The 55,351-nt window shown below is 45.5% G+C and carries 41 protein-coding genes, 1 tRNA gene and 2 pseudogenes; 30 read left to right on the forward strand and 14 right to left on the reverse strand.

The features are described from left to right. Positions 1-82 precede the first annotated feature (82 nt). The 5 genes from QUB35_RS19515 (at position 83) to QUB35_RS19535 (ending at position 7,261) form a co-directional block, all read left to right on the forward strand. Positions 83-3,955: a hypothetical protein gene (locus QUB35_RS19515; protein WP_333143429.1), complete on the forward strand. Its 3,873-nt coding sequence runs from the start codon at positions 83-85 to the stop codon at positions 3,953-3,955. Positions 3,956-4,073: 118 nt separating this feature from the next. Further along, entirely contained in the window at positions 4,074-4,280 is a 207-nt protein-coding gene (locus QUB35_RS19520) for a hypothetical protein (RefSeq protein ID WP_172190898.1), read from the forward strand. 338 nt (positions 4,281-4,618) lie between these two features. Continuing rightward, positions 4,619-5,563 (forward strand): UV DNA damage repair endonuclease UvsE, encoded by a 945-nt coding sequence (uvsE, locus tag QUB35_RS19525; protein WP_333143430.1) that lies wholly within the window; start codon positions 4,619-4,621, stop codon positions 5,561-5,563. A gap of 489 nt (positions 5,564-6,052) precedes the next feature. Further along, positions 6,053-6,724 carry an SOS response-associated peptidase gene (locus QUB35_RS19530; protein WP_333143431.1) on the forward strand — a complete coding sequence of 224 codons (672 nt, stop codon included), beginning with the start codon at positions 6,053-6,055 and terminating at the stop codon, positions 6,722-6,724. A 150-nt stretch (positions 6,725-6,874) separates the two neighbouring features. Continuing rightward, positions 6,875-7,261 carry a VOC family protein gene (locus tag QUB35_RS19535; RefSeq protein WP_333143432.1) on the forward strand — a complete coding sequence of 129 codons (387 nt, stop codon included), beginning with the start codon at positions 6,875-6,877 and terminating at the stop codon, positions 7,259-7,261. A 120-nt stretch (positions 7,262-7,381) separates the two neighbouring features. On the opposite strand, the gene QUB35_RS19540 is transcribed toward QUB35_RS19535, so the two are convergent. Beyond that, positions 7,382-7,999, reverse strand: coding sequence for a CP12 domain-containing protein (locus QUB35_RS19540; RefSeq protein WP_333143433.1), 618 nt, complete (start codon positions 7,997-7,999; stop codon positions 7,382-7,384). 495 nt (positions 8,000-8,494) lie between these two features. On the opposite strand from QUB35_RS19540, the gene glpX reads away from it, so the two are divergent. The 3 genes from glpX (at position 8,495) to QUB35_RS19555 (ending at position 14,166) form a co-directional block, all read left to right on the forward strand. Continuing rightward, positions 8,495-9,532, forward strand: a complete 1,038-nt coding sequence (gene glpX / locus QUB35_RS19545; RefSeq protein WP_333143434.1) for a class II fructose-bisphosphatase — start codon at positions 8,495-8,497, stop codon at positions 9,530-9,532. A gap of 145 nt (positions 9,533-9,677) precedes the next feature. Further along, positions 9,678-10,970, forward strand: a complete 1,293-nt coding sequence (locus tag QUB35_RS19550; RefSeq protein WP_333143435.1) for a glutamyl-tRNA reductase — start codon at positions 9,678-9,680, stop codon at positions 10,968-10,970. A 187-nt stretch (positions 10,971-11,157) separates the two neighbouring features. Further along, on the forward strand, positions 11,158-14,166 hold the full coding sequence (locus QUB35_RS19555; RefSeq protein WP_333143436.1) for a UPF0182 family protein: 3,009 nt from the start codon (positions 11,158-11,160) through the stop codon (positions 14,164-14,166). 185 nt (positions 14,167-14,351) lie between these two features. On the opposite strand, the gene QUB35_RS19560 is transcribed toward QUB35_RS19555, so the two are convergent. The 3 genes from QUB35_RS19560 to QUB35_RS19570 form a co-directional block, all read right to left on the reverse strand. Next, entirely contained in the window at positions 14,352-15,020 is a 669-nt protein-coding gene (locus tag QUB35_RS19560; protein ID WP_333143437.1) for a hypothetical protein, read from the reverse strand. Positions 15,021-15,666: 646 nt separating this feature from the next. After that, positions 15,667-16,617, reverse strand: a complete 951-nt coding sequence (locus QUB35_RS19565) for a hypothetical protein (protein ID WP_333101902.1) — start codon at positions 16,615-16,617, stop codon at positions 15,667-15,669. Between the two features lie 240 nt (positions 16,618-16,857). Continuing rightward, positions 16,858-18,384, reverse strand: coding sequence for a site-2 protease family protein (locus QUB35_RS19570; protein WP_445252123.1), 1,527 nt, complete (start codon positions 18,382-18,384; stop codon positions 16,858-16,860). A 614-nt stretch (positions 18,385-18,998) separates the two neighbouring features. Between QUB35_RS19570 and QUB35_RS19575 the strand changes: the two genes are divergently transcribed. The 9 genes from QUB35_RS19575 to QUB35_RS19615 all read left to right on the forward strand — a co-directional run bounded on the left by QUB35_RS19575 (position 18,999) and on the right by QUB35_RS19615 (position 27,433). Continuing rightward, on the forward strand, positions 18,999-20,432 hold the full coding sequence (locus tag QUB35_RS19575) for a hypothetical protein (RefSeq protein ID WP_333143439.1): 1,434 nt from the start codon (positions 18,999-19,001) through the stop codon (positions 20,430-20,432). A 231-nt stretch (positions 20,433-20,663) separates the two neighbouring features. Further along, complete coding sequence (locus tag QUB35_RS19580; protein WP_333143440.1) at positions 20,664-21,245, forward strand: hypothetical protein; 582 nt, start codon at positions 20,664-20,666, stop codon at positions 21,243-21,245. Then, positions 21,242-21,751: a hypothetical protein gene (locus QUB35_RS19585; RefSeq protein WP_333143441.1), complete on the forward strand. Its 510-nt coding sequence runs from the start codon at positions 21,242-21,244 to the stop codon at positions 21,749-21,751. The genes QUB35_RS19580 and QUB35_RS19585 overlap by 4 nt, the downstream gene beginning before the upstream one ends. Further along, positions 21,752-22,015, forward strand: coding sequence for a hypothetical protein (locus QUB35_RS19590; RefSeq protein WP_333143442.1), 264 nt, complete (start codon positions 21,752-21,754; stop codon positions 22,013-22,015). It begins immediately after the preceding gene. Then, a complete protein-coding gene (locus tag QUB35_RS19595) occupies positions 22,006-22,563 on the forward strand; it encodes a hypothetical protein (protein ID WP_333143443.1) in 558 nt (185 codons plus the stop codon). Before QUB35_RS19590 ends, QUB35_RS19595 begins: the two co-directional genes overlap by 10 nt. Positions 22,564-22,766: 203 nt before the next feature. Further along, positions 22,767-23,033 carry a hypothetical protein gene (locus tag QUB35_RS19600; RefSeq protein ID WP_333143444.1) on the forward strand — a complete coding sequence of 89 codons (267 nt, stop codon included), beginning with the start codon at positions 22,767-22,769 and terminating at the stop codon, positions 23,031-23,033. Positions 23,034-23,587: 554 nt separating this feature from the next. Beyond that, positions 23,588-26,662: a DUF5906 domain-containing protein gene (locus QUB35_RS19605; RefSeq protein ID WP_333143445.1), complete on the forward strand. Its 3,075-nt coding sequence runs from the start codon at positions 23,588-23,590 to the stop codon at positions 26,660-26,662. A gap of 139 nt (positions 26,663-26,801) precedes the next feature. Further along, positions 26,802-27,122 (forward strand): hypothetical protein, encoded by a 321-nt coding sequence (locus tag QUB35_RS19610; RefSeq protein ID WP_333140985.1) that lies wholly within the window; start codon positions 26,802-26,804, stop codon positions 27,120-27,122. 32 nt (positions 27,123-27,154) lie between these two features. Further along, positions 27,155-27,433, forward strand: coding sequence for a flagellar alpha dynein (locus QUB35_RS19615; protein WP_333143446.1), 279 nt, complete (start codon positions 27,155-27,157; stop codon positions 27,431-27,433). Between the two features lie 83 nt (positions 27,434-27,516). On the opposite strand, the gene QUB35_RS19620 is transcribed toward QUB35_RS19615, so the two are convergent. Beyond that, positions 27,517-27,590, reverse strand: a tRNA-Arg gene (locus QUB35_RS19620). Between the two features lie 1,545 nt (positions 27,591-29,135). On the opposite strand from QUB35_RS19620, the gene QUB35_RS19625 reads away from it, so the two are divergent. From QUB35_RS19625 to QUB35_RS19650, 6 genes and pseudogenes are all read left to right on the forward strand, one after another. After that, positions 29,136-29,810 carry an Npun_F0813 family protein gene (locus tag QUB35_RS19625; protein ID WP_333055855.1) on the forward strand — a complete coding sequence of 225 codons (675 nt, stop codon included), beginning with the start codon at positions 29,136-29,138 and terminating at the stop codon, positions 29,808-29,810. 558 nt (positions 29,811-30,368) lie between these two features. After that, positions 30,369-31,430: a hypothetical protein gene (locus QUB35_RS19630; protein ID WP_333143447.1), complete on the forward strand. Its 1,062-nt coding sequence runs from the start codon at positions 30,369-30,371 to the stop codon at positions 31,428-31,430. A gap of 378 nt (positions 31,431-31,808) precedes the next feature. Continuing rightward, the gene (locus QUB35_RS19635; RefSeq protein ID WP_333143448.1) at positions 31,809-33,002 is read left to right on the forward strand and encodes a transposase; all 1,194 of its coding nucleotides are present in this window, start codon (positions 31,809-31,811) and stop codon (positions 33,000-33,002) included. Between the two features lie 621 nt (positions 33,003-33,623). Beyond that, positions 33,624-35,443, forward strand: a pseudogene (gene ltrA, locus QUB35_RS19640) (group II intron reverse transcriptase/maturase). Next, positions 35,443-35,637, forward strand: a complete 195-nt coding sequence (locus QUB35_RS19645; RefSeq protein WP_333143449.1) for a hypothetical protein — start codon at positions 35,443-35,445, stop codon at positions 35,635-35,637. Before ltrA ends, QUB35_RS19645 begins: the two are co-directional and overlap by 1 nt. Before the next feature lie 60 nt (positions 35,638-35,697). Beyond that, positions 35,698-36,705 carry a hypothetical protein gene (locus QUB35_RS19650; RefSeq protein WP_333143450.1) on the forward strand — a complete coding sequence of 336 codons (1,008 nt, stop codon included), beginning with the start codon at positions 35,698-35,700 and terminating at the stop codon, positions 36,703-36,705. Positions 36,706-36,719: 14 nt separating this feature from the next. On the opposite strand, the gene QUB35_RS19655 is transcribed toward QUB35_RS19650, so the two are convergent. Both QUB35_RS19655 and QUB35_RS19660 read right to left on the reverse strand, forming a co-directional pair. Then, positions 36,720-36,995, reverse strand: a complete 276-nt coding sequence (locus tag QUB35_RS19655; protein ID WP_333081696.1) for a LapA family protein — start codon at positions 36,993-36,995, stop codon at positions 36,720-36,722. A gap of 369 nt (positions 36,996-37,364) precedes the next feature. Continuing rightward, positions 37,365-38,798, reverse strand: coding sequence for a phosphoglucomutase/phosphomannomutase family protein (locus tag QUB35_RS19660; RefSeq protein WP_333143451.1), 1,434 nt, complete (start codon positions 38,796-38,798; stop codon positions 37,365-37,367). 239 nt (positions 38,799-39,037) lie between these two features. On the opposite strand from QUB35_RS19660, the gene QUB35_RS19665 reads away from it, so the two are divergent. Together QUB35_RS19665 and QUB35_RS19670 are read left to right on the forward strand one after the other, a co-directional pair. Then, a complete protein-coding gene (locus tag QUB35_RS19665; protein ID WP_333143452.1) occupies positions 39,038-39,223 on the forward strand; it encodes a hypothetical protein in 186 nt (61 codons plus the stop codon). A 459-nt stretch (positions 39,224-39,682) separates the two neighbouring features. Continuing rightward, on the forward strand, positions 39,683-40,777 hold the full coding sequence (locus tag QUB35_RS19670; RefSeq protein WP_333143453.1) for a hypothetical protein: 1,095 nt from the start codon (positions 39,683-39,685) through the stop codon (positions 40,775-40,777). Between the two features lie 95 nt (positions 40,778-40,872). Here QUB35_RS19670 and QUB35_RS19675 read toward each other — a convergent pair whose 3' ends face one another. The 4 genes from QUB35_RS19675 to QUB35_RS19690 all read right to left on the reverse strand — a co-directional run bounded on the left by QUB35_RS19675 (position 40,873) and on the right by QUB35_RS19690 (position 47,968). Further along, positions 40,873-41,265 (reverse strand): DUF423 domain-containing protein, encoded by a 393-nt coding sequence (locus QUB35_RS19675; RefSeq protein ID WP_333143454.1) that lies wholly within the window; start codon positions 41,263-41,265, stop codon positions 40,873-40,875. Positions 41,266-41,688: 423 nt separating this feature from the next. Beyond that, positions 41,689-47,187, reverse strand: coding sequence for a VWD domain-containing protein (locus QUB35_RS19680; RefSeq protein WP_333143455.1), 5,499 nt, complete (start codon positions 47,185-47,187; stop codon positions 41,689-41,691). 308 nt (positions 47,188-47,495) lie between these two features. Then, positions 47,496-47,663 (reverse strand): hypothetical protein, encoded by a 168-nt coding sequence (locus QUB35_RS19685; protein ID WP_333143456.1) that lies wholly within the window; start codon positions 47,661-47,663, stop codon positions 47,496-47,498. Beyond that, positions 47,645-47,968 (reverse strand): hypothetical protein, encoded by a 324-nt coding sequence (locus QUB35_RS19690; RefSeq protein WP_333143457.1) that lies wholly within the window; start codon positions 47,966-47,968, stop codon positions 47,645-47,647. Before QUB35_RS19690 ends, QUB35_RS19685 begins: the two co-directional genes overlap by 19 nt. A 52-nt stretch (positions 47,969-48,020) precedes the next feature. On the opposite strand from QUB35_RS19690, the gene QUB35_RS19695 reads away from it, so the two are divergent. From QUB35_RS19695 to QUB35_RS19715, 5 genes and pseudogenes are all read left to right on the forward strand, one after another. Then, the gene (locus QUB35_RS19695) at positions 48,021-48,194 is read left to right on the forward strand and encodes a hypothetical protein (protein WP_333143458.1); all 174 of its coding nucleotides are present in this window, start codon (positions 48,021-48,023) and stop codon (positions 48,192-48,194) included. A 342-nt stretch (positions 48,195-48,536) separates the two neighbouring features. Beyond that, on the forward strand, positions 48,537-50,015 hold the full coding sequence (locus QUB35_RS19700; protein ID WP_333143459.1) for a LuxR C-terminal-related transcriptional regulator: 1,479 nt from the start codon (positions 48,537-48,539) through the stop codon (positions 50,013-50,015). Beyond that, positions 49,957-50,220, forward strand: a complete 264-nt coding sequence (locus tag QUB35_RS19705) for a hypothetical protein (protein WP_333143460.1) — start codon at positions 49,957-49,959, stop codon at positions 50,218-50,220. Before QUB35_RS19700 ends, QUB35_RS19705 begins: the two co-directional genes overlap by 59 nt. 121 nt (positions 50,221-50,341) lie before the next feature. Then, entirely contained in the window at positions 50,342-50,632 is a 291-nt protein-coding gene (locus QUB35_RS19710; RefSeq protein ID WP_333143461.1) for a hypothetical protein, read from the forward strand. 157 nt (positions 50,633-50,789) lie between these two features. Beyond that, positions 50,790-52,090, forward strand: a pseudogene (locus tag QUB35_RS19715) (IS4 family transposase). A 286-nt stretch (positions 52,091-52,376) separates the two neighbouring features. Here the strand turns inward: QUB35_RS19715 and QUB35_RS19720 are convergent. The 3 genes from QUB35_RS19720 to QUB35_RS19730 form a co-directional block, all read right to left on the reverse strand. Further along, positions 52,377-52,943, reverse strand: a complete 567-nt coding sequence (locus QUB35_RS19720; protein WP_333143462.1) for a hypothetical protein — start codon at positions 52,941-52,943, stop codon at positions 52,377-52,379. Positions 52,944-53,070: 127 nt separating this feature from the next. Further along, the gene (locus QUB35_RS19725; RefSeq protein ID WP_333143463.1) at positions 53,071-53,298 is read right to left on the reverse strand and encodes a hypothetical protein; all 228 of its coding nucleotides are present in this window, start codon (positions 53,296-53,298) and stop codon (positions 53,071-53,073) included. A 565-nt stretch (positions 53,299-53,863) separates the two neighbouring features. Then, positions 53,864-55,351: calcium-binding protein (locus QUB35_RS19730; protein WP_445252122.1), on the reverse strand; the 1,488-nt coding region annotated here is incomplete at its 5' end.

Genomic DNA, 55,351 nt, shown 5'->3' on the forward strand with positions numbered 1-55,351 from the left:
TCTGGTGGCTGTGGGCTTTTTCATTCCTTTATTTTACCAGATGCCGCCACTTAAGTTTTTTTGACCTGAATCCTTACAAGATTTGAGCCAACTTCCCTTCCTCAAGAAGCAGATCGAGAGATTATCTAATGAGTCCAATCTAGACGGGGAAATTCAGCGAACAGAGCGCAAAATTCGTCGCCCTAAAGGTGCTGGTATCATTACAGGTAAAGCCCTCATTCAGCTTCGCTCTCGCGCTCGGCAATTTTTGAATTGGGTGGGTCGCTGGGTTAAGGAGCAGGAATCGCGCTTAGCTGAAAGCGAAAATTATCTTCAGAAAGAAGCCAAACAGTTAAAACAAGATATTGAGAATCTTCAAGATATGGTTCTCCAAGAATTAGATACCTTTGAGGCGACAAAACCTCCAGTGTTTATTTTAGCTGGTATTGCCTGTTGCCGAAAAGCTGTGGAAGACATCGGCAATATCTTCGATCCAGATACCGAATTGTCAACCGCAGAACCTGACCCAAAATATATCCTGCACGCGGAGCTGTTAAGAATGCCATCTATCCCGATCGACGATGACTGGGAACTAGATATCGCTAATCCTGAAGCGGGTATAAAGGGAATTTTGGAGTTAGTCAAAAATGATATTTGGGATTGGCAACAAGCATTCGATATGCAAAGTTATGTCTGTAGTTCAAAAGCGGTCGGAAATCACGAGGCTACGGCGCAAATCATCGAATACCTCGAACACAACCCCGAATCAACATTAGACCTCGATCGGCTAAAGGACGAACGCAATAATCGGATTGAAGAGTGTCAAGGAATTTTGCAGGAGCAGGTCGAGACTACTAGCAAACAGCTCGAAAGTGCCGTAGCTTTTGGTTTACTAAGAGAAACAGATAGAAGTGCTTATGCAGCACAGATTGAAAGCATTAAAAATGCTCATGTAACAACCAGGCGGTTTTCCGAAAAAATTGAGCTGCTTCGGGCGATCGGTCAAGGAATTAGCGCCAAGCGCCAGGAACAGATCGATCGAGTATCCGAGGAATTAGAGAGTCTTCAGCAAACAGGTATAGCAGATGCCGATCGTACCAGAATTTGCAGTGTATTGGAGCAAGGCGATATCCTGACGGCTAAGGAATATATATCTATGCTGCAAGAGCGGCGATCGCTTCCTGAACCAGAGGAAAAAAGAGATGCTTTTAAAGACTTCTTCGAGCATAAGTATGCTGCGATCGAAAAAGTGCTTGAGGAGTGCGATCGCGATCGACAAAAAAAGCAAGACCTAATTCCCAATATTTCCAAAGGGAAAAGTATCGCAAAAATCCAGATACCGCAAGGAACTCAAGCCAAAAAAGCCGCTGATATGCTAGACGCTTGGTTTGCAGCCAAGGGAAGGAAGCAAGAAATCACAGAGAAAGATGCTCGCCAAATTCTCAGCAACCTCGGTTTTAACATAACATCTCTTACATTTAAAAAATCAGGACAAAATACCTGGATTGACGTTAATGCTGAGCCGATATTTGACCAAAATCGCTGTCCTGTGTCTGCCTATGGTTCAGCCGCGAAGGGCCATTACCGCATTCTTTGTGTATGGGATAGACCGAACGAACAGGATCTCCTCAATGCCGTTGGAGAAACAGCTCTTGGAGGGCCGATATTCGTCTTTCATTTTGGGCGAATGACTGAAAAGAAACGCCGAGATTTGGCTGATTTGTGTCGGCAGCGTCGGAGCACTTTCATTGTGATAGATGATGTGCTGATGCTCTACCTTTGCGGAGAACAAAAAACACGCTTACCTGTATTGTTTGATTGTACCTTACCCTTTACTTTCTTAGAACCTTATAAAACCGCAGCAGGAGAGGTTCCGCCTGAGATGTTTTACGGGCGAGTACGAGAACGGGAATCCATAATCGATCCTCTTGGTTCTTGTTTGATTTATGGAGGTCGGCAGTTAGGTAAAACCGTTTTGCTTAAGTATGTACACCGGACTTTTCATGGAACCGACGCGGGAAGGAACGCCCTATTTTTGGATATTAAAGAAATTGGACGCAACCAAGCTTTAGATAAGATTTGGGATTTACTAAACGGAGAATTGGATAAATTGAAAATTCCTGATACCAATCGGCGCAACTCCGTTCGCGAAAGCAGCTTGCTGCGGATTAAAAATTGGCTGGAATTGGACAAGCAGCGGCGCTTTTTGCTGTTGTTGGATGAGGCAGATAATTTCCTTGAAGCCGATGGTAAGGAGGATTTCCTCCGCTGCGATGAACTCAGAAAATTAATGATGGAAACTGACCGACGTTTTAAGGTAGTCTTTGCCGGATTGCACAACGTTCTGAGAACCACTAGACAAGCAAATCATCCGCTGGCTCACTTTGGCAGGCCGATCTGCATTGGGCCTCTGCTGAATAATGGTGAAATGCGTGCGGCAACAGCTTTGGTAGAACGTCCGCTGGCTAGTCTTGGCTATCGTTTTGAATCACTTGATTTAATCCCGCGCATTCTTTGGCAGACTAACTATTATCCGAGCTTGATTCAACTCTATTGCGAGCAGTTACTCAAGCACATTACTAACCCAGATGTCCCTACTTTCGATCCTAAAATTAGTCCGCCTTACGTGATTACTTCTCGCCATGTAGAAGAAGCTTATCAAAGTCAAGACCTTCGCAATAATATTCGCGATCGCTTTAAGTTGACATTGGGGCTCGATAAGCGCTACGAGGTAATTGCCTACTCGATTGCTGATGGCTCTCAGGAGGATGAAACAGGCATGGAGGATGGGTTTTCTGTATCTTGGATTCGCGAACAAGTCTTGTATTGGTGGTCTGACGGATTCGCGGGAAGGTCATCGGAAGATGAAATCCTGGCTTTACTAGAAGAAATGGTCGGATTAGGAGTTTTACGAGAAACCAATCCAGGTTACTTCACTCTGAGAAGTTCTAATTTAGCCTTGCTTATGGGTACGCAACCAGAAATTGAAGCAGAACTTCTGAGACCGCGTGAAGCTCCACCTGAATACGAACCTGCTACTTTTCGGTCTCCTCTTGTCAAAAATAAAGCTGATTCCCGGCGCAGTCCTTTAACTGTTCAACAGGAATCAGAGCTGCTGCGCCCGGAGAATCGTGTCTCTATTATATTTGGCTGCCAAGCCGCAGGAATTGACGATTTGAGAGTTTTTATGATGGAAGCAGCAGCTAGTAAGAAGGATTGCAAAATTCACTATCACTATTTAGAAAATCTCTCAGACCTATCGGATTTCAGCCAGCGTTTGACAGAAATTATTTACCATCGTAAAAAAGATATCACGCTCGTTGTTGTATCAGCCACCACCCTTTGGAGTAAGGATTGGGTTGATGAGGCAATTAAGAAAATCAAAAGATTGAAGAAAGAAGCGTTTATTCAGCTTGTTTTTGTCGCCGATCCTCAGAAGGCTTGGCAGTTAGTTATTCCTAATTCGATAGGTTTAGATTCCTTTAAGGAACTAAGATTTTTCAGCCTCAAACCTTGGCACGATGCGGCGCTGCGACATTGGTTGGAAGATGCTAAGTTGCCCAGCGGACTAGAAGTTAGAAAGAAGATTACGGAAGTTACAGGGAATTGGTCAAACCTGTTGCAAAAATTCTATCAATTTTCCCAAGCTAATCCGCATCGCTGGCAAGATTCCTTGGCGGAACTGAAGAATCAATTTAATAAATCTGATAAATTAATTAATTCAATGGGCTTTGACGGTTGCGAACCTCAAAGAAAACTGGTAATGAGAACTTTGGCCCAATGGGGAGAAGCAGCAGTGGTTGAGGAATTAATTGAGGTTCTGGATGATGTATCGCCTGAAATTGTCAAGCAGACTCTCCGATGGGCGGAACTCCTCAGTCTTGTCTCGCATTTAGGAAATCAGAAGCAAGACGGTAAGGATTACTGGCAGATTGACCCTGTAGTTGGTCGTCTGCTCGAATCTATGGCAGAGTAATACAAACTTTCTGCTGTGCGATGTACTCAAGCAGATATCTGACTTAAGATAGGCGATCGCCCGCAGCAGCTAAGTCTAAGCTAGAAATTGTTCCATAAACCTAATTGAGGAAAAAAAGATGAGTAGCGGTCACGCCAGCCATAAAGGCTCTTCCACAAAACCCAATACCAACACTAACGGTCAAATTACATCTCCTGACGACCAACCCGCTGACCCGCTAAATCAAGAAACATCCGGTTATCCGTTCCATAACGAAGCAATGGAAAATCCTGTTGCCACCGCGCGGCCCGACGAAGAGGCTGAGTCTGGCGAAGAACAGCAATAGTTATATCGATTAAATTGTCATCGATATCCTATCTGCGACGCGGTTGATTAGATGTTTGATAAAAATCCGGTTTGTACTAATTACATCTTGCACTTCCATAGTCCGCCAGGGATTAGAATCTCCGGCGGACTATTTGGGCAGGTTCAGTAGTACCTCATATCAAATCCGTTGACATCGGAATTATTATCTCTCTCTTCTCTTTCTCTGTGTCCTCTGTGCCCTCTGTGGTTTAATCATTCCGATACAACCAATTGATATCACAGCTTCAGAACAAAGGACTAAAGTCCTTACTACAAAACTATTTAACCTATAAAATTCAAGTTAGGAATTATTGAGAAATGAGCGAGATTAACCAACTATTTCAAAAAGACAAATTGCCGGAATTGGGGTTAGTCTGTATTACAACATCCAATGAAGTTCGCTTTCGCACTGTCACGCGGAAGCGACTTTTACAGCTTTCGGAAACTGAACAAGAAACAGTATTGCGCGAGCTTTATACAGACAACTTAAAGCGGCTTGACAAAGCGATCGACTTCTGTTCCGTTAATCAGATTAAGCTCTACCGCATGACTTCTGCACTGTTCCCTTTTGCAGATACAGATTTGGGGGAAGCAGTGCTACACTCCATGACTGAGGAATTGCGGACTACGGGCGATCGCGCTTTGTCTTTGGGCATCCGCTTGGTACTCCACCCGGATCAATTTGTCGTCCTCAGTTCCGACAAGCTTTCTGTGGTTGAAAACAGCATTAAAATTCTCGCGGCTCATGCTTTAATTTTAGATATGTTGGGACAGCCCCGATCGCCCCAGGCACTGATGAACATTCACGGCGGCAAGAGCGATCGCACTTCGCAGCTCAAATCAGTCATCCGCGACTTGCCAGAATCCATTCGATCGCGCTTAACCTTTGAAAATGACGAATACGCTTACAGTTCCTCGGAAATTTTAGAAGTTTGTCTCGATACCGGCGTACCAATGGTTTTTGACGCCCACCACCACGTCATTCACGAACATTTAGAAACTTACGACGATCCCAGCGTTGCCGAAATGCTCGCAGCAGCCCGCACAACTTGGTCTGTTCCTGAATGGCAATTAGTGCATATATCGAATGGCAGAGAATTTTTTGCCGATCCGCGCCACAGCGATTTAATTACAGAAATGCCTAATTGCTATTATCAGGCTCCTTGGATTGAAGTAGAAGCTAAATTTAAAGAATTAGCTATTGAAAAGTTGCGCGCCGAATGGTTGTCGGCGAATGTTCCACAATTTAGCAATGTCTCGTAGGGGCGGGTTTTACCAACAATAATTGCCTAAAACCAATAATCTCGAAAACCCGCCCCGCCCAAGAGTCAATCGCAAGAACAGGCAAGATGCCTGTTCCACAAAGAAGGAATTTTTTTGTGGGGTGGGCCGCAAGAACAGGCAAGATGCCTGTTCCACAAAGAATGAGATGCCTGTTCCACAAAGAATGAATTTTGTTGTGGGGTGTCCCGCAAGAACAGGCAAGATGCCTGTTCCACAAAGAATGAATTTTGTTGTGGGGTGTCCCGCCCGGTTTAGTCCGACAATCCGACAGGGGTTAAAAACCCCTGTCTCATAGCTAAAGTCCTCTAAAAGAGGACTAAAATAGATAGATATAGAGATCATATTTCCAGTCGGTTTAAACCGACTTTAGCTTTGAGGCAGGGGTTTAAACCCCTGCCGGACTGCCGGATTACCCGACTGTCGAACTGCCGGAATCGGTAAAAACCGCGTTAATACAACTATAAAATTATGTGCGGAAGATTCACTTTAACTACTTCAGGTCAAATCATCGCCGAATTCTTCAAACTGTCGGGAGTTCCCGATATCAAACCGCGATACAATATCGCCCCAACTCAATCAGTTGCCACAGTAACAGTTGAACCAGAAAAAATGCAGCGACATTTTCAATTTATGCGCTGGGGGCTGATTCCAAGTTGGGCAAAAGACATGAAAATAGGCAGCAAGATGATTAACGCGCGATCGGAAACTGTAGCCGAAAAACCTGCTTTTCGCAGCGCCATCAAGCACAGGCGATGTTTGATAGTCGCTGACGGTTTCTACGAATGGCAACAGCAGGGAAAGAACAAACAGCCTTACTATTTTCAAAAGGCAGACGGCGAACCTTTTGCTTTTGCCGGTTTGTGGGAAAATTGGGAATCTCCTGAAAAAGAAAACATTGTATCTTGCACTATAGTTACTACCGCTGCTAACGAAACAGTCCACCCGATGCACGATCGAATGCCAGTGATTCTCCCCGACAGCGATTGGGAACAGTGGCTAGATCCTGCTGTTAAAAATGCTCAGGAAGTTTTGCCCTTGTTAAAACCCTATGCTTCCGAAGCGATGAAAGCAAAGGCCGTAAGTGCGATCGTCAACAGTCCAAGTAGAGACACTCCCGAATGTATTAGCGATCGGCAATAAATCATTGCAGCGGACAAAACCGCGATAGTTTGAGTTATGATGTAAAATGATGTTTGAGTTGTAGCTTGGGTTTTCTCAAGATCAGTTTAACTCAGTTGTTATTTGCTCAAACATTTTTTAAACCTTAACATCAGTTAGAAGACAAAAAATATGATCGGATACGTTACACTAGGTACCAACGATATTGAAAGTGCAGCCAAGTTTTATGATGCTTTGCTTGCTGAAATTGGCGCTCGACGATTCATAGAATTCGACCAATTTATCGCATGGGGTCTTTCTCCAGATCTACCAGCACTTGCTATTACAAAACCCTATGATGGTAACACAGCAACTGTTGGCAATGGAGTAATGATAGCTCTTAAAGTTGACAGTCCCGAAAAAGTCAACTTAGTTTATAACAAAGCGATCGAACTTGGGGCTAAGGATGAAGGAGCGGCAGGGCCAAGAGGCGTGTTGCCGGGGTTTTATGCGGGATATTTTCGGGATATTGAGGGGAACAAGCTGAACGTGTTTTGTATGCCTGGGCCAAACACTTAATCTTTTTGTTTTTCGTGAATCTCGAAGAAAAAAAGCTATTTCCGATCGTTAGCTATTAGTTATCAATCCCTAAATAAGAGTTGATAACTAATAACTAATGGCTAATGACTAATAACTAAATTAGCTATCGTACATCCGCGCTTCAGCAGCCTCGGGATTTTCCTCGCAATACTCGTCAAAAGCCGTTTTTTCAAGCTTCATCGATCGCTGGTGAGAAGCCTCTGCCTGCATTTCTTCTACAATATCCCACGCTACCGCGCACTCTCTAGAGGTAGCGCCTTTTTCGGCACAGATAGTTCTGGCATCCGCGATCGCCTGTTCGATTTGTTCCTCAAATAAAACACTCTTCGGCTTCTCAAGAAAATCGCTTTTTGTCAATATATCCGTGACCGAAATAATGCCCACTAGCTCGTCCTTAATCACCGGCGCCCGGCGGATGCGGGTATTGGCGAACAACCTCGCCACGTATTCCACGCCCAAGTCGGGATTGACCGTAATGCAAGGTTTGGTCATAATCTCGAAGACGCGGACTTTTTTCGGGTCTACTCCGTAGGCTGCTACTTTATAGACAATATCCGTTTCTGTCACAATGCCATAGGCATCTTGTTCGTGGCGACGTTCCACAATCAACGCGCGCAAACACAAATCGTTCATCATCGCCACCGCTTCAGCTACCGTTGCTGAACCGCGAATGGTAACAACATCTGTGGTCATAATGTCTTGGGCTTTCATCATCATTGTTTATTCCTTCCCGCTGATAAAGTCTACTGCGTCCCGATTTGGGGCTGTCCATTTGATTTGCGATCATCATTAGGACTTACCCTCACAAACCCGGTTTCTACCAAAATTTTGGGTTTAGTAACGATAAATTCCGGGTTAGCAACCAGGTTTCTGAGAAATCGTGCGATCGCAAACTAATCATAAAACCTTTAACGGCACTCGCGATGACAAGTTGCCTGAAACAGCCGCTCGCTGCCCATGAGCCTCTGGACTCCGCGATTTAGCCCTCAGACGGGGCTAGCGTGCGATCCTCCAAGCAAGAGTGAAGTATTGGGGCGATCGATCTTTGAGCTTGTGGGACTCAGATTTTCCAGCCCCAGTCTCAAAGAAGCAAAAGTTAACACAAACTAACCAACTGCTTGCGCTCGCACAGATCCCCGCCTCTGATAAACTTGATGGCTGGGAGTGCAAAATAGCACAAGGCACGCATCAGCAGTTGGGAGGATCTAGTTCGTGGACAATGTAATCGGTTTAGAGATCATCGAAGTAGTTGAGCAGGCAGCCATCGCCTCCGCTCGCTTGATGGGCAAAGGCGAAAAAGATGAAGCTGACAGAGTGGCTGTAGAAGCCATGCGGGAGCGCATGAACAAAATTCATATGCGCGGCCGCATCGTGATCGGCGAAGGCGAGCGCGATGACGCACCGATGCTTTACATCGGGGAACAAGTAGGTATTTGTACCCGCGAAGATGCCAAAGATGTCTGCAACCTAGATGAATTGATCGAAATTGACATCGCTGTTGACCCCTGCGAAGGTACTAACCTGGTGGCTTACGGTCAAAACGGTTCGATGGCAGTTTTGGCAATTTCTGAAAAAGGTGGTTTGTTTGCGGCACCGGATTTCTACATGAACAAATTGGCTGCTCCGGCGGCTGCTAAGAATCATGTAGATATTCGCAAAACGCCGACTCAAAACCTCAAAATTATCTCTGATTGTCTCGGCCGCGGTGTTGAAGATTTGGTGGTGGTGGTCATGGATCGCCCCCGACACAAAGATTTAATTAATGAAATTCGGGCAGCGGGTGCAAGAGTTCGGCTGATCAGCGACGGCGACGTTTCGGCAGCAATTTCTTGCGCGTTTTCTGGTTCCAACATCCACGCACTTATGGGTATTGGTGCAGCACCGGAAGGTGTGATTTCCGCAGCAGCAATGCGCTGCTTGGGCGGTCACTTCCAAGGGCAGTTAATTTACGATCCGGCTGTTGTAAAAACTGGTTTGATCGGTGAAAGCAAAGAGAGCAATATCGCCCGCCTGAAAGACATGGGCATCACAGACCCAGACAAGATTTACAATGCTGAAGAGCTGGCATCTGGAGAAACAGTTCTGTTTGCAGCTTGCGGGATTACTCCCGGAACGCTGATGAATGGAGTTCGCTTCTTTGGCGGCGGCGCTCGCACTGAAAGTTTGGTAATTTCTTCTCAGTCGAAAACTGCTCGGTTTGTGGATACAATCCATATGTTTGACCAGCCGAAATCTTTGCAATTGAATTAGTGATTAGTTAGGGGTTAACAGTTAAATGTTAACAATTAACAGTTAAATGTTAACAGTCACCGATGATTAGCAATTAGCGATAAACTAAGAACTAATAACAGGTGACTGTTAACAACTAAGAAAGAAATAGTGACAAATCACAGATATGAATATTGCAGTCGTAGGTCTCAGCCACAAAACAGCGCCGGTAGAAGTTCGCGAAAAACTGAGCATTCCAGAACAGAAAGTTGAAGCCGCGATCGCCCAATTGCGCGGCTACCCGCACATTCAAGAGGTTGCCATCCTCAGCACTTGCAACCGCTTAGAGATTTATATTGTTACCAGCGAATCGGAGCCGGGAGTGCGAGAGGTTATTCAGTTCCTTTCAGAATGCAGTAAAGTTTATGTGCAGTCTTTGCGCCCTCACCTGTTTATTTTGCTGCACGAAGATGCGGTGATGCACTTGATGCGAGTGGCTTCTGGCCTCGACAGTTTGGTGCTCGGAGAAGGACAAATTTTGGCTCAGGTAAAACAAACTCACAAACTCGCTCAGCAGTACAAAGGTGTAGGCAGAATTTTAGAGCGCTTGTTCAAGCAAGCTCTCACAGCAGGGAAGCGAGTTCGCACGGAAACTAGCATCGGTACCGGTGCAGTTTCGATTAGTTCGGCGGCGGCAGAATTGGCTCAAATGAAGGGTCAGCATTTAGCAAGCAGCAAAATTGCGATTATCGGTGCTGGCAAAATGTCGCGGCTTTTGGTACAGCATTTGCTCTCAAAAGGAGCTAGCAATATTTCGATCGTTAACCGCTCTGTGCGGGGCGCGCTGGAGTTGGCCGGTCAGTTTAAAGATGCTCAATTGCACCTGTATCAGCTCTCGGAAATGATGCAGGTAATTGCCGCTTCTGATTTGGTTTTTACCAGTACGGCAGCTACCGATCCGCTGTTAAATAAAGCTAAATTGGAAGCGGTTTTAGACCCGAATCGCCCTTTGATGTTGGTGGATATTTCTGTGCCACGCAACATTGACTCAGATGCGAACGAACTCGCTAATGTGCGATCGTTTAATGTAGACGACTTGAAAGCAGTGGTAGCTCAAAACCACGAAAGCCGCCGCAAAATGGCAATGGAAGCTCAGGGCTTGCTGGAACAGGAAGTAGAGGCTTTTGATCTCTGGTGGCGCAGTCTGGAAACTGTTCCTACTATTAGCTGTTTGCGGGATAAGATAGAATTGATTCGGGAACAAGAGTTAGAAAAAGCTTTATCGCGTCTGGGTTCGGAATTTTCGGAGAAACATCAAGATGTGATTGAATCTTTAACCAGGGGGATTGTGAATAAGATTTTGCACGATCCGATGGTACAGTTGCGCGCTCAGCAGGATATTGAGGCGCGGCGGCAAGCGATGCAAACTTTGCAAACACTGTTTAATTTGGATGTGGATGTCAATCAGCAGTACAGCTAGTTTGTCATTAGTCATTGGTCATTAGTCATTAGTCAGTTGACCCGAAAGCAGGAGTCATATTATGTCCGGTAAATTACCATGAATAAAAATGCCTCCAACCCTTGCGGCAAAAGCATCATTCGGGAGGGTAAATTGCTCGAACCTGATATCAGTTATCATTCCACCAATAACTAATGACTAATAACTAATGACTAATAGGCGAATTTATCAAATAATCCTACTGATTGCGGGGCTAGGGCTGGTTGTTGAGTTTGCCTCCCGCATTTCGGCAGAAATTCTCTGGTTTCAGGAAGTTGGATATCTTCAGGTTTTTCTGTTAAAGCTGAAAACTCAAGGGTTGCTGGGGACGATCGCAATTGCTGTTTCTTCTGTCTTTTTGCTGGGAAATTTGGCTTTAGCCCGCCGCCTCCAACATCCCGTAGAGGAAATGAAATCGCCGGTTGCGGAGGCGCTATTCGCTTCACTGAAGGCGAACAAAACTGGGAAGAATTACGAATTACCTGTTGCTAAATCCCAAATAACCTTTTCCTGGCTGCTGTTGGCGGTATTCGGATTGAGTTCGATCGCAGCTTTGACATCAATTTACTGCGGGCTGTTAGCTGCAAGCAGTATCGCCTATTTCGGTATAGCTGACAATTTACCTGCACCGCCCGTGCAGTTGGGAATTGAGTCAATCCAGCATGGGGCGGTGCAGCTATTTTCTCGCTGGTGGCAGTTAGGCTTGCTGCTGGGGACAATGTTAGCTGTGGTAATTAAGCCTGATTTTTGGCTGCGGGCGATCGCCCTTTTTCTCAGTTTGGCGATCGGGCTGATTGCCACCAGTCGCTGGACAAATGTTTTGCAATATTTTCACCCTATTAATTTTAACACAACCGACCCTCTTTTCCATCAAAATATTAGCTTTTATGTATTTATTTTGCCAATCTTAGATTTGCTAGGATTCGGGCTGACAGTTGTATTTTTGTACAGTTTAGTATCTTGTGCTTTAACATATTTGCTATCGGGAAATAGTCTGAGTCAAGGGAGATTTTGGGGGTTTTCTCGATCGCAGCAGCGGCACTTGTACGGGTTGGGTGCAGCTTCCATGCTAGCTGTTGCATTCCGCTACTGGCTGGGGCGCTACGCATTGCTGTATTCGCGGGGAGACGTTACTTACGGGGCGAATTATGCTGACGTAACGGTACGGCTGCCCTGGTATGGATTTTTGAGTTTTTTGGCGGGGGCGATCGCCGTTTTGATGCTGTGGCAAGTTTACCCATTCAAAATAAAACATGAACTCATAAAAAAGATTATTATAGCGTGGCTAACTTTAAGCTTGTTGGGAACTTGGCTGCTGCCAACAATTGTGCAGCAACTCCTAGTTAAACCTAACGAATTAGCAAGGGAAAAGCCCTACATTAAGCGCAGTATTGCCTTTACTCAAGAAGCCTTTGACCTCAACAATATAGAAATAAAAACTTTCGATCCCGCCGGAAAACTTACTTATGCCGACTTAGAAAAAAATAAACTTACTATTAGCAACATCCGGCTGTGGGACAAGCAGCCGCTGCTGCAAACCACCCGACAGTTACAGCAAATTAGACCCTATTATACATTTCCTGATGCCGATATAGAGCGCTACACAATCAAAAATGAAAAAGCAAAAAAGGGAGATTCTGAAAGCCAACAAGTGTTTCTGGCAGCGCGGGAATTAGATTACACGGCAGTTGCCCCCGAAGCTCAAACTTGGGTGAACAAACACCTGATTTACACTCACGGTTACGGCTTTACTCTTTCTCCGGTAAATACAGTCGGTGTCGGCGGTTTACCCGATTATTTCGTCAAAGATATTGGAGTTGCAGCCCAGGAAGGGGAGACGGCTTTGGAAGTAACCAGCGATCGAATTCGGGCCAGTATTCCGATCGGCTACCCGCGAATTTACTACGGCGAAATCACCGATACAGAAGCGATGGCGCCCACAAAAGTCAAAGAATTCGACTATCCCAGCGGCGAAGACAATGTTTACAATACTTACAGCGGTAGGGGCGGAATTGCGATCGGTTCTATGTGGCGGCGCTGGCTGTTTGCTAATTATCTCAAAAATTGGCAAATGGCACTGACGCGCAATTTTACGCCAGAAACTAAATTGCTGTACCGTCGAAATATTAATAAAAGAGTCCGGGCTATAGCTCCTTTTTTGCGCTACGATTCTGACCCGTATTTAGTAGTAGCGAACGCCAATCTTAGCAATGATGATATAGAAAAAGAAAAAGATGAAAATGGCAACGAGATTAAACCTTCACCCTCGGCCACTGATAAATCTCCCAACTATCTTTACTGGATTATCGATGCCTATACAGCGAGCGATCGCTATCCGTATTCTGACCCCGGCAATCATGAGTTTAACTACATCCGCAACTCCGTTAAAGTAGTGATTGATGCCTACAACGGGTCTGTTGACTTCTACGTTGCCAATCCCTCCGATCCGATTATTAACAGTTGGATGGCTATCTTTCCCGGACTATTCAAACCCCTTGACAAAATGCCTCCGGCTCTCCGCAAACATATCAGATATCCTGTAGATTTGCTGAGCATTCAATCAGAACGCTTGCTAACTTATCATATGGAAGACCCGCAAGTATTTTACAATCGGGAGGATTTGTGGCGAGTTCCCAATGAAATTTATGGCAGCGAACAGCAGCCCGTATCACCCTATTATTTGATTATGAAGCTGCCAACTGAAAAAGCCGAAGAATTTATTTTGCTGCTGCCATTTACACCAGTAAGTCGTAACAATTTAATTGCTTGGATTGCAGGGCGATCGGATGGTAGCGAGTACGGAAAATTGCTGCTGTATCTGTTCCCCAAACAGCGATTAGTTTACGGCCCGGAACAAATAGAAGCTTTAATTAACCAAGATCCGGTTATTTCCGAACAAATATCTCTCTGGAATCGCCAGGGTTCCAAAGCCATTCAAGGAAACTTATTAGTAATTCCCATTGAACAATCTTTACTGTATGTGGAACCTCTTTACTTAGAAGCCGAACGCAATAGCTTGCCAACTTTAATCAGAGTTATTGCTGCCTACGAAAACCGCATCGTCATGGCAGAAAGTCTTGACTTGGCACTCAAGGCACTTTTTCAGCAACGATCTACTAATAAACCGGTCATTATTCGACCTGTGGAAGGAACAGCACCAGCTTTAAATAGTGACTGATATCAATTCCGGTTGCACTCATCATGACTGTTGACTGTTGACTAATGACTGTTGACTGTTGACTGTTGACTGTTGGCTGTTGACTGTTGACTGTTGACTGTTGACTCTGGGTCGAAAAACTGAATGGTTGAGTGTTAAGTGTTGACTCGATTTTATTATTCCGATGCCAGCGGAAACGATATAAATTACTGCGATTTCTGTTCGCTAGCAGCCTTAATATCCTGCCACCAAACATCAACATAGGGCCACATCAATCTCTCGTCTCCTCGCGAATCTAGTTTCACAGTCACCTCATAACGGTCAATATGCGTGAGATCGCCAGTTTTACCATTCAAATACAATTGTTTGGGATTGTCGGTGATAATTTCTACCCTTTGATTCAACAGCGGCAGCATCTGGGTAGAAGAACCCTGAAATGGATTTTTACCTTTTAGCACATAGCCGCCAATCAAAGAGAAGTACATTGAAGCTAGGAAAAATACTGTACATAAACCCACAATTAGCAGTGTTTTTTGTTGTGAAAAAGTGGTATAAATGCTCACATATCCTACGATCATAGTTCCAAAAAACAACAAATTTGGCAAGTACAGCCCATCTTCCAGAAACACGCTACCAAAAAACATGAGGGCTACCTGAAAACCAAATAATGCAGCCACCCAACTCCACCCAGTTAGCAACGATGCAGATAGTAGCCAATTCATTGCTATAGTAAGGACGATCGCCATTGCTATTGCCCCAAGTGGTGCTGCATAATCGTACTGTCTGAAGGGAAGAATAACAAAAAATACTAAAGCATACGCAAAACCCGCAAAAGCCAGTGCTAATCCACTAATTATTTGATTCCAGTTCAGCATGGCGATGGATTTTGAGCTTACTACAGTTAAGCGTTCATCTTCTGTTGTGGTAGTAGCCGTTGAAAATTCCCAGCCGACTAAAGCCAGAAATTATAACCGTAGGGTGCGCCACAAGAACCTTACCGCTAGCTATATTGAGGGGAGGGAACTAATTTTTGACACTCTCCGGGCTAAAGCCACGGAGATTCTTAAGACTTAAGTCTTAAATGCGCTGTCAAATCGCATCTACACGCTCGAAACAACTACTGGCACGAGAAGTATTGCTGTTGCGCTTACTTTTGTTTTTAGATTGCTTTCTGATTCCATCAATAATCCAGTTAGGTACGCTCAACGAATCACTATTACGTGTTTGGACAGGCTCGGCATTGCCGAGTAGCGATCCAACCCAGGAGTTTCACCTTATGAAATCGTTTCAACACGTAGATGGTTGTTCTTACTTGCCTGTCTAAATTCTCAGCTTTAGTTGAGAATTTATTAGATATTTTAACAAAGTTTTATAATTAAAGCCGTCCAGCTTATGACGGGGCTTCAAACCCAATTTTGTGGTGAACCAAGCGTGCTCTCCCAGTTTCCCAAGGTGCAAGATGAACCATGACCGAAAGCACAAATCAGCCGGCTCAGAAGGTATAATTTTCCGAAAACCAGATTATTTAGGGTCGATCGACTTAACAAATTGTTGCACAGGCTGTGGTAGAGCCGGCACAAAAGTCTTTCTAAAACCCTTAACATCGAACACTCGCCACAAAATACCTACCGCTACCGTCAAGAAAAATAACGCTCCCAAAAAATTGAACACAGTAGACAGAAAACCGCTGTCCCTTTTTTTCGGAGGTGTAATATGTTTCATGCGATATACAGCCGGCTCGTAATCTCTCGACTCCTCGCGATTGCGGGGCGGCGTTTTGGGCCGCGAACTCGCACTGCGCTTCTGAGTCAAACCCGTTTTATTAGTTTTAGTAAAACTGCTGGGCGACTTTAGCTCAGAAGCGCCGCGGGTTCCCGTTAACTTGCTAGCAGAAGCCCCCGTTTGGCCAACAGCAGCATCCTGAATTCTGCTGTTAGGGCGCTGAGTCGATTTGCGCTCGGCGAGGGTACGCATCAAACTTTGCAATTGCTGAGTCGCCGCCGGCGGGCGTTCCCCTTTCCTCGCCCAATTTAACAGCATCGCCCCGGTAATCCCGCAGAGATTCGTAGCGCCTACAGAAGCCAGCCGCTTCAGCAGAGGCTGGCTATTGGACACAAAAATCACCAATGCCTCCGGGTGTTCCTGAGCCAAACCGTAAACGCACTGAGCCGTCGCCACCACGAGCATTGCTGGCTTGCTTTGATTTTTGATCGAAGGTTCCAGAGCTCGGTGTGTTTCCTGAGCGTCAGTTGCAATCCAGCCACTGTCGGCAAAAAATCGCATAAACTCTCTAGCTACTTGCTCTTGAGCTTTTTCCACCGCTTGCCCTGTCAGACGATCTATTTCGTCGTACACTACTTCCGGGATATAGCAAGTTCCCACCTTGGAATATTCTTGCCACACTTGGGTTCGGCCCGTCATTAAAACATCTGCATCAAAAGTTACCAATACAGGAGGAAGTTGATTAGCCATGACTTTATCCTATAGGCTCAGATAAGTTATTTAAACTTAATCGATCAAGTTTAAACAAATTTTGGGTTATAAAAAAATCAACTTTTGGTAATAGATAAATTGCCCAGGGCGGGGATCTTAATTGGAAATTAGTAGTTAGGAACCCGATCGCCCTTCAGTTCCCACTTCGATCGCTCAATTCCTAGATTCCACTAATTTACCGCAACCCAAGAGCCTATTACCAAAGATGCCCGACTACTGCTAGTTCCCGATTCCCAGACGGCCAGCCAAAGCCGGAGTCAAAGGCAACAGGGCAGCAATCATCAAGAACAAAGCTAGCAAACCCAAAGCCGCGCGAGCGTCGTCAGGCTCAGTCAGCTCGTTGAGGCTCGGCCGCTCCAGATTCCGCTGTAAAATCAGAATCACGATCGCCCAATACAGAGCCAAAGGATTAACTAAAGAAACGATGGCCAGCACCACAAAAGTCGCCAAAGTAGTGCGGCTGGCTATTTTCCGACCGTAGATGGCTTGCACGATTCTACCCCCGTCCAACTGTCCCGCCGGCATCAAATTAATCGCCGTTATTACCAAGCCCAACCAACCGATAACTACCAGCGGGTGAACGTCAACAATCTGCTGCTGCAACGCCGAACCCAAAACCACTTTTGCCAAAGTTCCCACCAAAACCGAGCCCTTGAAAAATTCTGCGGGAATTTGAAACAAACTGCCGGGGTGAGACAGCAGCAAACCCGTTACCAGCATTAGCACAGAAACTATTCCCCCAGCCGCTGACCCGGCAAAAGCAATGTCAAACAAAACTTTACGGTTGGGCAGCAGCGACTCAAAACGGTCGATCGCTCCAAAACAACCTATCTGCAAAGTTGGTATAAAAAATGGCCAACTCAAGCCAACCTTGTACCGATTTGCCAGCACTCGGCGAGCAATTTCCCCAGAGCCTAAAACCGCCCAAATTCCGGCTGCAATTGGCAAAACTTCTAGATATCTAGCCGGCGAGTTAAAGAAATCGAAACCTAGCAGCAAACCGCCTGTCTCTAAGCTAGTAGCAATTGTTGCCAGCAGCAGCACGACTGCTAGGATTTTTTGAGACAGGGTTGTTGGCTGCGGGTCGTTGGTGCTGGGCAAGATAATAACTACGGGCTTGTCGTCCTGATTTTCTACTAAAAATAGGCGGTAGCGATCGTTTAATCTTTCTTCCAAACTTGCCGTCAAACGTGAGTGTACTTGTTCTGGGTCTCCCCGGAGATTGCCTTTCAAGATTACCCCATCTTGATAGGGAATCGTTTCTGTGGCAAAGAAAGTATCAATTCCAAAGATGCCTTTAATTGCCTTGAGGTCTTCAACTGGAACAGGAATTATTTCTGATTCATTATTCGCAGGCGACGAGGTGACGATCTTAATGGTTTCTGGGCCTGGTGGTCGCTGCGACTCAGGGGCCGAGAAAGCATCGCTTTGGGACTTTACCTCAGCAGCATCCGGCCTCGGCAGCACTGTATCAGATGCAGCCTTACGCAATTGCCGGCCCAGATAAATGTACAATCCCGTGGATGCCACTAGCAGCAACAATACCGCCACTAGATTGAGGTAAATTCCGGCGGCGAACAAACCAAAGAACAGCAGCCAGGGACTCATCAGCGCAACAGACTGCAACCAAGCCAAAATTCCCAGTTTGCCAAAAGGTCTGGCGCGATAAAATCCCCAACCCAGAATTCCCAGAGCAACCAATACGAGCGCAATTGTTGCCGTATTTTCCGATGCAACTATAGGCATTCCGGTTGCTTGCGCCAATAGGGGCTTTAATTGGTCGATCGCGCTGCGGTCGAGTAATAGCATTAAATTTTGGGGAACATGAAATAGAGTTGTTGGGAACATATCCAAACCTGTCGGAAACTAGCCTGATTACTAAGGATAACCTCTGAGGGCTACTCGGCCCACAACCTGCTGTTGCTGTTTGAACATCGCAGGAGCTAGGCTATTGACACAATCGACTTTTTATGATACCACATCGGCTGTGGCAAACCTATACTCAGAAGGGTAGCAGTGTCTACCGACAGGATGCCGGGATACCACCTGACCCAGATAGGCAGTGTTTCGCATTTGTTGTGCGAAACAAAATGCGAAACAAATGCGAAACAAATAAGGTTTAAGCCGCTCTCTACTTTTCGGTAAAGAACGGCTCAAAGCGTTGATGCTATTAGGTTTTATCTACGGGTACGGCAGGACTTGAATCAAAGCCTCGCTCTTGAATTACGAATTTCCGTCGTTCTAGCCATTTTTTGCACCCACTCTGAAAGTCCTGTTTTTGATTTGAGCGAACACTGAGCGACTTGCTGTAGGCTGAGTACATCAGTCGAACTCAGCACTATCAGAGTAGGGAGCGAGAGATGAGCGAAAAATCTAATCCTGTCACTGCAAGTACCACCGCAGACTACCTTATTGGCTACGAGCGGATTCTAGACTACTTCCAACAAGCACAGAAAGAATGCCCCAAGGGCGTAGGGCTAAAAAGAGACAGGAAAGCGAGCGGTGGTTACATAACGTTGCAATTCAAGTTAGGTGACAAGCGGGTCAACAAGACTTGTGGGTGCTACCTGACCATGCAAGGTATCACTGATGCTCTGAGGAAAGCTCATCTAGTTGCTAGCGGTTTACAGTCCTTCTCTAGCGAGAGTCGGTTTTTAGCCTGGTATGATGATGTTATTTTGGATAAAAACGTCATCAAAAATGATTTGATAACGTTTGGTCAGGCGATAACAAAAGTAGAGAAAGAATACTGGGATGGACGCACTAAACGCCGTCAACAACGTGACAGGAGTAGTATTAGTCAGCAACGTACTTGGAGTGCCGTTTACGGTGACTACTATAAGCTGTTGCCACAAGATAGGGTCGTAAACCTAACAGATGTTCTGTCCGCAGTTAACGGTAAAAAACAAGGAACCAAGTGCTTTAAAAATTGCTTGTGTGCCATGAAAAAGCTTGCTGAGACTATTGACAGTGCCGACTTATTGGGCAGGCTCAAAGAGATTGACGGTAGACAAACAGAATTTCGTGAAGACCTTCAAACTTTATCGGTTGATGAGTTTTTAAAACTTCGCGAAGTGGTTTTAGATGTTCCCAACAACAAACGATACCATTTGGAATCACGTAGGCGGTGGATGTGGGTATTCTCAATGCAGTTGGTGTATGGCTTTCGAGTTCATGAAGTTTTTGCGATTCAGAATATTGACAAGCCATTTAAGACGAAAGATGGTGTTATTATTCCTGCCTTGAATGAACCGGTAAACAAACAAATGATTGCCGTAGTAGGCGATAAGACTTTACTAGATACTACAACCAAGACGGGCTACAGGTTGTGTATACCCATGCTCCCTCCTACTCATCCTGACTTGATGGAATGTTTAGAAATCAAATCAGGCAACTTGCCTGATGTTAGAACATCGTCAAACAATCCAAAGACGATTAGTGGGCTATACAGTGACCGCGCACAAACTATCTTAAGAAGATGGGACAAAGGCTTTACCCAAACCCACGCTTTACGTCACTTAGCGAATCTCAACGGTCAAATGGCGGGGATGTCTCAGGAGACAAGAGCTAAGAGTTTGGGGCATTCAACACAGATGAATGAAGGTACTTATAAAAAACGAGCCAATACTCAGACAACGATTGATTTACTAACTCAGTCCACAACAGAAGCTATTCCATTGGGTAGTGCAATTGGAGTGCTTAAACAGCTAGGAAGTGATGTGAAAAATGTCAAACTGCTAGCCGCTATTTATGGCATTACGCCCGACGAAGTGATGGAGTTGCTTGCCGAATAATTTGAAACAAAACTTTACACTTCCTGTGTTGACAAGGAAGTGGAAGTCTGCAATCGTGAGTAACTAAGGAAGATTGATGCGCGGTTGACGAGCACTGGAAATGCTAGCCAAACCACGACTTCCCCAAACCGTTCTCTTACAACGTTTGGAGCCTATAAATTATGCCACTTTCAGCCGATTGTCCTAACGGACGATCGCAACTCTTAATGATTGAGTTGACGGGGTTTTGCCATGACTAAACCTACCGTCAGCTACCGTCGCATTGACCAATTAAAGGCGATCGCCTTTGACCGTGGTTTCACCAACGAAGACGCCAGACAGTTTGGGAAACTCAGCAAAACTGCTACATGGGAAGCACTGCTGGAACTGTACCTCGTTGCCGGTGAATCATTTGACACAGTGAATGTAGACACTCTACTAGATACTCTACTAGACACACCGCTAGACACTTTAGACACAACACCTGAACCGCTTGACACAGGTGAAACAGTCGCAAACAGTCGCAAGCAGTCCGACTGTTTGTATACCTTGACGGAACCACTAGACACAGCGCTAGACACTGTAGACATGGAGGGTGTAGACACTGTAGACACCCTTGATTGGACTAACGACGGTTCATTCCCTGTGTGCGGTTTCACCCGCCAGACTTCCACCAGCTTTTTAGACTGGGTTGACATCTCTCAACTCATTGCACTCGTACTCACATCGGCGGGGGTGTTTGTGCTGGCTATGTCTATGTGGCGACAAATCAACCCCTTGAATTTATTTCCCTCCCCAGTTCGCATCAACATTCAAATCGGGACAAAATTATGAGCTTACAACTACGCCTTTTTGGCGGAAATTCTGATGCTGGAAAACTCACGGCTAGCAACGACGGCGGACACGCTATCGACAAATCAAAAGTTTTGGCAAGCACCGACGCAAGTGTCATCACACCGCTAAATCCTGGTAACTTTTCCAGCATTCGTAGTGCTCCAGTTGTACCAGCACCGCGCTATTTCACGAAGGAAGAAGCGGACGCTATGAAGGATTTAGCAAAGGAGAAAACAGACGGGGCAAAACAATCTAAACGTGCCTATGAAGCGCTGGCAAAAGTTGAAGAAGCCGATGCTAAAGTTCACCGTCATCACCGCAAATATGAGGGTGCTGTGGCCGATAATGAACTGGGCAAAAAACGCTCAGACACTCGACTAGCTAAGCACTTGCACAGTTTGCGTCCCGGCTATGCCCGACTGGGTTTAGGGATTGATAAGGCTGACAGTGATGCTCGGACTCGCATTGATGAAATCAAGGCAAAACTCACAGGAGGGACTCACTAAATGAAAGCGATGTATCTGGCTAACTACTTCGTTGCCGGATGCGTCGCTTTCTCCCTTTTGGGGTGGATAGCGAGTCTGCATCCGATGGCAATGAAAGCCGTTTTATTCTTGCTAGCAGCGATTGCGATTGCTTGGGGGTTGAGCTGGTTACTTGACTACTCCCTGAGTAAGTTGCTTAAGGTTTCAGTGGCCGATTTACAAGCGCTTTTAATCGGCGGTTTAGCGATGCTGTTGATTGGTTTGGGGGTGTTTCTATGCAGCTAAAACTGTTTGTATTGAGCGCGTCCTCTGTCGTGTTGTGGCTGACTCCACTAGCAGCCCTGGACAAAAAGCTAAACACTCATAAAGCACTGCAAGGTGTCAGTTTGTGTGCTGCGATCGCTTGCTCTGTGGTCGCTGGTAATATCGCTCGCGAACAGTCAGAACAAGATGAAATCGAGGCGATGAAAGCTAAGGCTATCAAGGCTGATACGATTGACGAAATCAGTACATCTGTTTACATTTCTCAACAACAGCGACAGCAAGAAGCTGAACAAATTTTGAACCCGCGAGAACAGCTAGAACGCTTACTGGCACTGACTTATGACGGGGAAGAGGAATCAGAACCGATCGCCCAAAAACAACTAGCTGAACCCGAACAGAACGACTCTCAGAACGCTGAATCAGAACGCGCTGAACGAGCGCTGCAACTGAAGGCTAAGGGATGGGGTAAAGCGAAAATCATCCTTGAGGTATGGGGGGTTAGCAAGGGAGGCTCACCAAAATACAAAGCTGCTGAATCTGAGTATAAACGCTTAATAGAAGGAGGATGAAAACGTGGGCTGGGGGGGGGGAGCCGGGTATGGCCCGCCCCCCCAGCCGCGATAGTTAGAATTTATGGCGCCGCAGGCCAACCGGGGCGAGTAATACCCGGTATAACAGAAATAAGATAAAGAAATATAATACTTAGGGGGGATACAGAGTAAGGGTTGTAGCTAAATGTGATTGTGTAACCAAAAGTTAATTGTGTAACAAAATGAGAGTCAAAAAAAACAAGGTAGGCGGTTTGAGGTTGCGGGCGGGCAGACCTTATAAATGGCAAGTTGCTGGAAAAACTAAGTTGGTACGGATACCTGCGCTTTATGTAGAGAGGATTTTGCAAGTAGTTTCTTATATGGATGCAAATGAAGGGCAACTTCCTGCTTCTGTAGCTTTTTTCATTACTCCTCCCGATTGTCCGCTTCCTGGATATAAAGCTCGTCCTCAGTTACCATACCCTAGAAATTACAGCGACACTAAGTAGCAACTGACAAAAATTTTGAGTGGCAGCTTGTCCGCGATGATTTTTGTTGTAGGGGAAATGATTTCAATCGGACAAGTTGACGCCAAAATTTTAACGAAGTGGTGTCAGTTGCGGTCGGGTAAGCCCTAGAATTTAAAGTGGTGGAGCCTCAACCTTGAGCAATCGGGGTGCATCCGGTAGGCAGCCCAAAGAAATGCTTTGCAAGAGAAAGAGTAGGTGGGTTTGTTGCTCGGTCGATGGTGACGAATGAATCCGGGAATCTCCCAAAGTAGGTTGCTAGGAGGGGCGGGTTAAGACCCGATAGACAGGCAGTACCGTGAAACGACTGCGCGTGCATACGACCCACCAAAACTTAAGCTGGACTCTCATTTGCACGAGGAAGACTGGCTTTTTAACGTCATACCCTGACGCCAGAAAAGCTGGTTCCACTTGAGCTTTCAATTTTTCAAAAACCTAACTAAACACCAAAAAACCGCTGCTCGAAGATTGGAACCCTTACGCAACGGTTTTGAGGCTTTATCCACATTCAGACTCGCTGTGGGCGAGCTAAATTTATGTACGACAATTCTACTCCAGATAACGAGCAAATTTCAAGCACCCCCAAAAAATTCGACATCCGCGACCATCTCAACAAACTGGAACCAGGCAAAGCCAAAAATTACTATATTTGCCCTGTTTGCGAGGGCCACAGTTTAGGGATTAACTCCAAGAACGGTAAGTACCAGTGCTGGACAAACGCTTGCTCAACCGCTGATATTCGGGAAGCTATCCGGCCACTGGCTGAATTTTTAGCAGAGTGCGAGGAAGAAAAACTTAAGCAACAGGTAAGTAAACCACAGGCATCAAAGCCAAAAGCCAAAAAGAAGGAATACCTACCCGTACCAGTTCCGATCGGCGCGAAACTTCTGAGATTACCCGCACCCGGAAAACCACCCCGAACCGAACAACCTAAATACTTCCCTAAAGGCGTTCCAGATAGTGCTACACAAATCACCTACGCCTACAGCGACACTCAAAAGGTTTTGCGGTTTGATTGGCCCGATGCAAGTAAACCAAAGGGACGCGACAAAACCTGTCGCCAAATTCACATCGACCCCAGTGGCAAGGAAGTCTGGAGCAAAGGCGATACTCGCTGGCCGGCATATCGGATTGATGAAGTTGTCGAACTACTAAAAGCACTACCAGACGGTGAACCCGTTCTCGTTCTGACGCTTGAAGGGGAAGACAATGTAGACCGTGCGAGGGGCATCGGCATCGCAGGACTAACGCTGCAAGGTTCCAATTGGGGTGACCCCGAAATTCAGATAATGCTCGAAACTCTGCAAGCGACAGGCAAAAACGTCAGTGTTGCAGTGTTGCGCGATAACGATGACGCGGGTATCAAGAAAAGTCAAGGAGTCTGGCTGGTTGCCCGTCACATCCGATTCCCTTGTGTGGTTGTTGACCCGTGTGTCATCTACCCAGATATTCCAGATGCGGGAGACATCCGAGAAATCTTGGAAGCCATAGACAGCGAGGAATTTATTCAACGGATGGAGGAAGCAGTCAATAACACTGCAACGGAATTAACTCCTAATATTTCTTTAACTCCTCACCCGCGCACGCGAGAAGAAGTAGTATGCCAGAAGTATGACAGTAGTAAAAGTGACTACATCCCAGACACAGCACCGACTGCACTGCAAAACTTCGTACAGAAGGCAGAGGCTGCACTTTACTCAGACGGTCACTGGAAAGCTATTGGAGGTCAGCTTTATCGCTATGTCGGCAGTCACTACGAATTGCGATCGGAATCCGAGGAAAAGCGCCGTATCGGTGACTGGCTCAATACCTACGCGGAGAAGGTAAAGGGTGTTTGGGTCAACAACCGAGCCAGGTCTAGTAACAGAACTGAGATTCTGACGTGGGTTATCGATCAGAACTGGGTTGACCCAAACAAAATAAATCCTGACGGCTTGAACTGCTCTAACGGGGTAGTGAAAATTAACCCTGACGGTTCTCACTCGTTTGTGCCACATGACCCTAACCAGGTCTATACCTATGTTGGCTGCAAGTATGACCCTGACATTGACCCGACAGATTGCGATCGCCTTTTAGAATGCTTGGAACCGTCGCAGCGTGAGGTATTTTTGCGGACTGCTGCTGCTGCGTTGAATTTGAAGCTTGTTCGCTCCAAGCTGACGGGACGGGGCGTTAAAGGTTTGCTGTGCCACGGCGAGGGGGCTAACGGCAAGGATACATTGCGGGCTGTGTTGTCCGCTGTCTTTGGGCGGGGGATGACTGGCAAGTCGCTGTCAGATTTCAAGTCCTATGACAATGGCCGCAAGTTCTCTCTAGCAGGAATTGAAGGAAGTATTTGTAATTGGGCTTCCGAGAATACTGCAAAAGTAGACCTCGACACCATCCAGAGTCTTAAGCAGTTAATCACAGGCGACATCATTGATATTGAACGCAAGGGCAAGGATGGTTATGAGTACAAGCCTGCGGCCGTCTTCTTTGCCAACTGCAACAAACTACCCTCTATCACTGGAGGGACGGCCGCCATTGATGACCGCTACGGCATCCTGAGTTTCAAGAAGACTTACAAGCACAATGCTGACCCGTCTCAGGGTGAATTAGAGGCTGACCCGCGCTTTAAGGATGATGAGAACTTTATCCTTGAGCGGATTGCGCCGGCGATGCTCAACAAGATGTTGGAGCGGTTGCCACTGCTACTAAAAGAGGGGATTGACTACAAGGCAACCCGTGAGGCGATGCGAGAAGCTCAGGAGGAAAGCCGGCATTTGTGGCAGTTTGCCCGCGAGGTTGGTTTGGAGGTTCAGTCTGGCGGTCGCGTCTGGGTTAAAGATTTGTGGGAGCAATTGCAAGCTTGGTATGAGGATGCAGGGATTCTAGAGCGAGAGACTAGTGGCACCAAGGAGAAGCTGATTTGGAATGAACTTTCCAATAAATATGACGCTCCGGTGAAAGCTGTAAACCAGTTGTATTCAAGGTTGTGCGAGATTTTCCCTAAAGTACAAGTTCACCGATATAACGGTCGTGACGAAATGGAACGGAGAGGGCAAAAATACTTGCTTGGAATTAGCTTTGTACAAAGTTCCACAAGAAGTGGCAAAACTGGGTCGCCAGGGTTGCCAGTAGACGCAGAAAGGGTTACAGGGTTGCCAGGTGAGTTGCCAGAAAATATTGGCAACCCAGTTGGCAACCCAGTTGGCAACCCACAAACCCTTACACAGAGCGCTGGCAACTCTGGCAACTCAATTTCCTCACCTTTTACAGAATTTTTGCAATGGTTCTCAAAACAGCCACAAAGCGAGCGCGAGAAAATGGTAAACATACTCACTCAACCTCAGCAATCTCAATCCCCGCTAAAACCGGAGTCAGAGCCGGCAGTGGCATCAGTACCTGAAGTTATCACCCTAGAGGACGCAGAAAAAATGCGAGACATTGCACTAATCTGGTGGCCAGAGTACCATTCTGAACATTTACAAGCCCTGCTTACTCAAATGTTCGGATGGAATACTCCGGGACGGAAATACAGCACTGCTACTATCGCTGACTGGTTGGAGGGAGAAGACGAGTTAGTCCGTGAGCGAATTGCTGAACTCATCCGTCTCCAAGGAAAAATTTAGCCACTGCCTGACAACTGACGGATCAATCCCATCCCCCTTAACTGGGGGATTTTCATGTCTACAAGTTTTGCCTACAAACTGTTGACACTGTAGACAGATATCAGTTATTGTAGACAAATACTGTATACAGGTGTCTACAATGAGTCAAAGTCAAGTTGTATCGTTTAGGGCTTCTGGTCACTTCCTGAACTGGATAGAAGCTCAGAAGCTAGACGGTGAGTCACTTAGTCAAGCTGCACAACGCATTCTCAAGGAAGTCTCAGGCACGTCTACAGCGCTGTCTACTTTGTCTACACCGATAGTGTCTACATCGTCTACAGATTTGTCTACACGAAGCAATGATAGCGTCGTGTCTACAGAAATTGTAGACACTGTAGACAAGGCTGTAGCCGATCGCCTTGACCCGGTGATGGAACGGATGGCCGCCATTGAGGAACGGCTGGGAAAATTGAGTGCCTGAGTGACGGCAACGATGAATCACTCAGGCAGGAATTGAAAGCGGCCAACAAGCAGCTTGCAGAATGGGATAAGGAACTGAATGAGTTACACGAGCGCAACGGCGATTTAGGACTGAAGGTGCAGATGTTGGAACAAGAACTCAAGGAAGCGCAGCGCGATCGGCAAGCAAATAAAAACTCGGCTCCGACCGTCGCAGAATTTCCAGAGCCGGCCGACCTGCTTAACAAGTTGAAGACCAGACGCAAAAAGTCCGGCGCAAACTTGGCAGATATGGAGGCAGTTTTGGACATACTCAGCTACTTAGAAGAGTAGGACTGAGCTAAAGATGAGCGGAAAACCAGACTCTCGGTAGCTTAGTCAACCTGAAACCCTTGCTACGCAAAAGGATTACCTAACGGGTACGGCAGGACTTGAACCTGCGGCTCGCTGCTTAGAAGGCAGCTACTCTATCCAACTGAGTTACGCACCCAACTCAAAAATCGCTAACAAGATTATTGTATCGGTGCAGTGTGCGATCGAGCAAGTAAATTATTTGATACTCCTCACTGATGAATCAGGGGGATTCTTGATTAGACCACAAAGGGACTTTCAAAGGCGTTATCAATGCGCCTCTACCCACTCAGCATGGACGAATCCAAGCTTTGCGTATACTTTTGGCTTTTTTCGGCTTTCGGAGTCCATCACTTATGCCAGATAGGTACGCTCCACATTTTGATATTTTTTGTCAGTTAAATAGGCTTCCTGCTCAAAGGCAGTAGTGGCTTACTGTGCCGGAATCTCACCGAAACTAAAATGCTTCAACACGTAGATGGTTATTCTTAATCGCTGCACTTATCATATCATTGCGACTCAAGTTGCGATCATTCCACGGCGACGGTCGTCGCAGCCGCTTTCCTCCCCATGTCGGTAGCCCGGTGCTTCTCGCTCGTTTTTTGGTGAACTCGGGTAAAGTATTTAGAGGTCGAGTTGAAACCCAACTATTTGGTCGATCGGATATCTCTCCCCATTAAGACGGAACTCAGACAGCAAAAGAGTCACAGGTGCTTTTTCCCCGATGTCTATTGGTTATGTTAACCTCCCCTAGTGGCAAAGCCTAAAACGCTGACCCCATTACCGCCAAACCAGAGATCGTCCCCTGATTTGAGGTATGAGTTGAGTCAGAATGACTAATTTGCTGATATTGAGTTATGTTGGCTAACATTCTGCTCGACTTGATATTTGATAAAAATGTGGTAGAACTAGGATTGAAAGACTCAGGTGAAAATCCCTGATGGTACGGAGCCTTTATATAAGCTTCCTCTACGGCATCAAAGCAAAACAGTCAATCGCCTGCTCAGCACGAGCGCGAAAATCAAGCGTTGCCAGTACAGCAGTCCTAAATTGTGCGCGGGGGATTTTCCTTCGTGCATTGATTTATACGCCAAGGCTGAGAGACAATCTCAGCTTAGATATTTGTTAGCATTTGTTAGCAAAAAAGTATCGGAACGCTTGAGGAGTTGGACTAAATAGCCAAAAAGTTTACTAAAATTAGTCATACTTAACTTGAATGGTTAACATTCTGGGCGGTATGATTACCTCAGTGCCGAAAACAAAGGCTTAATTATCTGGGAGAGTAAACCACCGTGCAAGTCAAAACTGACCAGCCTGTTACAAGGTCGAACGCGAGTCCGCGTTTCGTTAAATTGGTTGAAAATATTGGATGACTCATGGCTAAAAGCTTCAACTAAAATTAACTCAATTAGGGCGGGCTACACCCAAATTAACGCCTGTGGACAAGAAGGAGCCGACTCCCTTGGGTGAAACAGGAAGCAGACCCTTTAGGAGCAATCCTGATTGAATGGTGAGACTTAAATAAGTTTAGCCAAGTTTTGTGTAGCAGAACCATCTCTGGGTGATCGGGAGCAATCCTGCTAATTTAAGTGGACTCGCTGAATCAAGAATCCCTTCGCCTTTAGGCATCGGGAGTGTCAAAAGCACAGCACCTCGGCCATGACAGGAGTCAAATCGCAGTGTCATGTTTATTCTGAAACGGCAGGATGTTGAAATAACCAATTTTCAACACCCAAAACGGGATCAACAAATTCCCATTCTCAATTATCAGGGGCAGACTTTTCGCCTGATCAGCGCCTTCAACGGCAAGCAAGCAGAAGACGCCAGAGCCTTGTGGCGGGACTTAACCGACAACCGAGGCAAAGCCTGTGTTCTGCTAGAAGAGCCGGATAGATATAGCGTCTGGGGAAAAGTCCGTTTAGATCAGCTTGCCGGTGAAGAACCGGCAGGGAATGAAGCAGCCAAAGCACCACTGTTCGCGCAGGCTTGTCTGCTGCTCCTCCAAGCTGTTTACTTCGATGTAGAAGACCTCTTAGGCGCAAGGCAAGCCACATCGTTTCAGAAAGATATCGCCAAGGTATTTCAGCAGGGAAACTTCCCCCAGGCAGACTCCCCTGATGCGATAAAAAACTGGCTAACCGTTAGTCCCTTGCAAAATCACAAGGTGCCTCCTTGGCAAGAGCAGCATCTCAAGACCTTATTGCAAGAACTCCACCGCTTGGGCAAATCATATTTTGGCAATACGGACTTCGCGGAGGGAGTGAGCGATGTGCTGCAAGATATGCCAGCACCGGATCGGACTCAGTTTCTAGATTGGCTGAAACAATCAGCCCTCAACAAGTTGTGGATCGCAGGATAGAAAATCTGTGACAATTGCTCAGACAATTGGGTCGAGATAATGGATATTAGATAATTGCGCTGTAGGGGGTACGCGATATACAGGTTGGATTGCCAACTTGTATTGACCAACCAAATTGTTGATTCGGTTTGGATGCCACCTATGGTCTGGCAATTTAACTAAGTTTCGATCGCATTACCCGCCTAGAATCATTGATATGAGTAGGGAAATGGGAAAGCAAAAAAACAGATACCTCAACCTTTGAGGGTATAATTTCAGAGATAGATTTGGTACTGTAAAAACCTTAAGGGTGGAGACATCTACCGTATGTCTATCATTATATTTCCGGGTACAAGATCGACTAACAACTAATTTATTGAATTAGTAAATAGATATTATTCTTGCTTAGTCTTTCTATAGTGTACGAGGGCAAAAGCCCCGACGACACACTGAGGACGCCAGTTATCCCGGAAGCGTCAGATCGAGGTTTTTTAAGGTTTTTGGCGAAAGAATCCTCATCTCCAATCAAAGATTGAGATGGGGTGCGTTCAACCGCTAGTTAGGTCTCGTGGAATCCCTATGAGTAGCACTTCAGAAAAGTCATCTACATCTTCATCTTTACTGTCAGCTCAGACCCTAGTGATTGTGGGCATTGTCTGGGCTGTCATGGCGCTGCTGTTCTTTTTGCTGTTCAGCGTCCCCCTCTCAGCAGAAGAGGGTTTACCTCTGTGGTACTCGATCGGCACTTATATTTTTGAATGCGGGGCATACCTGGGAGCTGCATTAGTTTGTTTTAGAAACTGGCAAAGCCCGCACATGGTCAGCGGGCGCAACGTCTGGCTGGGCATTGGTCTGGGGATGCTGTTCTATTTTATCGGCGGTGTGCTATTTGGCATTTGGGAACTGTATTTCGAGGCCGACCCGGACGTGTCCCCCGCAGATGCCTTTTATCTGGGCAGCTATGTGGTACTGATTGGGGGCATGGTGATCGCTGTGACTTCCAAACGGCTGAATCTAGAAATTTGGCAGTGGGCTTTGTTAGCGGGAATTGCAGCCTTCGGGATTGCTGTAGCTATCTGGGTTGCTGCACCTGAGTCTTGGAGGCTACAGCTAGGAATGTCTCCAGCAGCCACCCAGGAAGTAGTGACAGGCTCTGCGCCAGCGCCTGGGGCAAAAGGGCCTGGTTTAGAAAATTCGTCCAACTCCATGGTAAAAGGAACAGCCGCGACTGCTGCTAAATCCGCACCCGAAGAAGAAGAAGCAGCAGCAGAACCAAGTAAAACTCCCGCATGGGTAATAGCACTTGACAAGCAACTGTCGCCTTACGCCTATGCAATCAATTTGTTTTACATCGTCGGGGACGTTTTTCTGCTGATTATTGCTACTGCATTGCTGCTGGCGTTTTGGGGAGGACGTTTTTCCCAATCTTGGAGAATGATTGCGGCGGCAACTTTTTCGCTTTACATCGCAGATATGTACTTTAAATGGCGCGATACTCAGGCTGAGGGTACTTATCAAAGCGGCAGTTTGCTCGAAGTCTTTTTTGTTTTCAGCGCCATCCTGTTCGGAATTGGAGCTATCTTGGAACATGACATCTCAACCCGTTCTCGCCAGAGCAGGCGCAGTCGTCGCGCAGCCTAGCGATTTGAGGTTAGGGTTGCTTTGGCAAGCGATGGGGACGCGAAAGCTGTTTGGCCCTTGTCGGCATCTGTGAGCTTGAAATCGAAAATGAAAAATCACAGTTCGCTGACTGCTAGCCTGCGTCTTTTCACCAAAAAACGAGCGAGAAGCCCTGGCTTTAGACATGGGGAGGAAAGCGGCAGCGACGACCGTCGCCTAACATCTTTATCCTCAATTAATTCCTTCATAGCAGAAGATAGGCTACGACAGATTTGACCCCTGCTGTAGATCGATCTACAGCAGGGGTCAAATCATGAACATAAACAGAATTATATTGTTTATTTTTGACCGGATGAAATCCTACTATGATAGTATAATTTAACAGGGAGGAAAGAGAATATGTTTGGATGCCAACAAAATCTAATAAGTCCCAATACAGACTTAAAAGCAATTCTAGAATTCCTTTGTAGCGAGTCGTCAAAGTTGACGAACTGCGGAATATATTATGCTCGCCAAATGTACTTCAAGACAGGCAAGATACCGAGTAGGGCCCAGTTGCACAAAGTGCTTGGTACAGAAAACCAGAACTTGCATTACAAAGCATTTTATTCGGATACCGCGCAACAGATTTTAACTACCGTCGCTGAGTCTTTTAAATCCTACATTGGACTACTGAGAGGAATTCGCAAAGGCACTGTAACCCAAAGACCTAGATTACCGAATTATCGACAAGGCGGTCTAGCTTTAGTGACTTATACAGGTCGCTCTGTCCGGCTTAAGGATGGACTACTGAGATTCCCATTGGGCAGCAAGGTTAAAACTTGGTTCGGCTTGGATGCTTTCTATCTTCCTCAGCCTACCAATCTCGACTACAAAGCAATCAGAGAATATAGGATTCTACCTCGAAACGGTGCCTTCTATTTAGAGTTGATTTACAAACTGAAAGATGTCCAAGTAGAGGTAGACCAATCCAAGGTCTTGATGATCGACCACGGGATGAACAATTGGTTGACTTGTATCAGCAATGTGGGGACTAGCTTAATAATTGACGGACGACATCTGAAGTCCATCAATCAAGGATATAACAAGCGTGTTGCGTTTTTGATGTCAGGGAAAGCGAATGGTTACTGGTCAAAACGATTGGAGGGTTTAACTGAGAATCGCAATCGCACCATGCGGGATGCTGTCAACAAAGCAGCTCGAAAAGTAATAAATCATTGCTTGCTCAATAAAATTGGTACTGTAGTATTCGGCTGGAATGCTGTCATGAAAAATGGTATTAGTTTAGGAAATAAAACTAATCAAAATTTTGTTCAGATTCCAACTGGCCGGCTAAAATCCCGTATTGCTCAGTTATGCGAGCAGTACGGGATTCGGTTTGTGGAAACCGAAGAGTCGTATACGTCGAAGGCTTCCTTTATCGATCTTGATTTGCTACCTAAATTCTGCGAAAAACCAGAAGGGTGGCAACCTTGCGGTCAAAGAATTAAGCGCGGATTGTACCGTACTCTTGAAGGTTTGTTGATTAATGCTGATTGCAATGGGGCAGGCAAGTGCGATTCGTTCAGTCGAAACCGAGAAATCGGGGGATGACTGGCTTCTACAGGGTAATCCATTAGGATTGAGTTCGCACTTTAATCCCTTGTAGATGACAACTTCACAACCTTGCAGGTGAGCGTAAGTATCCTAGAAAGCGTCAAACCCTGCCCCCCAAACGTAGAGGTGAAAGCATATCCCCCACTGTAGAGACTAGCCATCAATCGGTGAAGCGGGGATAAAAAGCGGAAAGAGCTACTAGCCTAAAGTGGTATCCCGTGAGCAAGTTCCTACGGATAGCGAAAGCGAAGTCACTGCGTGAATCACCGTTACGCCGAACCAGCGAAATAAGGCTTCATGCGCTGGCAGTCCCAAAAGGGCATTAGTACAGGGTGGTATGAGAATTTGGCTCGACATACCTACGTTACCCAAAAACTCGGTGAAAAGGTGACATCCTAACGGAACAAACCAATGGTTGTGAGGAACGAAGTAACCCACCTGATTACTCTCGGAGAGGTCGAAAACTTCGAGCAGTCAGCTAAGACGAAATATCTGGATTTCCAGGTAACAGGTGGTAGAGATTGAGTCAAAAGCCAACGTCTCACTGTAATGGTGAGGATATGCTAACGGACTTACGGTAATACGGATGGTATAGCTACAAGTAGCAATGAATAAGTTATGAACACGGCAGAAAAACCGATGTATGAATGGAACGATATCAACTGGCGAAAGCTAGAGCGTAACGTTTTTAAATTGCATTCATCGGATATATCAAGCGTCTAATCGTGGTGATGTCAAGCTAGTACGCAGACTCCAGAAACTTTTGATAAGCTCTTGGGCAGCAAAAGCCGCTTCGGTTCGTCGGGTAACTCAGGATAATCAAGGCAAGAAGACAGCAGGCGTAGACGGTGTTAAATCACTGAATCCAAAGCAACGTCTCGCATTGATAAATAAAATATCATTGGGTTCTAAGGTTAAACCAACACGCCGGGTTTGGATACCCAAACCAGGGACAGATGAGGAAAGACCTTTAGGTATACCGACAATGGAAGACCGAGCGATGCCGCGCGTTAGTCAAACTGGTGTTAGAACCAGAATGGGAAGCGCGATTTGAACCTAACTCATACGGGTTCAGACCAGGACGCTCGTGCCACGATGCGATAGGAGCAATATTCAATGCGGTAAGTCAGAAATCAAAATATGTTCTGGATGCCGACATTAGTAAATGTTTCGACCGCATTAACCATGATGTACTTCTCTCAAAATTAAATACCTATCCTACCCTACGGAGACAAATCCGAGCTTGGTTAAAAGCTGGTGTTATGGATGGAAACAAGCTGTTCCCAACTGATGAAGGGACACCACAGGGCGGGGTGATTTCTCCTCTACTCGCCAATGTCGCCTTACATGGGATTGAGGAATTGATTAGGGGTTTAGCCCCAAAATTCGAGATGAGAGACTATCGTGGTCATACTTATGGATTACGAGACAAAATCAAATCGATTTCACTGATACGATATGCGGACGATTTCGTAGTCCTCCATGAGGATTTAGAAGTTGTGAAGCTGTGTAAGGTTGAGATAGAGAAGTGGTTAAGTGACATTGGGTTAGAATTAAAGCCGAGTAAAACAAGATTAGCCCACACCCTGAATAAACTAGATGGTGAAAAACCGGGATTTAACTTTCTAGGATTCAACATCAAGCAGTTTCCAGTAGGAAAACACAACTCAAGTAAGGGAACCAGAGGCACTTTATTGGGCTTTAAAACTATTATCACCCCCAGCAAGGAAAGTCAGAAAAGGCACTACAGAAAAGTTGCGGAAGTAATAAATAAATCACGTGGGTTAAACCAAGCGACTTTAATAAAAAATCTCAATCCTATCATTAGGGGTTGGTGTAACTACTTCTCAACAGTCGTCAGTCAGAAAGTATTTGATAGGCTATGGCACTTAGTGGTTTGGAAGCTCCTCAAATGGGGTCGCCATCGTCATAGGAACAAGGGCAGAGGGTGGACACGCCTTAAATACTTCAAAACCGTAGAAGGCAATAACTGGGTGTTCGCAACCGGAGAGGGTAACAATCCTCTAAAGCTCATACAACATAGCTCCACTGAAATAAAACGCTATGTAAAAGTAAAAGGGATGGCATCACCCTATGACGGGGACTGGATATATTGGAGTTCAAGAATGGGAGTACACCCCGAAATACCCGTAAGAGTGGCTAAACTACTCAAGCGACAAAAAGGGAAATGCGCTCACTGCGATAACTACTTCAAAGATGGAGATTCGATAGAGGTTGACCACATCATCCCCAAATCGAAAGGTGGAAGGGAATTGTATGATAATTGGCAGCTACTTCATCGACATTGCCATGACACAAAGACTGCCAATGATGGTAGTCTCGGTAACAAATCTAGCTGCAAAAGTGCTAAACCTAAGCCACCAGTGGAACCAAGCCTTTGGGCGTGGGAAAACGATATGTTGGTAATGACGTACTGATGACAACAGCCGTTTTATTGAGGAGCGGAATGATGGGAAACTATCACGTTCCGTTTTGTAGAGCAGTGGAGGAGGCGACTCCTTCACTGACTTTAATTATCGGTAGAAAAGTAGCGGCAACTTTGGGGCTTTGTCTCAAAGAAGTCAGTAGAGGCGCATTGATAACGCCTTTGAAAGTCCCTTTATGGTCTTAGTCAAGAATCCCCCTGATTCATCAGTCGGGAGTATCAAGTCTTTTTGCTGGAAAACTTGGCATGACGCCTACAAAACTCTCCGATTCAGACAAACGCGAACTCATCAGGCTGTACCGACAGTCAAACGAGAATACTATCACTCTGGCAAAGCGCTACGGAGTGAGCAGTTCGACTGTGAGGCGCATCATTCAGGGGGCTTTGTCGGGGCCGGAATACGAATTTCTAGTGCAGCAAAAACAAAAGCGTTTGTCCTCTAGCACCAGTGTTTCTGAACCGACAGAGAGGACTACTGAGCCGTCGGCAGATGGCGAAATCGATCCTGTAGGTGTCCCCCTGTCGGAGTCAGTCCCCCTCCTGCAGTCAGCCGCAAATTCGAGACCGACGATCCGAAAGCGTTCTGGAGCAGTCCCTGAACCAGTTCCAGAACTCGAAATTCGAGGGAATGTAGAGTCGGATTTGGATGTTTCTGATGTGCCAGATGCCCAAGCAGCCAATCTTGCCGATCGCAGCCACCGTGCTGTTGTAACTGGTGAACTAAAGGCAATGCTGCCAGCATCCGGGCTGCTGGCAGGTGAAGATTTTAGCGATTTCGAGGAAGATGACGAGGATGAGGATGAGGATGAGGATGATTTAGATGACGACTTCGACGAAGATTTAGACGATGAAGACTCTCTATTTGAAGGCCGTCTGCTGGGTTCAATATCGTCAGGGGAGTCGATCCTCTTCGAGGGCTTCGCTAACGAGCTTCGGGGTACAGGGCTGATTGAAGTTTTGCCTTTAAGCGAAGCATCTCTGCCCAAAATTTGTTATTTGGTGGTCGATCGGGCGGCGGAGTTAATCACCAGACCTCTAAAAGCTTTTGGCGAACTCGGTCAAATTCCGGCGGCGGAAATTCGCGAGAAAACTCTGGCAGTGTTTGACAATCACCGAGTGGCCCGCCGGTTTGCTACTCGCAATCAAAGGGTTTTCAAGATTCCTGACAGCAGTATGCTGCAAAAAGCAGCACCTTATTTGCGAGCAAAGGGAATTACTCGGCTGCTGATTGACGGTCAGGTATATTCCCTATAAGGGATCACATCAATTTAATATTGTACGGTGTCGGATTCTTCTGGATTGGCCTGAAATTTAGGACGCGAGTTTTGGGAATCTGAAAGGTTCCACAGCGGTTGCAGTAGCGCACCTCCGATCAGTCCTGCACTCAGGCTCATTGCCAATACTACTCCTACGGGCATTTGTATCGATTGAAAAAAGATAAAGTTTAAGGATACTGGGGCGGCGTTCTGCACTGAGATAATGCCGATCGCGCTTACTAAAATTGCTACTAAAAAACTAATGGCGAGCAGAGGAATTGTTTTCATAAACGGGTTGACAGGCTAGTAATTTAACTTGTATAATTGTTTTATAATCGAAATATGTGTGAAAATTTTATTTTTCCAAACACCCCATTATTTAATAATATACAATTTTATCTGGATAAAAGTCAAGTAGATTCGGAAAAAATTTAGGAATTTTTTAAATTAATTAAAAATTAAAAATAAATAGATAAATTTACAAATCCCAAACTTTAACAAATCCCAGTGTATTGCAAATATATAACTGGCCCAGCAGTATCGATGATTAATGTTCAGAGGCTTTGCCAGAGTTATCAAAAATACGTAAGGTGCGCTTCGGCGCACCTCACAATCCCAAGCGCTAGGGGAAAAACCCCCGTTGGAATAGGTAGAAATTTAAACAGGTTCTAACTGGGAAATTACCTTTTCCATGTGTTGGGCAACTTGGCTTTCTTTTTCCACAGAATTGGTTTCCATGTAAACGCGCATCAAGGGTTCGGTTCCCGAAGGCCGCAGCAGTACCCAGCCACCGTCTTCAAGATAAAGTTTAATCCCGTCTTTGCGGCCGATTTCCTTAACGCCGATACCTGCTATTTCTGTGGGGGGATTCTTGGTAAAAGATTCCAAAACGGCTGCTTTGTGGGCTTCTTCTAGGTGCAAGTCCAAACGTTTGTTGTACAGGGGGCCGTCGGCTTCTTTAATGGCTTCTTCGACTAGCTGAGAAAGCGGTTTGCCTTCATAGGCGATCGCCTCAGCAACTAGCATATCAGCCAAAATCCCGTCTTTTTCAGGAATGTGACCCAAAACGCTCAAACCGCCAGACTCTTCCCCACCGATGAGCACCGCAGTTTCCCGCATTTTTTCGCCGATGTATTTAAAACCGACTGCGGTTTCGTAGATTGTTAAACCGTACTTGGCGGCCAAATTGTCCAGCAAGTGGGTAGTTGCGACTGTACGGACGATCGCCCCAGTCAATCCTTTATTCTTAACCAAGTGACGTGCCAGCAGCAACAGTACAGTATTTGGAGTCAAGACATTTCCCAACTCGTCAACAATACCAAAGCGATCGCTGTCGCCATCGGTAGCTAAACCCAAATCCGCCGAATCCTTCTTAACAGCTTCCACCAACTCAACTAACTGTTCCCCCTTGGGTTCGGGCATTCCGCCACCAAACAGCACGTCGCGGTAGGTGTGAAAACTTTCGACTTCGCAGCCGCAGTGTTCCAAAACGCCGTCGAGATAGCCGCGAGAAGTCGAGTAGAGAGCGTCGTACTTCACCTTCAACTTAGCAGAGCGAATCCGCTCCACATCGATCAAAGTATAAAGAAACTTCAGATATTCGGGTTTCGGGTCAAAACTGGAGATTTTATCGTTGTGGCTGCCTTTGGCTGGGGCATCAGAAGCACCAGCAATATTTGCCACAATGGTATCAGTAATTTCCGGGGTGGCCGGGCCCGCGTAGTCGGGGATGTATTTGATGCCGCAGTAAGGTGCGGGATTGTGCGAAGCCGTGAACATCAGGGCTCCTGCGGAGTTGAGATGCTTGGCGCTGTAGGCGATGACTGGTGTGGGGCAATCTCGATCGACCACTTTCACCGTCCATCCCAAATCTGCCAATACTTCCGCCGAGGTGCGGGCGAACTCGTCTGCCAGAAAGCGGGTATCGTAGGAGACTAGAACTGGGCGGTCTTTGGTGTAAGCGGTTTCTAGGTAACTGGCGATCGCACGGGTGACTTTTCGCACGTTGGCAAAAGTAAAGTCATGGGCAATCAGTCCCCGCCACCCATCGGTTCCGAACTTAATTTCTGTTGAATTGCTGCTAGCGCTCATTTTATCCACTTCCTCTCGTCCTACTAATCCTACCCGAAGGCATAGCCTTAAAGACATACCGGCCGTGCTGTTTGTGAGGATCGATCGCCCGTGGGGCCCGCATCAACCTAATCCTATCGTTGTAGGGACAGGCTTGGGCCTCCGACAGAGGACTCGAACAAGTCAGAGTGGGCAAAATGTGCGGGCTACCGGGCGAGTCACTCGCTAATTGTGGTTTTGAAGGGTAGGTGTTCGATCGAATGGACGACGATCAATTGCGGGCAATTCCCTACGGGATAGCTTCGCTTCACGGCGCAGCTAAAAAACCGAGCGCAAAAAACAGCCCTGGCAATAGCCTTAACGAAATGCACATAAATCTGATTCTCATCTCAAATTTAATTTTTTATTTAGAAAAGCCGATTATTAAATTTGTTAGAGTTTACTAACAATCGCCAGACTCACAATACATTTCTAATTCAGCTATAGAAATAAATTAACCAAAGTCACCCCTAGATCGTGCTGTAGCCTAGCTTCATTAAGAAATTAGGGCGATCGACAAAAGCGCTCCAAAACAAAGATAAAGTATTTCAAGCAGCAGTTTGTTTGAGGCCGATTTGACTTTAATTATCAGATTTTAAGACAAATTAAATTTATTTCCAGTCCTCTTTATAGGTCAAAAAAATAAATTAGGATCGCGATCACAGGGTGATGGTGATCGAGCGCACAATAAATAACGTTATTAACGTGCAACTTATAAAAGATGCAGGCAGTCGAGCCAAATTGCTTATAGCTTTAAGCGTAATGGCTGATGACTGTCAGCTTACAAATGCAGAAAATTGTAGTTGACAACGTTAAAACTTAGGGGAATCGATCGGGTGCGACTTAATAAAAAAACGAGGTTTATCATGACGGGTATTTCACAAATATCTTCAAAATCTTTACCAGCAGCCGACCAACTTCAAAAGACGGCAAGTCAGGCGTCCCAAGGTATTACCGGACTGGACACTGACCAACTCCCAAAAGCTAAATGTGTCAGCGTTTCTTCCTTCGCAGTTAGCTGGGCAAAAAAATATTACAGTACAGTTGCGACACGAGAGAACCAAGGGCCACGCCAAATTCTCCCCAGCCTCGATTTAACTAATTTTGAGGGAAATAGGGCCCCAATAGTTGACAAATTGACAGATACCCTGAAATTAGCCAGCGAGATAGCTTGGAGTAGAGTAGAAGCTCTTTTAGGGAAACAAATAGAGCGGCACGCGATCGATCCAAGTTTAATTAATTCTTTAGAAATTGTCGCCGATTCTCGCACATTATATCGGAAAGCAATAGACGCTTATGCCGATAGAGAACCTGTTTTCCGCTTGTCAGTGCTGGTGGGAAAAGATATTATCAAAGTGAGGCGAAAATACTCAGAGACAGATCCGTTAGTGCTGGGATTTGTGACAATGCAGTTTCAATACACTAGCAAAATCTTGTTAGGATGTCTTTCGGAGTCAGAGCGAGCGGAATTTGCACCCTACTTAAAAGTTGTAGACGACTATCTGCACATTCCCTACGGAGAGATTAACGAGGCTGCGGCGAATCAGCCCCCGAATTCAAGAGCTCTATTAGCCGTTCAGCATTTGTTGCAGCACACGACTCAGATTGCTAGTGCAGTGTACGATCGAGCTAGTGCCCAGCATCAAGGATACCGCAGCAGCAGTGGCTATTTGAGCGATCGGGAGATAAAAATTTCTGGTATCCGGGATGTCGAGATTTTTCAAAGCTATTTGTGCTGGTGCGTTTTGGAAGGTAGTATTCGCCCGGTACAGCAAGAATTGTTTCCAATTTGCGTGATGTTGTACCCCAAACTTCATGTAAGTTGGGAGTTAGTGCAGGATATGCTGCTGATTTTATTTTGGGAAATATGTGAGCGGCTTTCTGCTGAAGATTTAACGGTATTTATACCTTACTTGCGTACTTTGACTGAGATGTTTTCCAGCGATGTGTTTGATAATTAGGGAATTGGGCAAAGGGCAAAGGGCATAGGGCATAGGGCATGGGGTCAAAAAGCGGAACTATCGCCGAGGGATTTGGCATTGGGAATTGCCAATCTCTATTTAAAACTAAAAGCTGCCACTGCCAAACATCCCCAACCGACAATAAAAGCAACTCCCCCCAGTGGCGTAATTGCACCCAGCCATTTGATGTCGCTCAAACTCAGGGCGTACAAACTGCCTGAAAAGATGAGAGTGCCGGCAATAAAAGCCCATCCAGCCACTGCAAAAAAGGTTTGAGACTCTTGGGCGCGGCTCAAGAGTAAAGCGACGAGTAATAGAGCCAGGGCATGGTACATTTGATATCGGGCGCCGGTCTCAAAAATGGTTAAAGCTCGATCGCTCAATTGATTTTTCAAAGCGTGGGAGGCGAAAGCACCGCCTGCAACGGATAAACCTCCGAAAAGGGCTGCGGTTGCTATGAAAATGCGGATTAGGATTAGTGATGACATAATTTAATAATAATTGAATTTTATTTAATTTTACGGTTGTGTGGGGATTGTCGATCGGGTTATTGGTTGGTGGGGGCGGGTTTATCAAGATTATCTGTGGGTGACAAGATTCATCGTTGAACCATCCATACGGATTTTATTCAATATTTTAGCATAAATTTTATCCAACATTTTACAATTCCTGTAGGGGCGGGTTCGCCAACATATTTGACACCCACAGACAAATTATATAAACCCGCCCCCATCCTAGCGATAAATCAACAAATCATTGAATTTAACGATGACGTGGGGACATTTGTAAGGGGTTATCTGTTGGGTGAGGGCGGGTTTATCAAGGTTATTAGTTGGTGGCAAAATTCATATGCGAACCCGCCCCTACAGATTTTATTCGATATTTTACAATGCAAACTGGCCTCACAATTCTCAGCTAAACCTGAAATAGCTACCAGTTAAGCTCAAATTTGAACCTCCTGGGAGAATACTAATTAATTCATTTTGAGCCACCTTGCGGTAAATTGCCGTACCAGTTTGGTTAGCTTGCGAGAAAGGAACTAACAGATAATCATCGGCTTTACCGTGCAATTGGATACTATCTTCACTGGCATTAAAGTCAGCAATCAGCGCGTAGTCACTATCCAGGTTATCGTAGTAAGTGTTATTGACATCTCCCAAAACGAAAGTATCGCTACCACTTCCACCCGTTAAAGTGTCAATTTCCTCAATTCCTGGGTTAATAGCATTGATGTCAACTCCGGTGAGAATATCGTTACCATTGTCGCCTTTAAGTACATCGTTGCCAAGTCCACCAAAAAGCGAATCATTTCCATCTCCACCGATGAGAATATCTTGCCCTTTTTCACCGTCTAAGTAGTCATCATTGAGATTGCCTGATAACACATCTTGACCGGAATTGCCAAAGATTTTATCATTTCCTTGGCGGTCGGAAATAGTATCATCTGCTTGGGTTCCGTTGATAATATCATCCCCAACAGTGCCTTGCAAGCCATTATTCGGGTTAGCAAAACCGAAACCTCGGCTACCAAAAACGGCATAAGTTTTGCCGGGAGAATCTTGAAATAAACTGCCAGGTGCGCCAACAATTATATCATCAATTCCGTCGCCGTTAATATCTCCCCCACCGCTGACAGCAGTGCCAACTAAACCATCCGTTTCTACTCCATTTAAAACTAAGGCATTCTTACCGTTAGCTTCTGCTAAGCTGAAATTAGCTGGAAATTCCTTACTTCCAAAAACAACAAATGTTTTGCCTGCATTGTTTTTATCATCAGAGTTAGCGCTGGAGGCTCCTATTAATAAGTCGTCAAAGCCATCTTTGTTGATATCTCCGGCATAGCTAACGGCATTTCCGGCTGAGCCTTCAGCATCGAAACCGAAGATGGTAAAGCCGTTATTGCCGTTTAATTCAGCGGGGTTGACAATGACAGAGAATCCCTCTTTTTTGCCAAAAATTACGTAGGTTTTGCCTGCGTTAATTTGGTCGCCAACTGTCGCACCGGGAGAGCCAATTACGATGTCTTTATTGCCGTCACCGTTGATATCTCCTGTGGCGGTAAGAGCGATACCAGAACGTTCTTCGGCATTGAGTCCAGCGATGACAAATCCGGTGGTTCCATTTAATTGTGGGACGTTGACGCTGCCAGTAAATCCGCCTTGCTGACCGAATATAACGTAGGTTTTGCCTGCATTAATGCCACCGCTGGTGTTGCCGCCATCTGCACCAATTACAAGGTCGATAATGCCGTCGCCGTTAATGTCGCCGCTGCTGGCAGTACCGCTAGAATTGCCGTCGATGCCGTTAATTACAAAGCCGTTATTGTTGTTAATTTCAGCTAGGTTTAAGTTAGGAGAAAAACCTGTGGTGCGGCCGTAGATGACGTAGCTTTTACCGGGTGTGCCACCGAGGGGGCCGGGTGCGCTGATGAGTACGTCGTCAATGCGATCGCCATTAATATCGCTAATGCCAGTCGCAAAGAGGCCGGCATAGTCAAAGGTGTTGGTTCCTGTGACGGCAAAACCATTATTACCGTTCAAATTAGCGAGGTTGAAATTAGCAGGAAATCCTTTGTTTGTGCCGAAGACAATGTAAGTTTTCCCGGCATTATTTTGACCGTTGACAGCGGCACCGAAAGCACCAATAATAAAGTCTTTGATGCCGTCGCCGTTGATATCGCCGGCACTGCTGACTGTTCCGCCGCTGAAACCTTCGGCATCAGTGCCGTTGAGGGTGAAACCATTTTGACCGTTGAGTTGGGAAAGGTTGACGCTGGCGGGGAATTTTGGAGTGCCAAAGATGACTTGACTTTTGCCTGCGGCGTTGATGTTATTGGGGTCGGCACCGAACGATCCGACTATGATATCGTCAATTTTGTCGCCGTTGATATCTCCGGTTTTGCTGACAGCAACTCCTGAGAAATTACCTGCTTCTGTGCCGTTGAGGACGAAGCCATTATTGCCGGAAAGGTCGTCAAGTTTGAGGCTGTTGATGTTGACATTAACGGTGGCGGCTTGTATTTGTTTGCCGTCTGTTAGGAGATAGTTAAATTTATCGGTGCCGGTGAAGTCTGGGGGTGGGGTGTAGGTGAGTTGGTCGTCGCTTTTATCGTCTGGGGTGTTGTTGTTGTCGAGGGTGATGATGCCGCCGGCAACGGATTTTGTGTTGAATTCTTTGATGGAGAGGGGGTCTTTGGCGGTGGTATCGTTGGCTAGGATATCTATTTTTGTGGCTGTGTTGACGGTGGTGGTGGTAAAGTCGCTGTTGGCGGTGAATGGGGAGGCGATCGCAAGTACGCTATCTGGATCTGGTGCGTTGAGTGCTTCCTCAAGAATGTCAGGATCGAAGTCAGTGAGTACGAGGTCGATGATAGCAGCTTCGCGGGTGGTGGGATTTTTGATGCGATCGCCTATTAGTTGTTCGGCTTTTGCAACATCAGCGGGGGTTAAGTCGGAGATTTTAACTTTCTGGCGGGGGTAATTTTGCAGGGTAAAGGTGTTGGTGTTTTCGCCGGGATTGTAGTCGAATAAGGATTCAGCTTGATTGACTCGCCAGCTATCAGCATATTCGCCGTAAAGTCGCTGTTGGGAAACTGGTTCAGGAATTACAGTTCCGTCGCGTTTTGCTAGGTCATCTTTAGGATTTTTGTTGAAATTGCCTAGTAGTCCTTTGACTTTTCCTTCGCGTTCATCGGTGAGGAAAACCTCGACATTGACGCGGGTAGTTCCTACTACCTTGGCAACAAGTTGGTCGCCAGTTGGATAAACAATGGTATATGTGCTGCCTTCACGATAGATGCGACCGTTTCCAATGGCAAGTGCATCATCGTTGGAAATTTGGGTTGGTTGGCCATCGATTAAAAGTCCTTGACCTTTGTAAATTCCTATGCGTTTGCCACCCAAAACTGTTGCTACGGCAGTATTGTCGGCGACGTTGCTGCGGGGGTTGTTGTTAATAGGTTGTTGTCGGACTTGGATTTTTAGGTCGCCAGTTGTTGATTCAATTAAAGTGAATTCTCCGGCGGCTTGGAAGTCGTGATATTGTTTGTCGATGGTGACGATCCGAGGGTCGTTGTAGGTTGTGCCTCCATTTTTTGGCTGTTCGGGTTTTTGGTCGTTGTCGATGATGATACCTGTTGCATCTATTGTAGTAACAGGATCGTTTGTAGCAAAACTTGAACCATCAGATTTTTTCAGTTTAACTTTAAAAGTTTCGGTTGACTCTGGTTTGTCATCTCCGGTAGTTGGTACAGTAATATCAGCACTAACTTGTCCGGCTGGAATTGTTACTGATCTTTGACCAGGGAAATAGTCTTCACCTGCCTTTGCTGTGTCGTTTTCATATTCAAGTACCAAAAATACTGGCTCATTTGACGGTTCACGACGGGATACTGTGAATACTAGGTTTTCTCCCTCATCTGCACGCGCATCTGAGATGGAATATGGGAGGTTATAAGGAATTTCGTACTCAACTTCAACAATTAAGTTTTTGGTTCCGTTGGGGTTATTATCATCTTTTTCTATATCCCCAATCTTATCAACGCTAAATGAAGGAATTTTAATCAATGCGTCTTCTTGACTACCAACTATTGGAGCTAAATTGAACTGGCTTTCAAGAAAATTTTTCGTAAAAACAGGACCAAATAACGAACTTTCTGCCTTGCTTGCCAAATTTATATCCAACGGAAGTCCAACTTTATAAGCTACTCCACCCTTTAAAAGTTCAGCCTTTAAAAATCCCTGAAGTATAAGATCTACCTCGTTTTTTATTGCACCAACCAGATTATACTTAGCTGTTACCGTCATAATTCCAGACCCAGAAGAAGGAGCCTTGAAGTTGAATCCAGTCCCTAAATTACCTTCTGGACTTCCAACTATCGATCCTTTATCCACTGATACTATAACTTTTACATTCTCTGGTTTAAATGTGAAATTTTGCTCAAGACCCAGTTCCGAATTGACCGTAAAGTTGGCAATATCAAGACTTAAATCAAGATAATTTCTAGCCTCTTCATCTTTGGGAATCCTTAGACTAAAGCCAAGTCCTTTCAGTTCGGCTTCACTTAGAGGAGTATTACCTAATCTATCAACAATCGTCTTTTTTAATGCTCGGTAAGCTGGAATTAACTCGGCAAATGCCGCATCCATATCTCCTTCCAGCTTTATAAAGCTTGCTTTGCCTGTTCCCTTAATGATAGGACCAAAACTAGACGTTTCATCAGATTGGTCAGGTTTTCCTGGTTCAAAGCTCTTGATGTCAGGTGGTGTAATCTCAACTTTAAGTACATCCAAAAACTCACGCTCAAAACTAGCTGGTTGTAAGCTGATCAAGTTAACAGTCTGTTTCGGAAAACCACTGAAGTTTAGTGGTGGAATATCTTGTTTAATAAGTGAACCAGAAGGAGTATTCCCTACCGTAAATTTGTTGAAACTTATGGGACCAATGCCATATTCCAAATCGAGACCAGCATTTGCAACGTTGAATCCAGAACCCCCATCAAATGATGGATTTTGAATAGTGTAAGATGTTGTTATGGAAAAGTCTTCATTATTACCAACATCATTTTTTGAACGATCTGCGGTTACATTGACTGGATATGAAAAACTTGCACGTCCCAAATTGCCTAAATTTGCATAAGGAATTAATCCAAAAGATGTTTCTACATTCCCGTTTAATCCAACTAAACTGACAGGACTACCTGGGGGTAAAGTTAAGTTGAATGGTACATTTAATGGTGGGTTTGTAGATAGCTTATCATATCTAAAGTTACCATCATATTTAATATCATTCCAAACACTTACATCTTTGGCAAAAAAATCAAGCGTATCTGATTGTACTTTCTGCTCGATCGCCCTCAATTCCCCATCCAAAACAACGATCGCAGAATCATCCTCACCCTTCAACCCCGCCAATTCCCCCTGACTCAACGCCTTACCTTGAACTAAATCCGAAAAAATCTCCCCCTCATCCCCGATCGCATCTACACTATTAATCTGCGAATCAACAAAATGCCCAAACTCTTCCAGCAAAACACCCGCAACAGCCGTAACATTCCCCGCATTTTTGGCAAGGAATTCCCGCGACAGATAAATCTTCCCTGTCGCAGCCGCAAACGCACCCAAAGCACCATTAATCTCAGCTTCGGAACGAATCTCAATCTCTGGAAATTCGCTAAAATCTCCCTGTGCCCAAGCTGATGCTAACTTGACTGCTTTCTCAACATCAAAGCTGTTGCCGAATGCTACTTGCATTTTAGCCAGAAAATCTGGAGTTGTCGCCAAACTGGTGAGGGTATTCTGCGCGATGTCTGCGACTGTCTTCGCCTCCGCACTTCCCATTCTCAAAGCGCGATCCTCGACATCCGTACCTACTTCTGTACCGAAAAACTCATCATCTGTTAGCCATTTCATAATCCGATCTCCTCAAAAAAACTAATTATTGCCAAAAAACACAAAAGGCCGGGAAAGTGACAAATGCGATCGAAGCGATCGCGCCTGCCCTTTCACCAGCCCCGTGAGCATCTCACTCATCTCAAGCTAGGTTTTTACCTAAAATTCAATTGTTTAAACAATGATGCTGCCGACCATCGCAACCGTACAGACTATATCATTGCGGGTACTTTACCCGACGTAAAAATAATCTACACGATTTAATTTAACCTGTCAATACCTTCCCTTATCTTTGTTGTAAATAGTTTCATAGTTGGGTGGGGGCGGGTTTATAAAGATAATCTGTGGGTGACAGAATCGATCGGTGAACCCGCCCCTACAAATTTGTCCGCAATTTTACTGATAGGGGCGGGTTCGCCTAAATTTTTGACACCCATCAACAAATTATAAAAACCCGCCCTCACCCAACCGATCGCACTTATTCCTTTGAATTCCACTCCCGAACATCTTCCTCAGAAATGTGATACCGATAATAAGTAGAACCCTTCACAGTCACTTGAATTTTATCTTTACCCTTTTGGGCCCTCTCACTCTCAATAGTCACTTTTCCAAACCCTGTTTTTTCCCAAGTTTCACACAAAATGTCCTCGATTTTATCAAAAACCTGATTAATCGGATTCTCTTTGCTTTCGGGCGATGATGACATATCTGTTTCCACCTTCTGATTTAACTTAGCTTTGCTGTTGCTGTCGCCCGATCGATCTGTCCGATCGCCTGCTGCATCCTCTGATACCAACTTCATAGCTTTTTACCCCCTAAATTCCAGCCTCTACTTACATTTCGGAAATAGCCCTATGTTTTTACGCATAGTTCCAGCTTTTGTAACAATCATTTACACGATCGCTCCCAGTGTCGCAGACGATGACGCACAGCATCGCACAACAATTAGCAGCGTTGCATCCGCACAATCTTCATCCGCCAGAAACTCCATACTTTTAACATCCAAAATAGTGTTTGCAAAAATTTAATTATTGAATAACTTTTTAACCCGTAACTCAGTGTCAAATCAATACACATTCAAAACTCACAATTGTGCAGTCACAGGCAGAAGTCACCAACCTCTGACATTTCTCTGCCCTACGCGATCGCACTTAAGACATCACACTTTTTCAAACATCCCAGGGGTTAGGGCGTGTTTTCAAACTCTAAGATCCCCCCCAGCCCCCGTTTTTAAGGGGGGAGTAAGACAATCGAAGTCCCCCTTTTTAAGGGGGATTTAGGGGGATATATATCTCAAGTAGCAGTTTGAAAACACGCCCTAGCCCCCCCTAAATACACCGCGCGATCGCACTTCCATAGGCAAACTACCCATGAATCAAGCAGAATTTATCACTATTTACAATAATTTAGGCAACAAATGCAAGCAAGTTTTGCAGCAAAAACTAGCGGGAACACCCAACAAACAAATCGCCAAAATTATCCAGATTAAATCAGAAGCAACTGTACGCCAACATTTGACAACAGCATATCAAGCCTTTGGTTTAGGAGACGACAAGCGCTCTAGCTGGTCAGATTTGCAGTCATTGTTTTTTCAATTCCTGCCCGAATTAATCCCAACGAAACCAGAACCACACCCATTAATTTATCGCTGGGTAGAACGAACTTCAGATATTACTAAACTCCCAAAATGGACATCAGAAAAATTTAAAATTTTGATAATAGTAGGAGAAGGCGGCATCGGCAAAACTACCTTAGTACAGCAATACTTAGCCTGTGGCCAATTTGAAAAAATCTTAGATATGAAAATTGCCTTAACTCCAGAAAACTTGCGGAGTGCCGATTCATTTGTGCAGACTTGGCTCCAACAAGATTTTCAGGAAGATGCACCCAGAGATTTTAGCCTGAGTTTAAACTTGCTCGAAACAAAGCTGCGTCAAAGCAAAGTCGCAATTTTCATAGATAACTTAGAACCTGCTTTACAGAATGGTCTGTTTTTACCTGAATACCGCAATTATGTAGAATTGCTGCGGGTACTCAGCGAGCCCCGAATCGAAGGAGTCACCCTGATTACCAGTAGAGAAAAATTAAAAGAACCTGACATCAGAGGCGTTCAAACTCACATTTTAAGAGGCTTGACTCCAGAAGCATGGCAACAATATTTTGAATATCCCAAAACTTCTGAAGATTTACAAGCTCTGCAAGAAATGCACGCAGTTTACAAAGGCAATGCTCTGGCGATGGAGGTGCTTTACAATGATATTCAAAATAATTATGACGGAGATATTGCCGAAGCTTGGCAACAAAATCGCCAGGAATTACAGCAGCTAGATCCATTTTCGTTTCTTATCAACAATCAGTTAAATCGCCTCAGCGCTCACTCTCATCAAGCTTACCGCTTGCTATGCCGTTTGGGAGCTTGTCGGTATCAAGAAATTGAATGGTTGCCAGATACTTGCATCAAAGCTTTGCTGTGGGATGTGACACCAGCAGAACAATTGAAATTAACGCGACGGTTGTGTGACTATTCTTTGCTACAATTACATCGGGGCAAATACCGAATGCACCCAGCAATTCGGGCGGCGGGTTTGAATCAGTTACAGAATAGCAGCGAATGGGAACAAACTCAAAGGGCGATCGCACAACATTGGTTTTCTAGTGTAGAACATATTCAATCCCCTCAGTTAGGTTTGCACGTTTTAGAAGCTTACTATCATTTCCGAGAAATTGAAGATTATGATTCAGCGTGGGATGTATTGTGCCGCCCCTGCCATACCTATTTTACCAGAAGAATTGTTTCTATATTTTTTATCGTGGGGATACATCAGCCAAACTTTAGAATTAGCAGATAAACTGGTAAATCGAGTTTCGCCTAACCGGGAAGCAAGTCTGTATCGCTGCATCGGCGACTGTCACGCCTATTTGCTAGCAGATGGTTTTGAAGCAGCTCTAGAATATCACCGCCAAGCTCAATTTGCCGCTAAGCGTGAAGGCGATAAATGGACAGAATTAAATTCATACAGTGATATGGGTTTGTGCTATAGCAATCCTAAATGATTCAGATAAATTTGTAGGGGTAGTGCTACCCCTACTCCCCGTGCCTACCCCCTATCTATCGGGCAACCACGGGGAGTAGGGGTCGGATTGCCCCTACAATAATTATGAGAATGATTTAGGATTGCTATATATTGCTGCTGGTGAATACGAGCTAGGATTAGCTATTTATCAAGCAAAACTTAATTTAGCTTTATCTCAAGTATCTCCTGCAATTCAATCTCGGCTAAATAGTTGTTACTGCGAAGTTGCTCTCCTACATTCATATTTAGGACAAGCGAGTGAGGCGAAGGCAGCATTGAAAGAAACTACAAGACACTTGCAACAACCTTTAGAAAGCGTTCCGCCTTGGCAAGCTTGCTGGGATTTGAATATGGCTGGTTTAGCTCAAAAACATATTGGCGAGTACCATTAGTGACAAGTTAAGGTGATGAGTAAATTGTCAATGGGGTATTTACATTAAGTAAAAAATGGATGAAACTCATAACAGGTAAGTAATTGGGGGATTGAGACGGGCCATGACCAAGACTAGAACTACAAATCGAGATCACGCCAAGAAGAAACAACGGCCAATGATAGAGGATGAAGTAATTGCCCAACAACTCGAAGCATTACTGACACCAGCCATGCTCAACCAGAAAAATTCCTACCGTCAACTGGGGCGAGCGAGACCGCATTCTCAACTTGCCCCTGATGATGGCTGCGGTGTTAACCGGTTCTATGGCGAGATGTAGTAGGGGTAAGAGAACTGACTAGAATGTTAACTAGAGATGGTTTTCTGTGGTGTAATCCCACCAAAGTCAGCCAACAAGGACTCTCACAAAGATTTTTCACCTTTCCTGCCGAGCTATTTGAACAAGTATTTAAAGACTTATTGCCAAGGTTAAGAACAAATTGGCAAAGCAGAAATCAACGAACCTTACCAGAAAGTATTCAGTTTACATTAACAAAATTTGAGCAGATTTGGATTATAGATAGTTCAATATTAGAGGCATTGTTTCGGAAATTATCAAGTTTATAAGAGACTAAGGTCGGACAACGGGCGGGAAAAATAAGTACAGTAATTGATGCGAGTAAATCGACTACCAGTAGAAATCTGGTTTACCGAAAATGCGAAAGAATTTGATATAAAGCTTGAAGAAAATATCCTCAGTTTAGTCAGCGAAAATACGTTGCTATTATTAGATAGAGGATTTTATCACTTTAGTTTTTGGTTGAAATTAATTGACCAAAAAGTTAAGTTTATTAGGAGAATAAAGAAAGGAGCAGCAATCAAAGTAGAGCAAGTGTTTACAGATAGTTATGGACTGCGAGACCGTAAGATACGTCTGGGGTCTGGAACAAAGAGAACTCCGTTTATTACTTTACTTTTGATTGAAGTTCGTTCAGGAAAAGCCTGGCATTCCTATTTAACCACTGTCTTAGAGCCAGAGATATTACCCCTTATGTAGTTGCAGATTTATATCGACGACGTTGGCGGATTGAAGAGGCATTTAATATAGTAAAAAGGCTGTTAGATTTAAGCTATTTATTGACGGGTTCAATCAATGGGATTAAATTACAAATTTGGGCAAGGTGGTTATTTTATGCGGTTTTAGTAGACTTAGGTGATGCAGTAGCCGATGAACTAGCTATACCTTTTGATCGGATTTCTTTAGAAATGATTTATCGCGGTCTTTATCATTTTACGATAGCTCATCATAAAGGTAAAGCAACCGATCCAGTTAAATATTTTGCTGCCCCAGAAAATCGCGATTTAGGAATTATTAAACAGGAGCGAAAACCAAATGTTAAGTTAATCGTCGCCCCTTTTCCTGAAAAGCAACGAGGTTCTAACCAATTCTTTTTCAATAATTCTCCAAAAGCCTCTTGACAAAAAACTTACAGCCTTAACTTGTCACCAATGGTGATGCACGGGTTTTGATCTATTTTACCTGTTTTTTTTGCACCTGACTTGCATCGCACCAGTTCTTAACCCATGCCACGTCAAGTGCGATCGATATATTCAGCAAGCCCTAGATAGTTACAAAAGTTTTGGGCGGTTTTTGTTGGGTTCGATTTAAATAAGTCAAGGGTTCGGTCGATCTGGCCTTGCCACAAAAATCCCTTGGCTTTAGCTAGGCGTTTTAACGGGTGCATCTCACCTTTGCAGCCCTCCGCTAGAAATTGGAGTTTTGAGGCAGGAGGCAGGAGGCAGGAGGCAGAAGGAAAGAGGCAGAAGGAAAGAGGCAGAAGGAAAGAGGCAGAAGGAAAGAAGAAGAAGGAAGGAGCCAGAAGAAGGAATGAGCCAGAAGAAGTATTTTTACAAATATGAGATGCTCCCGTTTTAACGACCCTCCCACTTTATACAAATTTTCAATTAAATGATACCAATCTAAGATTTCGCGTCGGGTTTTACCCGGATTCAACTGGCTAATAATCTTCCATATTCCCTCATGTCCATCACCTAAACATGTTAATAAATAGGCTAAAGGTTGATGATTTATATAGTTAATTAACGCTTCATTGTCTTGATAAAAAGCCCCATAATAACTTTCATGTAACCGCACAGCCTTATAATCTTGCCAATGAGAGCCTTCTCCCAAATTCCCTCTCAGACGGACTTTCCCTCCATCTATGCTAGTTTCCTCAACCTCAATTTTGGCTATAGGTTCTGACCATTCTTGTTTTTCTACTAATCGATGCAAACAAGTGTGTCCAATCTTGACTCCCGTCTGAACTTCCATATATGAGGCCGCATTTTCGTAGGAAAGATTAGCAATTTGACGGAGACAGCATTTTTCAAATAATGGAGATCATCTAGTTGATTTCTTAACCTCTAATTTTTTGGCCTGTTTTTCAGTAATTCTTAGTTCACCAATACAGCTTTTTACGCTCGCTGAGGTCGTCCTTGTTCTGTTCCCGTTGCTTGTTTGATAAAAAAAAACCGATTTGGGGGCCGATTTTTTCAAGCCCTTGTTGCCTGAGATGCTTTTCAATATTTTCCAGACTGGTCAGTTTACTGGGGGGTGTATTGTTATACAAAATTTTAGCAATTTCTGCCGTACAGGATTGCAACCGCTCTAGTTCTTCAGGGGTCATGGCTCTTTTTCTCGACTTTTTTTGACGCTTCTATTGATTTTAACTATTTTACGCTGATTTGGGGATATTTACAAAACCGGGATGCTCCCGAGCGATTATTGGGTCGTGTCCAGGTCAAAATGCAGGTGATTGGTGCAATGATATCGGAAGTTGGTGCATTTGGCTTTTGGTATTTTAAAGTCCCAAAAGCCTTTCTATCCAACTTATTTGCTCGCTACCCCTTGACAGATCAAGACAGTATCTACAAAAATCGCGGTTGCTCGACCGGACATGATATCAAAACTCGGATTTTTCTAAACGTTCGGTGCTATGCTTGGCTCTTTGTTGGGATTGTTTTCTGAAGATAATGAGATTGGATTTTTCACCGCAGATTAACGCAAATTAACGCAGATAAACTGCCAAGGAAATCGGCGTTTATCTGCGTTAATCTGCGGTTTCAAACCTCTTATCTTCCGAGATCAACCAATACGGTTCACTTAAGGAAAATTGTAGCGAAAATGTTGGGTTTCGTTCCTCAACCTAACCTACGCACGATCTGTTTTTTAGCACTAACTGAACCGTATTCCTAGATAAACGTCAAGTCAAATTCCGAAAGAGCAGAAACCCCAGTTACACCATTTAACTTCGCCAAAATGCGAGAATCGCTGCCGGTGAGGTTATTGCCATTGCCGTCATAAATGATGTAAGTATTGCCGCCGGAATCGTAGGCAAACAAGAAAGCACTTCCTCCCAGAATATTTGCAGAAACAGTTGTCTGCACATTCAGCAGAACTTGGCTGTTACCGCCCAGATTCGCAAATCCGGGGGCAAAATTAAACTGATCGGCGATCGGCACACCGAGACCGTTAAAATCAGTAATCACATCGTATCCGCCCGCCGCGATCGCAGCCTCGATCGCCGCCGAAGAAGCCGCATCAAAGCCAGGCCCACCTTGTGCAGGGCTGGTATAGCGGTATTGATTGCCGCCGCCGCCCCCCGTCATGGTATCTGCGCCGAGGCCGCCTACGAGCACGTCGTTATCCACACCGCCGTTAATCGTATCGTTGCCGCCTTGACCATCAATAGTATCGCTGCCCGCCAAACCGTCCAAATTGTCCGGCAAAGAACCCCCAACTAAATTGTTAGGCCCGCTATCTGCAGGCAAGATTTGAACGGTGATAGTACCTACACCCGGAATTGTCCCGAATCCGTCGCTGACGCTGTAGGTGAAAGCAGTTGTACCCGCTACGTTGCCGGGGATGAATTGCACTTGAGAGACAAGATTTACAGCTATCCCCAGTTGCGGTGTGCTGACATTGATAATGTTGAGCGTCCCTTTTTGCGGACTGGAATCGTTGGCCAGCACATCGATGAAAGTGGGCAGCGAATTATTCGTACTCGTAAATACGATGCCGTCATTGACAGCAATCGGCGACAGGGTACTTGGAACAGTTACGGAGGTATCGAAAGAATTGATGTTAATCGCCACTGACGCTGCTGCCGTGCCGCCTTGGTCGTCAGCTACGCTGTAGCTGAAAGAACCGGCTGGCCCGATCGCGTTTGTTCCAGGTTGGAATTTCAGCCCGAGTAAATCCTGAACGGTTAACTTTTGGTTCACGGCGACCGGGCTCGTACCCGTAATTACCTGACCAAAAGTAGGATTGGGAAGTCCGACTACCGCGATCGACAGCGGCTGGCCCTCCGGGTCGCTGGGCGCCGAAATGCTCAGAGACAGAGGCAAATTCTGCAAACCAGTCACCGTCTTGCCCGCTTCCACGATCGGCGGCTGGTTAGGAGTCGGAGATGTAAAACTCGGCGGAGTCGGCCCGCCGCCCAAAGGCGGAGGAGTTGGGGGCGCAGCAGTTGGAGTGGGGACGATCGAAGGACTCGGACTCGGAGTTGTCGCGCCCGCAGTCGGACTCGGACTCGTACCCGGAACCTGTACCGGCAATGCCCCCGTACCTGTGCCGCCCCCAGCAGGAGCTGTCGAGCCGCCCGCAGGAGCTGTCGAGCCGCCCGCAGGAGCTGTCGAGCCGCCCGCAGGAGCTGTCGAGCCGCCCGCAGGAGCTGTCGA

This window comes from Microcoleus sp. B13-B6, assembly GCF_036705405.1.
Lineage (GTDB): Bacteria > Cyanobacteriota > Cyanobacteriia > Cyanobacteriales > Microcoleaceae > Microcoleus.

Excerpts from the sequence above, each read along its gene's own strand:
- QUB35_RS19520 (WP_172190898.1), top strand. The coding sequence starts at position 4,074 with ATGAGTAGCGGTCACGCCAGCCATAAAGGCTCTTCCACAAAACCCAAT.
- uvsE (WP_333143430.1), top strand. The coding sequence starts at position 4,619 with ATGAGCGAGATTAACCAACTATTTCAAAAAGACAAATTGCCGGAATTG.
- QUB35_RS19530 (WP_333143431.1), top strand. The coding sequence starts at position 6,053 with ATGTGCGGAAGATTCACTTTAACTACTTCAGGTCAAATCATCGCCGAA.
- QUB35_RS19535 (WP_333143432.1), top strand. The coding sequence starts at position 6,875 with ATGATCGGATACGTTACACTAGGTACCAACGATATTGAAAGTGCAGCC.
- QUB35_RS19540 (WP_333143433.1), bottom strand. The coding sequence starts at position 7,999 with ATGATGATGAAAGCCCAAGACATTATGACCACAGATGTTGTTACCATT.
- QUB35_RS19550 (WP_333143435.1), top strand. The coding sequence starts at position 9,678 with ATGAATATTGCAGTCGTAGGTCTCAGCCACAAAACAGCGCCGGTAGAA.
- QUB35_RS19555 (WP_333143436.1), top strand. The coding sequence starts at position 11,158 with ATGACTAATAGGCGAATTTATCAAATAATCCTACTGATTGCGGGGCTA.
- QUB35_RS19560 (WP_333143437.1), bottom strand. The coding sequence starts at position 15,020 with ATGCTGAACTGGAATCAAATAATTAGTGGATTAGCACTGGCTTTTGCG.
- QUB35_RS19565 (WP_333101902.1), bottom strand. The coding sequence starts at position 16,617 with ATGGCTAATCAACTTCCTCCTGTATTGGTAACTTTTGATGCAGATGTT.
- QUB35_RS19570 (WP_445252123.1), bottom strand. The coding sequence starts at position 18,384 with ATGCCTATAGTTGCATCGGAAAATACGGCAACAATTGCGCTCGTATTG.
- QUB35_RS19575 (WP_333143439.1), top strand. The coding sequence starts at position 18,999 with ATGAGCGAAAAATCTAATCCTGTCACTGCAAGTACCACCGCAGACTAC.
- QUB35_RS19580 (WP_333143440.1), top strand. The coding sequence starts at position 20,664 with ATGACTAAACCTACCGTCAGCTACCGTCGCATTGACCAATTAAAGGCG.
- QUB35_RS19585 (WP_333143441.1), top strand. The coding sequence starts at position 21,242 with ATGAGCTTACAACTACGCCTTTTTGGCGGAAATTCTGATGCTGGAAAA.
- QUB35_RS19590 (WP_333143442.1), top strand. The coding sequence starts at position 21,752 with ATGAAAGCGATGTATCTGGCTAACTACTTCGTTGCCGGATGCGTCGCT.
- QUB35_RS19595 (WP_333143443.1), top strand. The coding sequence starts at position 22,006 with ATGCAGCTAAAACTGTTTGTATTGAGCGCGTCCTCTGTCGTGTTGTGG.
- QUB35_RS19600 (WP_333143444.1), top strand. The coding sequence starts at position 22,767 with ATGAGAGTCAAAAAAAACAAGGTAGGCGGTTTGAGGTTGCGGGCGGGC.
- QUB35_RS19605 (WP_333143445.1), top strand. The coding sequence starts at position 23,588 with ATGTACGACAATTCTACTCCAGATAACGAGCAAATTTCAAGCACCCCC.
- QUB35_RS19610 (WP_333140985.1), top strand. The coding sequence starts at position 26,802 with ATGAGTCAAAGTCAAGTTGTATCGTTTAGGGCTTCTGGTCACTTCCTG.
- QUB35_RS19625 (WP_333055855.1), top strand. The coding sequence starts at position 29,136 with ATGTTTATTCTGAAACGGCAGGATGTTGAAATAACCAATTTTCAACAC.
- QUB35_RS19630 (WP_333143447.1), top strand. The coding sequence starts at position 30,369 with ATGAGTAGCACTTCAGAAAAGTCATCTACATCTTCATCTTTACTGTCA.
- QUB35_RS19635 (WP_333143448.1), top strand. The coding sequence starts at position 31,809 with ATGTTTGGATGCCAACAAAATCTAATAAGTCCCAATACAGACTTAAAA.
- QUB35_RS19645 (WP_333143449.1), top strand. The coding sequence starts at position 35,443 with ATGACAACAGCCGTTTTATTGAGGAGCGGAATGATGGGAAACTATCAC.
- QUB35_RS19650 (WP_333143450.1), top strand. The coding sequence starts at position 35,698 with ATGACGCCTACAAAACTCTCCGATTCAGACAAACGCGAACTCATCAGG.
- QUB35_RS19655 (WP_333081696.1), bottom strand. The coding sequence starts at position 36,995 with ATGAAAACAATTCCTCTGCTCGCCATTAGTTTTTTAGTAGCAATTTTA.
- QUB35_RS19660 (WP_333143451.1), bottom strand. The coding sequence starts at position 38,798 with ATGAGCGCTAGCAGCAATTCAACAGAAATTAAGTTCGGAACCGATGGG.
- QUB35_RS19665 (WP_333143452.1), top strand. The coding sequence starts at position 39,038 with ATGGACGACGATCAATTGCGGGCAATTCCCTACGGGATAGCTTCGCTT.
- QUB35_RS19670 (WP_333143453.1), top strand. The coding sequence starts at position 39,683 with ATGACGGGTATTTCACAAATATCTTCAAAATCTTTACCAGCAGCCGAC.
- QUB35_RS19675 (WP_333143454.1), bottom strand. The coding sequence starts at position 41,265 with ATGTCATCACTAATCCTAATCCGCATTTTCATAGCAACCGCAGCCCTT.
- QUB35_RS19680 (WP_333143455.1), bottom strand. The coding sequence starts at position 47,187 with ATGAAATGGCTAACAGATGATGAGTTTTTCGGTACAGAAGTAGGTACG.
- QUB35_RS19690 (WP_333143457.1), bottom strand. The coding sequence starts at position 47,968 with ATGAAGTTGGTATCAGAGGATGCAGCAGGCGATCGGACAGATCGATCG.
- QUB35_RS19695 (WP_333143458.1), top strand. The coding sequence starts at position 48,021 with ATGTTTTTACGCATAGTTCCAGCTTTTGTAACAATCATTTACACGATC.
- QUB35_RS19700 (WP_333143459.1), top strand. The coding sequence starts at position 48,537 with ATGAATCAAGCAGAATTTATCACTATTTACAATAATTTAGGCAACAAA.
- QUB35_RS19720 (WP_333143462.1), bottom strand. The coding sequence starts at position 52,943 with ATGGAAGTTCAGACGGGAGTCAAGATTGGACACACTTGTTTGCATCGA.
- QUB35_RS19725 (WP_333143463.1), bottom strand. The coding sequence starts at position 53,298 with ATGACCCCTGAAGAACTAGAGCGGTTGCAATCCTGTACGGCAGAAATT.